The sequence below is a fragment of the Vibrio amylolyticus genome, from assembly GCF_023145695.1.
Taxonomy (GTDB): Bacteria; Pseudomonadota; Gammaproteobacteria; order Enterobacterales; family Vibrionaceae; genus Vibrio; species Vibrio amylolyticus.
The window spans coordinates 403,700-461,370 of sequence record NZ_JAJHVV010000002.1 but is presented as its reverse complement, the minus strand read 5'-3'; the positions used below and the strand labels follow the sequence as shown (position 1 = coordinate 461,370).

At 43.6% G+C, this 57,671-nt stretch carries 51 protein-coding genes and 1 pseudogene (2 of these 52 running past the window's edge); 10 read left to right on the top strand and 42 right to left on the bottom strand.

What is annotated here, in order from left to right:
• Positions 1 to 178, bottom strand: the start of a protein-coding gene (locus KP803_RS04945; RefSeq protein ID WP_248007720.1) for a class II glutamine amidotransferase. Its footprint begins 665 nt before the window's first position; only the first 178 of its 843 coding nucleotides appear in the window; its start codon is at positions 176 to 178; its stop codon lies off the left edge, out of view.
• A 36-nt stretch (positions 179 to 214) separates the two neighbouring features.
• Entirely contained in the window at positions 215 to 790 is a 576-nt protein-coding gene (gene lpcA / locus KP803_RS04940; protein WP_248007719.1) for a D-sedoheptulose 7-phosphate isomerase, read from the bottom strand.
• 296 nt (positions 791 to 1,086) lie between these two features.
• Here lpcA and fadE point away from each other — a divergent pair, with 296 nt between their 5' ends.
• Positions 1,087 to 3,534 carry an acyl-CoA dehydrogenase FadE gene (fadE, locus tag KP803_RS04935; protein ID WP_248007718.1) on the top strand — a complete coding sequence of 816 codons (2,448 nt, stop codon included), beginning with the start codon at positions 1,087 to 1,089 and terminating at the stop codon, positions 3,532 to 3,534.
• Positions 3,535 to 3,659: 125 nt separating this feature from the next.
• Here fadE and KP803_RS04930 read toward each other — a convergent pair whose 3' ends face one another.
• The gene (locus tag KP803_RS04930) at positions 3,660 to 4,913 is read right to left on the bottom strand and encodes a TIGR03503 family protein (protein ID WP_427916921.1); all 1,254 of its coding nucleotides are present in this window, start codon (positions 4,911 to 4,913) and stop codon (positions 3,660 to 3,662) included.
• A gap of 150 nt (positions 4,914 to 5,063) precedes the next feature.
• On the bottom strand, positions 5,064 to 5,807 hold the full coding sequence (dnaQ, locus tag KP803_RS04925; RefSeq protein WP_248007717.1) for a DNA polymerase III subunit epsilon: 744 nt from the start codon (positions 5,805 to 5,807) through the stop codon (positions 5,064 to 5,066).
• Positions 5,808 to 5,863: 56 nt separating this feature from the next.
• Between dnaQ and rnhA the strand changes: the two genes are divergently transcribed.
• Complete coding sequence (gene rnhA, locus KP803_RS04920) at positions 5,864 to 6,328, top strand: ribonuclease HI (protein ID WP_248007716.1); 465 nt, start codon at positions 5,864 to 5,866, stop codon at positions 6,326 to 6,328.
• Here rnhA and KP803_RS04915 read toward each other — a convergent pair.
• On the bottom strand, positions 6,325 to 7,065 hold the full coding sequence (locus KP803_RS04915; protein ID WP_248007715.1) for a class I SAM-dependent methyltransferase: 741 nt from the start codon (positions 7,063 to 7,065) through the stop codon (positions 6,325 to 6,327). The two genes, rnhA and KP803_RS04915, sit on opposite strands and share 4 nt — an antisense overlap.
• A gap of 39 nt (positions 7,066 to 7,104) precedes the next feature.
• On the opposite strand from KP803_RS04915, the gene gloB reads away from it, so the two are divergent.
• The 3 genes and pseudogenes from gloB (at position 7,105) to KP803_RS04900 (ending at position 10,206) form a co-directional block, all read left to right on the top strand.
• Complete coding sequence (gloB, locus tag KP803_RS04910; protein ID WP_248007714.1) at positions 7,105 to 7,863, top strand: hydroxyacylglutathione hydrolase; 759 nt, start codon at positions 7,105 to 7,107, stop codon at positions 7,861 to 7,863.
• A gap of 241 nt (positions 7,864 to 8,104) precedes the next feature.
• A pseudogene (locus KP803_RS04905) lies at positions 8,105 to 9,523 on the top strand (LysM peptidoglycan-binding domain-containing protein); the annotation flags it as partial.
• On the top strand, positions 9,520 to 10,206 hold the full coding sequence (locus KP803_RS04900; protein ID WP_248007712.1) for a YIP1 family protein: 687 nt from the start codon (positions 9,520 to 9,522) through the stop codon (positions 10,204 to 10,206). The pseudogene KP803_RS04905 and the gene KP803_RS04900, both read left to right, overlap by 4 nt.
• Positions 10,207 to 10,239: 33 nt before the next feature.
• Here KP803_RS04900 and KP803_RS04895 read toward each other — a convergent pair whose 3' ends face one another.
• The 21 genes from KP803_RS04895 to rpsB form a co-directional block, all read right to left on the bottom strand.
• The gene (locus KP803_RS04895) at positions 10,240 to 11,079 is read right to left on the bottom strand and encodes an endonuclease/exonuclease/phosphatase family protein (RefSeq protein ID WP_248007711.1); all 840 of its coding nucleotides are present in this window, start codon (positions 11,077 to 11,079) and stop codon (positions 10,240 to 10,242) included.
• A 196-nt stretch (positions 11,080 to 11,275) separates the two neighbouring features.
• Positions 11,276 to 11,614, bottom strand: a complete 339-nt coding sequence (glnB, locus tag KP803_RS04890; protein WP_198599315.1) for a nitrogen regulatory protein P-II — start codon at positions 11,612 to 11,614, stop codon at positions 11,276 to 11,278.
• Positions 11,615 to 11,736: 122 nt separating this feature from the next.
• Positions 11,737 to 12,048, bottom strand: coding sequence for a c-type cytochrome (locus tag KP803_RS04885; protein WP_248007710.1), 312 nt, complete (start codon positions 12,046 to 12,048; stop codon positions 11,737 to 11,739).
• Positions 12,049 to 12,089: 41 nt separating this feature from the next.
• The gene (gene tilS / locus KP803_RS04880; protein WP_248007709.1) at positions 12,090 to 13,472 is read right to left on the bottom strand and encodes a tRNA lysidine(34) synthetase TilS; all 1,383 of its coding nucleotides are present in this window, start codon (positions 13,470 to 13,472) and stop codon (positions 12,090 to 12,092) included.
• Positions 13,473 to 13,667: 195 nt separating this feature from the next.
• Positions 13,668 to 14,630 (bottom strand): acetyl-CoA carboxylase carboxyl transferase subunit alpha, encoded by a 963-nt coding sequence (accA, locus tag KP803_RS04875; protein WP_248007708.1) that lies wholly within the window; start codon positions 14,628 to 14,630, stop codon positions 13,668 to 13,670.
• Between the two features lie 44 nt (positions 14,631 to 14,674).
• Complete coding sequence (dnaE, locus tag KP803_RS04870) at positions 14,675 to 18,154, bottom strand: DNA polymerase III subunit alpha (RefSeq protein WP_248007707.1); 3,480 nt, start codon at positions 18,152 to 18,154, stop codon at positions 14,675 to 14,677.
• Positions 18,155 to 18,359: 205 nt separating this feature from the next.
• Complete coding sequence (gene rnhB / locus KP803_RS04865; protein ID WP_248007706.1) at positions 18,360 to 19,001, bottom strand: ribonuclease HII; 642 nt, start codon at positions 18,999 to 19,001, stop codon at positions 18,360 to 18,362.
• A 7-nt stretch (positions 19,002 to 19,008) separates the two neighbouring features.
• Positions 19,009 to 20,172: a lipid-A-disaccharide synthase gene (gene lpxB, locus KP803_RS04860; protein ID WP_248007705.1), complete on the bottom strand. Its 1,164-nt coding sequence runs from the start codon at positions 20,170 to 20,172 to the stop codon at positions 19,009 to 19,011.
• Positions 20,173 to 20,254: 82 nt separating this feature from the next.
• Positions 20,255 to 21,043 carry an acyl-ACP--UDP-N-acetylglucosamine O-acyltransferase gene (gene lpxA / locus KP803_RS04855; protein WP_248007704.1) on the bottom strand — a complete coding sequence of 263 codons (789 nt, stop codon included), beginning with the start codon at positions 21,041 to 21,043 and terminating at the stop codon, positions 20,255 to 20,257.
• 1 nt (position 21,044) lies between these two features.
• Positions 21,045 to 21,497, bottom strand: a complete 453-nt coding sequence (gene fabZ / locus KP803_RS04850; protein WP_248007703.1) for a 3-hydroxyacyl-ACP dehydratase FabZ — start codon at positions 21,495 to 21,497, stop codon at positions 21,045 to 21,047.
• Positions 21,498 to 21,607: 110 nt separating this feature from the next.
• Positions 21,608 to 22,639: a UDP-3-O-(3-hydroxymyristoyl)glucosamine N-acyltransferase gene (gene lpxD, locus KP803_RS04845; RefSeq protein WP_248007702.1), complete on the bottom strand. Its 1,032-nt coding sequence runs from the start codon at positions 22,637 to 22,639 to the stop codon at positions 21,608 to 21,610.
• Between the two features lies 1 nt (position 22,640).
• A complete protein-coding gene (locus KP803_RS04840) occupies positions 22,641 to 23,141 on the bottom strand; it encodes an OmpH family outer membrane protein (protein WP_248007770.1) in 501 nt (166 codons plus the stop codon).
• Between the two features lie 23 nt (positions 23,142 to 23,164).
• Positions 23,165 to 25,579, bottom strand: a complete 2,415-nt coding sequence (bamA, locus tag KP803_RS04835; protein WP_248007701.1) for an outer membrane protein assembly factor BamA — start codon at positions 25,577 to 25,579, stop codon at positions 23,165 to 23,167.
• Between the two features lie 45 nt (positions 25,580 to 25,624).
• Positions 25,625 to 26,983: a sigma E protease regulator RseP gene (rseP, locus tag KP803_RS04830; RefSeq protein ID WP_248007700.1), complete on the bottom strand. Its 1,359-nt coding sequence runs from the start codon at positions 26,981 to 26,983 to the stop codon at positions 25,625 to 25,627.
• Complete coding sequence (gene ispC, locus KP803_RS04825) at positions 26,980 to 28,188, bottom strand: 1-deoxy-D-xylulose-5-phosphate reductoisomerase (protein ID WP_248007699.1); 1,209 nt, start codon at positions 28,186 to 28,188, stop codon at positions 26,980 to 26,982. The genes rseP and ispC overlap by 4 nt, the downstream gene beginning before the upstream one ends.
• A gap of 155 nt (positions 28,189 to 28,343) precedes the next feature.
• On the bottom strand, positions 28,344 to 29,186 hold the full coding sequence (locus KP803_RS04820) for a phosphatidate cytidylyltransferase (protein ID WP_248007698.1): 843 nt from the start codon (positions 29,184 to 29,186) through the stop codon (positions 28,344 to 28,346).
• Positions 29,187 to 29,199: 13 nt separating this feature from the next.
• Positions 29,200 to 29,955: an undecaprenyl pyrophosphate synthase gene (gene uppS / locus KP803_RS04815; protein WP_248007697.1), complete on the bottom strand. Its 756-nt coding sequence runs from the start codon at positions 29,953 to 29,955 to the stop codon at positions 29,200 to 29,202.
• An 86-nt stretch (positions 29,956 to 30,041) separates the two neighbouring features.
• Positions 30,042 to 30,599, bottom strand: a complete 558-nt coding sequence (frr, locus tag KP803_RS04810; RefSeq protein WP_248007769.1) for a ribosome recycling factor — start codon at positions 30,597 to 30,599, stop codon at positions 30,042 to 30,044.
• A 129-nt stretch (positions 30,600 to 30,728) separates the two neighbouring features.
• Positions 30,729 to 31,460: a UMP kinase gene (gene pyrH, locus KP803_RS04805; RefSeq protein ID WP_248007696.1), complete on the bottom strand. Its 732-nt coding sequence runs from the start codon at positions 31,458 to 31,460 to the stop codon at positions 30,729 to 30,731.
• 162 nt (positions 31,461 to 31,622) lie between these two features.
• The gene (gene tsf, locus KP803_RS04800; RefSeq protein ID WP_248007695.1) at positions 31,623 to 32,468 is read right to left on the bottom strand and encodes a translation elongation factor Ts; all 846 of its coding nucleotides are present in this window, start codon (positions 32,466 to 32,468) and stop codon (positions 31,623 to 31,625) included.
• A 129-nt stretch (positions 32,469 to 32,597) separates the two neighbouring features.
• A complete protein-coding gene (gene rpsB / locus KP803_RS04795) occupies positions 32,598 to 33,329 on the bottom strand; it encodes a 30S ribosomal protein S2 (RefSeq protein WP_248007694.1) in 732 nt (243 codons plus the stop codon).
• Positions 33,330 to 33,747: 418 nt separating this feature from the next.
• Between rpsB and map the strand changes: the two genes are divergently transcribed.
• From map to KP803_RS04780, 3 genes are all read left to right on the top strand, one after another.
• Positions 33,748 to 34,623 carry a type I methionyl aminopeptidase gene (map, locus tag KP803_RS04790; protein ID WP_248007693.1) on the top strand — a complete coding sequence of 292 codons (876 nt, stop codon included), beginning with the start codon at positions 33,748 to 33,750 and terminating at the stop codon, positions 34,621 to 34,623.
• A 168-nt stretch (positions 34,624 to 34,791) separates the two neighbouring features.
• A complete protein-coding gene (glnD, locus tag KP803_RS04785) occupies positions 34,792 to 37,416 on the top strand; it encodes a bifunctional uridylyltransferase/uridylyl-removing protein GlnD (protein WP_248007692.1) in 2,625 nt (874 codons plus the stop codon).
• 117 nt (positions 37,417 to 37,533) lie between these two features.
• Positions 37,534 to 37,917 carry a DUF3461 family protein gene (locus KP803_RS04780; RefSeq protein ID WP_248007691.1) on the top strand — a complete coding sequence of 128 codons (384 nt, stop codon included), beginning with the start codon at positions 37,534 to 37,536 and terminating at the stop codon, positions 37,915 to 37,917.
• A 124-nt stretch (positions 37,918 to 38,041) separates the two neighbouring features.
• On the opposite strand, the gene pgpA is transcribed toward KP803_RS04780, so the two are convergent.
• The 14 genes from pgpA to KP803_RS04710 all read right to left on the bottom strand — a co-directional run bounded on the left by pgpA (position 38,042) and on the right by KP803_RS04710 (position 50,491).
• On the bottom strand, positions 38,042 to 38,542 hold the full coding sequence (pgpA, locus tag KP803_RS04775) for a phosphatidylglycerophosphatase A (RefSeq protein ID WP_248007690.1): 501 nt from the start codon (positions 38,540 to 38,542) through the stop codon (positions 38,042 to 38,044).
• A complete protein-coding gene (gene thiL, locus KP803_RS04770; protein ID WP_248007689.1) occupies positions 38,539 to 39,513 on the bottom strand; it encodes a thiamine-phosphate kinase in 975 nt (324 codons plus the stop codon). The genes pgpA and thiL overlap by 4 nt, the downstream gene beginning before the upstream one ends.
• Positions 39,514 to 39,624: 111 nt before the next feature.
• Positions 39,625 to 40,092 (bottom strand): transcription antitermination factor NusB, encoded by a 468-nt coding sequence (gene nusB / locus KP803_RS04765; RefSeq protein ID WP_248007688.1) that lies wholly within the window; start codon positions 40,090 to 40,092, stop codon positions 39,625 to 39,627.
• The gene (gene ribH, locus KP803_RS04760; RefSeq protein WP_248007687.1) at positions 40,092 to 40,562 is read right to left on the bottom strand and encodes a 6,7-dimethyl-8-ribityllumazine synthase; all 471 of its coding nucleotides are present in this window, start codon (positions 40,560 to 40,562) and stop codon (positions 40,092 to 40,094) included. Before ribH ends, nusB begins: the two co-directional genes overlap by 1 nt.
• Before the next feature lie 218 nt (positions 40,563 to 40,780).
• Positions 40,781 to 41,890 carry a bifunctional 3,4-dihydroxy-2-butanone-4-phosphate synthase/GTP cyclohydrolase II gene (gene ribBA, locus KP803_RS04755; RefSeq protein ID WP_248007686.1) on the bottom strand — a complete coding sequence of 370 codons (1,110 nt, stop codon included), beginning with the start codon at positions 41,888 to 41,890 and terminating at the stop codon, positions 40,781 to 40,783.
• 38 nt (positions 41,891 to 41,928) lie between these two features.
• Entirely contained in the window at positions 41,929 to 42,585 is a 657-nt protein-coding gene (locus KP803_RS04750; protein WP_248007685.1) for a riboflavin synthase, read from the bottom strand.
• 1 nt (position 42,586) lies between these two features.
• On the bottom strand, positions 42,587 to 43,681 hold the full coding sequence (gene ribD, locus KP803_RS04745; protein WP_427916920.1) for a bifunctional diaminohydroxyphosphoribosylaminopyrimidine deaminase/5-amino-6-(5-phosphoribosylamino)uracil reductase RibD: 1,095 nt from the start codon (positions 43,679 to 43,681) through the stop codon (positions 42,587 to 42,589).
• A 41-nt stretch (positions 43,682 to 43,722) separates the two neighbouring features.
• Positions 43,723 to 44,172 carry a transcriptional regulator NrdR gene (gene nrdR / locus KP803_RS04740; protein WP_248007683.1) on the bottom strand — a complete coding sequence of 150 codons (450 nt, stop codon included), beginning with the start codon at positions 44,170 to 44,172 and terminating at the stop codon, positions 43,723 to 43,725.
• Between the two features lie 113 nt (positions 44,173 to 44,285).
• Positions 44,286 to 45,536, bottom strand: a complete 1,251-nt coding sequence (locus KP803_RS04735) for a glutamate-5-semialdehyde dehydrogenase (RefSeq protein ID WP_248007682.1) — start codon at positions 45,534 to 45,536, stop codon at positions 44,286 to 44,288.
• A gap of 14 nt (positions 45,537 to 45,550) precedes the next feature.
• Positions 45,551 to 46,690 (bottom strand): glutamate 5-kinase, encoded by a 1,140-nt coding sequence (proB, locus tag KP803_RS04730; RefSeq protein WP_248007681.1) that lies wholly within the window; start codon positions 46,688 to 46,690, stop codon positions 45,551 to 45,553.
• A 120-nt stretch (positions 46,691 to 46,810) separates the two neighbouring features.
• A complete protein-coding gene (crl, locus tag KP803_RS04725; protein WP_248007680.1) occupies positions 46,811 to 47,200 on the bottom strand; it encodes a sigma factor-binding protein Crl in 390 nt (129 codons plus the stop codon).
• Between the two features lie 141 nt (positions 47,201 to 47,341).
• Entirely contained in the window at positions 47,342 to 48,583 is a 1,242-nt protein-coding gene (gene frsA / locus KP803_RS04720; RefSeq protein ID WP_248007679.1) for an esterase FrsA, read from the bottom strand.
• Between the two features lie 114 nt (positions 48,584 to 48,697).
• Positions 48,698 to 49,162: a xanthine phosphoribosyltransferase gene (gene gpt / locus KP803_RS04715; protein WP_248007678.1), complete on the bottom strand. Its 465-nt coding sequence runs from the start codon at positions 49,160 to 49,162 to the stop codon at positions 48,698 to 48,700.
• 36 nt (positions 49,163 to 49,198) lie between these two features.
• Complete coding sequence (locus tag KP803_RS04710) at positions 49,199 to 50,491, bottom strand: NCS2 family permease (RefSeq protein WP_248007677.1); 1,293 nt, start codon at positions 50,489 to 50,491, stop codon at positions 49,199 to 49,201.
• Between the two features lie 1,084 nt (positions 50,492 to 51,575).
• Between KP803_RS04710 and KP803_RS04705 the strand changes: the two genes are divergently transcribed.
• Positions 51,576 to 53,048, top strand: a complete 1,473-nt coding sequence (locus KP803_RS04705) for an aminoacyl-histidine dipeptidase (RefSeq protein WP_248007676.1) — start codon at positions 51,576 to 51,578, stop codon at positions 53,046 to 53,048.
• A gap of 83 nt (positions 53,049 to 53,131) precedes the next feature.
• On the opposite strand, the gene KP803_RS04700 is transcribed toward KP803_RS04705, so the two are convergent.
• On the bottom strand, positions 53,132 to 54,493 hold the full coding sequence (locus KP803_RS04700) for a sodium-dependent transporter (protein ID WP_248007675.1): 1,362 nt from the start codon (positions 54,491 to 54,493) through the stop codon (positions 53,132 to 53,134).
• 337 nt (positions 54,494 to 54,830) lie between these two features.
• Between KP803_RS04700 and KP803_RS04695 the strand changes: the two genes are divergently transcribed.
• Positions 54,831 to 57,374: an Ig-like domain-containing protein gene (locus tag KP803_RS04695; protein WP_248007674.1), complete on the top strand. Its 2,544-nt coding sequence runs from the start codon at positions 54,831 to 54,833 to the stop codon at positions 57,372 to 57,374.
• Positions 57,375 to 57,503: 129 nt separating this feature from the next.
• On the opposite strand, the gene KP803_RS04690 is transcribed toward KP803_RS04695, so the two are convergent.
• Positions 57,504 to 57,671, bottom strand: partial view of a YggN family protein gene (locus KP803_RS04690; protein ID WP_248007673.1) — the final stretch only. It continues 576 nt past the right edge of the window; the window shows 168 of its 744 coding nt (coding positions 577-744); its start codon lies beyond the right edge, outside the window — the gene reads right to left on this strand; its stop codon occupies positions 57,504 to 57,506.

Here is a 57,671-nt window from a genome sequence, read left to right as displayed (position 1 = left end):
TTTTAGAATCACAACTTGGCTGAGGATCTTTAAAGGTTCGAAACCCCTTTCCTTCATAAAAGGTGATCCCCCATCCATCACGATGCGGGCCCGTATTGCCCCCTCTCTGAATCAGGCCGGTAAAGCTAAAACAAATATCGGTCGGCACATTCGCGCTCATTCCGAGCAATTCACACATAGTCTCATTTAATCCTTTAAGCTAAAACAAGCGTAATTACGCCATCTCTTTTTCAATAAGCTGAATGACAATATGGATGATCTTGATGTGGATCTCTTGGATGCGGTCAGCGTAACCAAAATGTGGCACACGAATCTCAATATCCGCGAGACCCGCCATTTTTCCACCATCTTTTCCAGTTAACGCAATCGTCTTCATTCCCTTAGCTTTCGCAGCTTCAATGGCTTTCAAAATGTTACCTGAATTGCCAGAAGTTGATAAACCAAACAGAACATCACCTGATGAGCCGACGGCTTCAACATAACGAGAGAAAACAGAATCATAACCAAAATCATTACTCACGCATGAAATATGACTAGGGTCTGAAATCGCAATACCCGGGTAACCAGGACGGTTTTCACGATAACGCCCTGTTAACTCTTCAGCAAAGTGCATCGCATCACAATGAGAGCCACCATTACCACAAGATAGAACTTTGCCACCTTGCTTAAATGAGTCTGCGATTACCTTAGCAGCGGATTCTATCTGCGCTAAATTCTTGTCATCCGATAAAAAGGTATTCAGTACATCGGCAGCTTCTGTTAATTCGCTTTTAATTAGGTCCTGATACATGGCCAAATCTCTTATTGTTGTGGGAGTAAACGTAACAACCGTTACGACTCTTTATACCTTCGAGTTTACTGAAACAAATTCTAGTGTCGATAGTTTGGCAGCAAGAATTCGATTTTATCCTTCCAATAGTGAACATAAATCTCTACTCACCGCCCAGAATTAGAACTTTAACTCTACTTGGATCACTTTTTAACCACATTGGCATTTTACATTTTATTAATATATTGATTACACTTAACTGGTTAGACCTCTTACAAGATTACAGCGCGATAGTCGTGCTATAAAAGGAAAACAACATGGAAATCTTGCTCTCTATAATCAGTTTCACAGCTGTCCTCATGCTTTGTTTATACCATCGAAGCTCTTTATTCCTCTCTATTATCGCGCTTGGTGCCACTCTGATTGCTTTGTCAATTTGGGGGGCAGCGGGACATATCAGCTGGGCACTTTTCTTGGCAACTAGCGTACTATTTACCATGCCATCGGTACGACAGTCCGTGATTAGTCAACGAGCTTTGACTGTTTTTAAGAAAGTCTTACCCGCGATGTCTCAAACAGAAAAAGAGGCGTTAGATGCTGGTACTGTTTGGTGGGAGGCGGAGCTGTTTAAAGGCAAACCAAATTGGAAAGAACTCCACAACATCGCCGCACCTAAACTGTCTAAAGAAGAACAAGAATTTTTAGATGGCCCTGTTAATGAAGTGTGTGCCATGGTTAACGACTACCAAGTCACCCATGAACTGGCAGACCTTCCACCAGAAGTGTGGCAATACCTAAAAGACCACAAGTTCTTTGCCATGATCATCAAAAAGAGATACGGCGGGCTTGAGTTCTCAGCTTATGCACAATCTCTTGTGCTACAAAAACTCACCGGTGTTTCTAGCGTGTTATCTTCAACAGTGGGCGTGCCTAACTCTTTGGGCCCAGGTGAGCTACTGCAACACTACGGTACAGAAGAACAAAAAGATCACTACCTACCACGCTTAGCCGATGGTACAGAAATTCCTTGTTTTGCTTTAACTAGCCCTGAAGCAGGTTCTGACGCCGGCTCTATTCCTGATTATGGCGTTGTTTGCAAAGGCAAATGGAAAGGTAAACAGGTTCTAGGTATGCGCCTAACTTGGAACAAACGCTATATCACCCTTGCGCCTGTCGCAACAGTGCTTGGTTTGGCCTTCAAACTGCGTGACCCTGATGGTCTATTAGGTGATAAGGAAGAGCTAGGCATTACTTGTGCGCTGATTCCAACTGACCTAAAAGGCATCGAGATTGGAAACCGTCACTTCCCTCTTAACGTACCGTTCCAAAATGGGCCTACCCAAGGTAAAGATATCTTTGTTCCTATCGATTTCATCATCGGTGGTGAAAAAATGGCAGGTCAAGGCTGGCGTATGTTAGTTGAGTGCTTATCGGTAGGACGCGGTATTACTCTGCCTTCAAACTCAACAGGTGGTATTAAATCTGCGGCACTTGCAACTGGGGCTTATGCTCGTATCCGCCGTCAATTCAAACAGCCAATTGGACAGATGGAAGGGGTTGAGGAACCACTTGCACGCCTTGCAGGCAATGCATATGTGATGGATGCAGCAAGTAGCTTGACTGTTGCTGGTATCGACCTTGGGCAGAAGCCTTCCGTTATTTCAGCAATCGTTAAATACCACTGTACCCACCGTGGTCAACGCAGCATTATTGATGCGATGGATATTGTCGGCGGTAAAGGGATCTGCTTAGGGCCATCTAACTTTTTAGCGCGTGGCTATCAAGGTTCTCCGATTGCTATTACCGTTGAAGGTGCCAATATTCTTACTCGTTCACTGATCATCTATGGCCAAGGGGCAATTCGTTGTCACCCATATGTCCTTGATGAGATGAACGCCGCCTACTCTACGGATTCAAACGCTTTAGAAAAGTTTGATAAAGCTTTAGCAGGCCACGTGACTTTCACCATGAGTAATTTTACTCGAAGCCTATGGCTTGGTCTGGTAGATGGCTATGGATCGGAAGCGCCAACGACAGACTTCACCAAACGTTATTACCAACAGCTCAATCGTTACAGTGCCAACATGGCATTACTATCTGATATCTCCATGGTGGTGTTGGGTGGCTCACTGAAACGTAAAGAGCGTATGTCAGCCCGCCTTGGTGATATTCTGAGTCAGCTTTACCTTAGCTCTGCAACGTTAAAGCGCTTTGATGAAGAGGGACGTCCACAAGAAGATAAAGCGATGGTGGATTGGGGGCTGCAAGACAGCTTGCAACAAACAGAGGTTGCTATTGACGAATTCTTAGCTAACTTCCCTAATAAGATCATTGCTAAAGCGCTTCGTTTGCTTATTCTTCCATTTGGTCGAGTTCGTCGATCACCAAGTGACAAGCTCGATAGCAAGGTGGCCAAAATCATCCAAACACCGAGTGCAACGCGTTCACGCATCGGCCGTAATCAGTACCTTGAAGATACACCATTTAACCCAGTTGGACGTGTAGAGAAAGCGCTGGAAACTATTCTTCAAGCCGAACCTATCTTTGATAAAGTCTGTAAAGGGCTTTCGCAACGCCGTGCCTTCCTAGCACTGGATAAGGTTGCAGCACTTGGTTTAGAGAACAAACTTATCAGCGAGTCTGAAGCGGAACTTCTCGTGAAAGCTGAAGAAGAACGTCTCTATGTTATCAACGTTGATGACTTTGAATCGGAGGAGCTAGCAGCGGTAAAGCCAATGCAGCCAAACATGGGTAATGTCGCTTAATATTCGATATTGTTTGGCGAGTTAAACTTCCACAATGCTCCACAATAGAGAAAGGCGGTAAACTGAATCGATCAGTTTACCGCCTTTCTCTATTTTTATATCTGTTTGTTATATTTCTATTTCTTTTATTTCTTCGGCATGTCCAATTGCATTTCAGGCAGTGCCACTTTAGTTGCATTCAATTTACGTCTTACAAACCAAACCCCTAAACCAATCAGGATAGCGAGGACATTACCAACAGCAATGATTATCATGCTTCGCATACGAGCAGCCTCTTTGGCCTCTTTCATCATCTGCTCTTCTAGCAACTTCTTCTGTATACGTTCTTGTTCTTCCTGAATTAAACGAGTTTGTTCAAAATCGACTTCATCAAGAACGCTATAGGTCTGCTCACTTAAAGTGAATGAAAGTGGCCTCTCTGTGGCCATATCGGTCGCAAATACCTTTCCACCCCAACGATAATTTCCTACAACGTCGCTGCTAGGGATACTCATTTCAAGCTTACTACTCTCTTCTATTGCGCTTCCTGATACGGAGATGAGTTCATCTTTTGAATTCCAATGCTCTATCTGTGCCGCGAGCGAGCCTGGTTTTATCATTCCCTGTTCACCAGAAATGACAATCTGGTTTGCGACTTCGCTATCTCTAGATTGAATAAAGGTATGCTGAATCGGAGTTGGGTAGACAAGTACTTCTTGCTCTTGAGCGCGCAGAAATATTCCATTTCCTGAGGTGATCCTAACTCTATATTTCCCTGGTTGAGAACTAATAGGGATTGCCGCAGTAAATACCCCGTCACCAGGCACCTCATCTAAGCCAGTCCCATCATCAGCAAACACGCCTATCACTTCCGCGACCGGCCTCGCCTCTTTAATGAGATCTTCTTCATTTTCAATAAATTTAGTAAACGTTATCTTCAAGTTCACCCGATCAAGAAAATCACGCAATACCAAAGGCTCACCATCAGAAGTTAACTTTGCCGTAAATTTAATTTCTTCTCCTTGATAAAGTCGAGCAGGAAAGCGGTCACTCTCTAAAGCAAGGTGAGAAATGAGTAGAATTTGATTTTTTGGCGTTACTTTCCCGACGGCCTGCCATGGTCCTGGCATCGGGTTTTCAATCGAGATGATATCCATCGCGGTCTCTTGATACCACTTCACATTATCGGGGCTACGCCAAGAGTAGTATTTTTTTCCATCAGGCCTAACTAAAACAACAGGCTGCGAGGGGTGCTCTCGATAAATAACAAACGTCACCTGTTTGATTGTGGGATCGACACGAAAACGGTTATCAAGTAAAGACATTGAAGAGGGTGTACGCGCAAAGCTCTGACTGACACACATGAACAGGCTCATGAATGTAATTAGAATCCTTAACATTTTCTCTCCTATTTGCGCAATATCACAATGGTTTCAGTCTGGTAGCGGTATCTACAGTATTGATATTTTAAGTGGCTGACTTTCTAGTCGCTATATTTTCAGTAGCCGTATTTCCAGTCGCTCTATTTCTAACGGCCATTATCTTATTAGCTAAGACTCTTGTCGCCACAGACAGCTGCCACTTTTCTCTACAATATCAAGCCTTTCTTGGTGTGCTTCTACTTCATCGGCTGTTGCTAGCAAAACCTTTAGCGCTTTTCTCCCCTCTGCAATGCGTTTTATCGCCACACCGCTAATGCCACCAGCCTCTGAACTGAACTGCAGTGAGGTTTGTCCCCCCGTCATCGCTATATAGACGTCAGCCAGGATCTCAGCATCGAGCAATGCGCCGTGAAGAATACGAGCAGAGGTGTCGATGGTGTAATGTTTAGCTAATGAATCGAGGTTTTTTCTGGCTGGCATATTCGGCATACGCTTTGCCATTGCCAGTGTATCGAGAACCTCACAATAATCGGTGGTTTGACCCGCATTACTATCAAACATCCGAAATTCATGATCCATAAAGCCCACATCGAAGGGTGCATTATGGGCAACGAGAACTGAATCTTTAATAAACTCAATAAACTCCTGATGCACCTCTTGATAAGTCGGCTTATCCTTCAAGAATTCATCGGTAATACCGTGAACTTCTATCGCATCGGGCTGAATCTCACGATCCGGCTTTATATAAACGTGAAAGTGCCGCCCCGTAAGCTTACGATTGATGATCTCTACCGCACCAATTTCAATAATTCGGTGCCCTTGGTAAGTCGGGCCACCCTCTCTATTCATACCTGTCGTTTCGGTATCGAGAACGATGATGCGTTTGTGCTCTAAATTGTTACTGGTATTCATATTTAATTGTGTGTCAGACTATGTGAATAATGTGCTTAACCCAATAGTATCAAATCATGACGAAACAAGTGGAAATTTTCACTGACGGCTCTTGTCTTGGCAATCCGGGACCTGGTGGGTATGGTGTCGTCCTGCGCTATAAAAACACCGAAAAGACACTCGCGAAAGGCTATACGTTAACAACGAACAACCGCATGGAAATGTTGGCAGCGGTTGTCGCTCTTCAAACGCTAAAGGAGTCTTGTGACGTCATTCTCACGACAGATAGCCAATATGTGAGACAAGGCATTACCCAATGGATACACAACTGGAAAAAGCGTGGCTGGCAAACATCGGCCAAAAAGCCAGTTAAGAATGCAGATTTATGGCAAGCACTCGATAAAGAAACCGCTCGCCATAAGGTAGATTGGCGTTGGGTTAAAGGCCATGCAGGGCACAGAGAAAATGAAATGTGTGATGATCTTGCACGCGCTGCGGCTGAAAACCCAACAGAAGAAGATACTGGCTACGAAGCGAGTTAATCTTTATCAATAACTCGGTTAACCCGATAGTTCACACTCACTGGTGACAGTTTTCTCTTCAGTCGCCAGTGAGGCTTAATCGGTTTAAGCGGATACGTTCTCTTACGCGCAACAATAAAATACAAACTTCCTAGTGGGCTTATCCAGTCGCCTAACGCGTTTTCACACCATGTCCAAACTGTCTGATATTTTTGCATAGGAAATAACGCAAAGGTATCACTCTCAATCACTTGATAATTCAATAACCCTAGCCAATCTTTAACTCGATGCGGTGTAAACATCCGCCCACTCCAAGGAAGATTGTTTTTTCGCCATGGGAAAAAGCTCGTCAGCCCCGTGACACTAATCGGGTTGAAACCCGTGATAATGATGTAGCCATCGTCGATCATCACTCTATCGACTTCTCTAAGCATCCTGTGCGGGTCATTGCAGTAATCAAGTTGATGGGCCATCACAACTGCATCAAAACTTTTTTCTAAAAATGGCAAGTCATAGCCATCCGCAATCACATTGTGTAGTGGGTTTTGAATATCTAGATTAACTTGATGCTGAATATTACTGTGTTGACTGGATAACTCGCAGCTTAATCCACCAAGCTTAAGCATATGATAGCCAAATAACTTTGGACACCACTCATCAAGGCGTGTTTGAATAGCACTATTCACCCACTCGCCATTTTTAAGCTGAGACCAAGAGTGTGGCTTTTCAAGCTTCTTTTCATTGCGTGCTGGATTCATTATTAACCTGCTTCAACCTAAATGATGGGAAACTCAACCATGTTACATATCAAAAGCATACCTGCATTTAATGATAATTACATCTGGCTGATCGAAAATAGCGATGGGCGTTGTGTCGTGGTTGACCCAGGTGATGCAAAACCCGTTTTAGAGTACTTGTCGAAGCATGATCTAACCCTTAATGCGATACTGATTACCCATCACCATCACGATCATATCGGCGGTGTTCCCGAGCTAGTCCACCAATTCCCTAATATTGATGTTGTCGGGCCGGAAGCGGAACCCATCCCAACACTCACTCACCCTGTAAGTGACGGTTCACAGCTTGAGCTCTTTGGTGAGGTCTTCACCGTTATCGGTATAGAAGGACACACACTTGGGCATATTGGGTATTATGGTAACGGGCATCTTTTTTGTGGTGACACGCTCTTCTCAGCAGGCTGTGGCCGAGTTTTTGAGGGCACCTATAGTCAAATGTTTGATGCACTAACGACACTGGCTTCACTGCCTGACGAAACGAAAGTCTATTGCGCTCATGAATATACCTCCAGTAATGTCTCATTCGCACTCGCGATTGAGCCAGAAAGTGAACCTCTTAGACAGTATCGTGATGACGTAAATAGAATGCGTGCGCAAGACCTTCCAACACTGCCTACAACCATAAAACAAGAGAAGCGCATTAACCCATTCCTTCGTTGCGAAGAGCCTAATGTTATAAAGTCTGTGACTAATCGAACACAAAATCTTGATCCACTCTCGGTTTTTACCGCATTACGTGAGTGGAAGAACGAATTTTAACACTTTCTAACTTGTCACAAACAGGGACAGACCAGTATTATCAGCAGCTGATTTTAAAAAGGGCTGTTACATGCGAGTACAATACAGCTGGGTTTTAGCACTGTTACTAACCGGTTGCCAACTAACCCAGCCATCAGACTCATCATCAACAACGGATGAGTCAACAACCTCACAACCTAACGAAGAGGTTACAGTCACCCCTACTCCTGGTGAAGATAATACAGAGCTAACACCTACCACGCCGGATGTTGAGCCAACTCCCGAAGTGACACCTCAAACTCAGGATGATGTCTGGAAGCGCATTGGTATGCAGCTTTACATGGATACCCCTGAGCATAAAAGCGTTGACTACTACCGTACTTGGTATCTCAAACACCCTAGTCACCTAAGAACCGTATCTCGTCGAGCTGAACCTTTCTTATATCTGATTGTTGAAGAAATTGAGAAAAGAGAACTCCCACTCGAGCTAGCTCTGCTCCCTATTGTTGAAAGCTCCTTTGATGCTTTTGCGTACTCACATGGCAGTGCTGCAGGTCTTTGGCAGTTCGTCCCTGCTACTGGTGAGTACTTTGGTCTTGAACAAAACTTTTGGTACGATGGCCGCCGAGATGTAGTTGCCGCAACCGATGCTGCTCTCACCTACCTAAACCGCTTAAACAATCGATTCGATGGTGATTGGAATAACGCAATCGCCGCTTATAACAGTGGTGGTGGCCGTGTTAATAGCGCGATCAGAAAAAACCGCAACTTGGGTAAGCCAACTGACTTTTTCTCACTGGATTTACCAAAAGAGACCAGTGGTTATGTACCTAAACTGCTCGCCTTGGCCGACATTATCGCTAATCAAGAGAAGTACGGTATCGAAATCCCTGCTATTTCAAACACACCCGTCGTTGAATTGGTACAACCGAATGAGCAACTCGATCTCGCCATTGCCGCTGACTACGCCAATATCACAGTTAAGCAGTTACAAAGCTTAAACCCAGCTTACAATCAGTGGGCAACTGCGCCCGACAATCATCAACAGCTGTTACTTCCTATCGACTCGGTTGAGTCTTTCAATCAAAAAGTTGAAGAGAACCGTGGCAAAGGAATGCGACTCGTCCGTTACCAAGTTCAATCTGGTGATTCCTTGAGTGTTTTAGCGCAAAAATACAACACGACAACGCGTGTTATACAGACAGCCAATAATCTGCCAAATCATAGTATTCGTGTCGGTCAGCACCTGATGATTCCAACCTCCACTCAAGATGAAAAAGCGTATGCGTTGAGTTCTGCGAATCGCCTAGCTCAAACACAATCACGTGCAAGAGGGCAATATAAGCTGACTCATACCGTCGCGAGCGGGGACAGTCTTTGGACCATCGCGAGAGCGAATAAGGTTTCTCATCAATCTTTGGCTAAATGGAATGGGATGGGGCCTCGAGATACACTGCGTATCGGTCAAGAACTGGTAATTTGGAAGAATGGGGCCGATGGCGCGATTATTCGAACCGTTTTCTATAAAGTTCGTTCAGGAGACACGATCAGTGGCATTGCAAGTAAGTTTAAAGTAAGAAGTAACGATATCGTAAAATGGAATGCATTGAATAAAGGCAACTACCTACAGCCAGGTCAGAAATTGAAACTGTATGTCGATGTGACTAAGGTTAGCGTATGATCCCTTCTAGTAACCCTTTGATTATGCTTGTAGATATATTCCGATCGCCATCTTCAGCGTTTCTGACTCTACACAAGCATGCTGTTTGGGGATGGCAACCCTACCTGTTTTTGATCCTAAGCCCCTTCTTATTTTGGGGCGCTTACTTTGATATGGTCAATGTCGAGTGGCTCTTTGCTGAGTTATCGATTCAGCTAGCTCAAACAAACCCAGAACAACTGGAATTGCTTGATGCAAACACACTCATGGCCAGTGAAATCATCACCGACATTATGGGTCGTACTGGTACCATTTTCATGTTGGCATTTTGGTTTAATCTTGCTACCAAAAGCAGCCAACAGCCTCAGGGTTTCTGGCGTTGGTTTGCTGCCAGCTCGGTAATTATGTTCCCAGCAGTCATTGGTGATTTTGCGAGTTATGCCAGTGCGCTACTCAAGCATGGGCAAGTTATGGTTTATGCCGCTGATCTCAATAGCCTAAATGGCCTGATTAAGTTACCACTCACTCATGATTGGTCTCAATTTGCTAGCTCTGTACCCCTACTTCTGCCTTGGTATATCGTACTCGGTTACGCAGCTGTCCTAACATGGACAGAGTTCGAACGAGGCCAAGCCCTTGTAATTTCAGCACTGCCTTGGTTGGGTTACTTTACCATTTGGGCGGCTTTCATCGCGTTAACATAATGTTTAGCCAAGAATAAAGCGCATTAAGTGGCTCTATAACATAAAGCGCACAATTAATGGGTTATGATCAGAAGCATCGCTTGTCGGTGCTTCTGCTGTTTCTAACGTAAGACCACGGTAAAACAGGTGATCAAGCGCTAACCCATTAATGAATTCGGTTCTATTATCCGGAGAAAAATGCACCGTTTTTAACGCCAAACGATCTATCACCAGCCCCATTTCCGCCATTCGTTCCTCATTCCAGCTATTAAAGTCCCCAGCAAATATTATCGGCCCTTTATGTGTGTCTAACTCTTCTGCTAATACTTTTAATTGCTGACGATACTCCTCGACGCCATAAGTAAAATTCACAGCATGAATATTAACCACCGCGAGTTCTTCACCATTAGACAAGGCGTACAAAGAATAGAGAGCCGATTTAGGTAGGCGTAACCAAGGCTCTACCTCTAAATAAGCACAAGCGATGGATGGAGAGTATGATGCAAGAGTCAAAACGCCCGATGAAACGTCAAACGCCTTAAATGCTTCAACTTGATTCCCTTGCCACTTTTTATCCAATACCCATCGCTTAAGTGACTCTGTCATACTTGCCTCTTGCAAAAGGATAAGGTTACTCGTGCTTGAAAGGGTATTGAGTGCTTGTTGCCAATTAGGTCGATTTTGCTTATAGATATTCCACACTAGCACCTCCAACCCTCCGTCACTATCTATCGCTTGTGTTACTGATTCCTTATGGCACTGAAGCGTCGAAGACGTCGTTGAGTCAACCTTAGTCACGCTAGGTTGATCTGAAACTGAAAATATCGAATATGTTGAGGCTGTTCCAACAAGAGCAAGCACTAACGTTAACATGAGTAAATATTGTTGTTTCATAGACCTTAATTTCAATAGGTGACTAATTTTAAAAACAGGGAGTAGCAAAGAAAATCAGACCAGATAACTAACCTACTTTTAGGGGAAAGTATGAACAAGGTGAATAGAAAAACCAATCCTGCTAGTAACAAAAAGCACAGAAGGGATTAGAACGCCCCCCTTCTAAATCAATAAAATAAAGGAGCCAAATGGCCCCTTAGATTGCATCTTCATCTTCTTCGCCAGTACGAATTCGCACGACACGTTCAACATCTGTGATAAAGATTTTTCCGTCACCAATCTTACCGGTTTGCGCTGTTTCAATAATAGAGTCAACACACTGCTCAGCAACATCATCCGTCACGACAATTTCAAGTTTTACTTTAGGTAAGAAATCAACCATGTACTCTGCACCACGGTAAAGTTCAGTGTGACCCTTTTGACGACCAAAACCTTTTACTTCAGAAACTGTCATTCCTGTAATGCCGACTTCAGCTAATGCTTCACGAACATCGTCTAATTTAAATGGCTTAATAATCGCTTCAATTTTTTTCATCTTCATCCCTTAAGGTCAATAACTTACTTATTATTGACTAGCTAAAACCAACAATCAATACACGAGAGAGTGGCTAATAAAAAGCCCAAGCAACAGGCTCGGGCTTTCGTTAATAAATCTAACTACTTCAAGCTTGAGTAATAAGCCGCTAGGTTAGCGATGTCTTCATCACTCAGAATGCTTGCTTGAGGTTGCATAACGGCAGCATTACCACCATTACGCTCTTTATTTTTGTATGCGTTAAGAGAAGAGATCAGGTATTGCTCATTTTGTCCTTTGAGGTGAGGATACCCTGGGATCATTGCGATGCCATCAGCGCCATGACACGCCGCGCAAATTGCTGCTTTAGCTTTACCTGCTACCGCGTCGCCAGCAAGAGCCTGACCGCTAAATAAACCCATTCCTAAGATTAATCCAATTGCTACGTTTTTCATTGCTTTTCCCTGTTCTTATTTTAATGTGACTTCTAGCTCGGCTAATTGTACACAAAATCAGAATGATTGTTCCACATAACTTCACAATCTTGCCCTTGGTACTCTTTATCTACAAACAGTCCCAACACAGCAACAACTCGATTTTCATTCATTAATATGGGTATTCTGCGCCTTTGCCAGCTCGGAACACTATATTCTTGGAATAGTTTTTTAAGCTTGCGACTATGATTACGTGACACTGGGTGCGCTGACAATCCTTGAGGCTCAAAAATAACATCCAGATCACCACTGACACTTCGAATTGAGATTGAATGAGAACACTCTTTTAAGTCCGTTGATTGAGATGATTTTTCCAAATGAGGCTCACAGATTATGAGCTCTCCAAGTCCATCAGGAAGCAACAGTGGTTCATTCGTTTTGAGTCTTCCTTTCCACGCTGTGATATCCGCCATTTTGCGGATTAAATATAAGTATTGGTTAAACCGTCTCACTTGACCACCAGCAACGTTAAGCTGTGGGTTAGCGTCTTGTTGTGCGCCAATAATCTGTTCGATAATTAACTCTAGGTGCTGGCGACTGGGCATAAGAAATCCACAGCGTTCAAACCACATACGAATAAGGTGCTGCTGTGCAAGCACACTTTGTTTTAATAGTGATGCAATATTCAAAGGCGGAAGCGTTAAGGGGCTCTTCTCCCCCATTATCGCATCAAGGATAGGGCTTAAAAGTTCATCAAGTAATGTCTCCTGTTCAGCACATAGTGCGGCACTTCGCTGGACTGATTGATGAAAAGAGGGCCAACGTTCAACCAACGGAGGCGTAATAGAATGTCGAATAAAGTTTCGATCAAATCGGCTGTCTTGATTGCTTTCATCTTCAATCCAATCTAGACCCTGCTTTTTAGCAAATTCACTAATCTGTTGTCTAGTTGCACTTAAAAGAGGACGAACCTGACGGCCCGAATAAAACGGTAACGATTCGCCCATTGACGATAGCCCCTTAGGGCCACTGCCTCGCTTAAGCGCAAGTAGGAAAGTTTCTATTTGATCATCACTATGTTGGCCCGTTAAAAGCAAATCATTGTCACCGATATAGTGCTTTAACGCTTGATAGCGAGCATCTCGTGCTAGTTTCTCTAGGCTTTGCCCACTTTCACGGTCCAACGAGACATATTCAACAAAGAAAGGGATATTTAGCCGATGACACCAACGTTGACATTGAGTTGCCCAGTCGTCCGCATTGTCACTCAAACCATGGTGAACATACACAGCCCGGCAATCGACCTCGGCAGTCTCTCTATATTGGCTCAGCAATTCAAGCAACACTCGAGAATCCATGCCGCCACTTAAGCCGAGGGTAATGCGTGAATTGGCTTTTAGGTTTTCCTCGATAACTCGAGAAAAAAGTGACAATAGTTGGGTCATCAAAATACTCTAATCGTGTTAATGAGCTTCATTTTACTTCAACCGCTCTACAGCACCAAATATCAGATATAAAAAAAGAGCTAACTCATTAGCTCTTTGCAATAAACAACTTTGGTTACTTAACCAGCCTTGGCTTGTCAGTAACTAGCGCAAATAATTAACGCAAACAAACAACGCAAGTAACTAGCGGCTTTATTAGCTACAGTAACCGTAGCTCATTAGGCGTTGGTAACGACGCTCAAGCAGAGACTCATTGTCAAACTGTTCTAGTTCTTCAAGCTGCTTCATCAGTGTTGCTTTAATGTTCTGTGACACTTCTGCGTAGTCACGGTGCGCGCCGCCTAGTGGCTCTTCAATGATCTCATCAATCAGCTCAAGCTCTTTTAGGCGTGGTGCGATAAGGCCCATAGCTTCAGCAGCTTGTGGGGCTTTGTCTGAATCTCGCCATAAAATTGAAGCACAACCTTCTGGTGAAATTACAGAGTACGTTGAGTACTGAAGCATGTTTACGTAATCGCCCACACCGATAGCCAATGCACCACCAGAGCCGCCTTCACCGACAACATTACAAATAACCGGTACTTTTAAACCAGCCATCACTTTTAAGTTTTTCGCAATCGCCTCAGACTGCCCACGTTCTTCAGCACCAACACCTGGGTATGCACCCGCTGTATCGATAAACGTAATGATTGGCATCTTAAAACGCTCAGCCATTTCCATCAGACGAAGTGCTTTACGGTAGCCTTCTGGTTTAGGCATACCAAAGTTACGCTTAACCTTTTCTTTGGTCTCGCGACCTTTTTGATGACCAATAACCATCACAGGACGGCCTTCTAGGCGAGCGATACCACCAACAATAGCTTTATCGTCAGCGAAAGCTCTATCACCAGCTAGTTCTTCAAATTCCGTAAATACACTTTCAACATAGTTCAAAGTGTAAGGGCGTTGTGGATGACGAGCTAACTGAGCCGTTTCCCACGCACCAAGATCACTAAAAATCTTCTTTTTCAGCTCTAAACTTTTCTTTTCAAGCTGCTGAATTTCTTTATCTAAATCAACGGCTGTATCACCTCCATGGCGAGATACATCACGTAAAGCTTCAATTTTTGCTTCTAGTTCAGCAATTGGCTTTTCAAATTCAAGAAAGTTGAGGCTCATCTATTGATCCTTTATCTACTTAGCTTCTTCAATTGAGCTAAATTTTAGTTAAATTCGAGTTCTACTTGGGTACGACCAAGTAGCTGTTTCAATTCGTCTATTAATATATCACTTGGCGTTACTCGCCATTCGGTGCCGAGCGTGAGTCGAGCTCGAGCATCTGGTCGTTGGTAATATATATTGACAGGGACAGTCCCTGCTCGGTGAGGCTCTAGAATTTGGCTAAAGCGCTCAAAAAATTGATTATTTATTTGGGATTCGTTAATAGAAACGGATAGACCTCGAGCATATTTTTCTCGGGCGGTTCCTAGATCCAAAACTTCGCGCGCGGACATTTTAAGACCACCATTGAAATCATCAAAGCTGACCTGTCCCGAAATCACCAATATTTTATCTTTTTCTAACAATTCTGCGTACCGATCGAGCGCATCGGAGTATAACATCACTTCCATACGACCAGAACGGTCATCAATCGTCATCAAACCAATACGAGTGCCACGTTTGGTGGTCATGACTCTAGCAGCAATGACTAACCCTGCAATCGAAACGGATTGATCACGTCTTGTTGGTGTCGCGTCTTTTAATCGACAACTGGTGTACTTAGCCAGCTCTTTCAAATAGGCGTTAATTGGGTGACCAGTTAAATACAGACCTAGTGTATCTCTTTCTCCCTCTAACCACACCTTTTCAGGCCAAGGATCGACTTTAGTGTACTTGGTCTCAATAACATCGGCTTCTTCGGTTAGAACACCAAACATATCACCTTGACCAAACGCTTCAGCTTGGTGATGTTGGCTTGCTCCTTTTACAGCATCTTTTAGTGATGCCATGAGTGCCGCTCGGTGTGGTCCCAGTCTGTCTAACGCTCCAGCGTAAATAAGCTTTTCGATCACACGCTTATTAACCCGTTTTAAGTCAATACGAGCACAGAAATCAAACAGATCTTTAAAGTGACCACCGTTATTGCGCGCCTCTAAAATCGCTTCGATTGGTCCTTCACCAACCCCTTTAATAGCACCAATACCGTATACAATCGCGCCAGTTTCATCCACATTGAAGCGATAAAGGCCTGCGTTGATGTCAGGTGGAAGTAATTTTAGCTTCATGCGAATACATTCATCCACCAAGCCAATCACTTTCTCAGTGTTATCCATATCCGCCGTCATTACCGCTGCCATGAATTCAGCAGGGTAATGGGTTTTTAACCATAATGTTTGATAAGAAACTAATGCATAAGCCGCAGAGTGCGATTTGTTAAAGCCATAACCCGCGAACTTTTCTACTAAGTCGAAGATTTTCATCGACAGCTCGCCATCGACACCGTTAGCTATCGCGCCCTCTTTAAAGGTGCCACGCTGCTTTGCCATCTCTTCTGGTTTTTTCTTACCCATCGCACGACGAAGCATATCGGCCCCACCGAGTGTATAACCCGCTAAGATCTGCGCGATCTGCATTACTTGTTCTTGGTATAAAATAATGCCGTAAGTCGGTTCTAACGTCTCTTTTAGCGAATCGTGCTGCCACGTTTCATCAGGATAAGATACCGCTTCACGACCATGCTTACGGTCGATAAAGTTATCAACCATGCCTGATTGCAATGGACCCGGACGAAATAGTGCTACCAGTGCGATGATATCTTCAAAACAGTCCGGTTGAAGTCGTTTGATCAGATCTTTCATCCCGCGAGATTCAAGCTGGAATACCGCGGTTGTTTCCGAATTTTGTAGCAAATCGAATGAAGCTTGATCATCAAGCGGGATTGATTCAATTCGTACTGGGTCTTTGCCCTCTTTTTTAAGGCGAGGGTTAACTAATCCAAGCGCCCAGTCGATGATGGTCAGCGTTCGCAGCCCTAAGAAGTCGAACTTAACCAACCCTGCCGTTTCTACGTCATTTTTATCAAACTGAGTAACCGGGAAGTTACCCTCTGAATCTGCATAAATGGGCGCAAAATCGGTAATGGTGGTCGGTGATATAACAACACCACCCGCATGCTTACCCGCATTTCGCGTACACCCTTCTAAAATACGACACTTATCGATAAGCTCTTTAACTTCATCATCGTTATTGTAGAGTTCTGGTAGTGCAGGCTCAGCATCAAACGCCTTAGTGAGCGTCATTCCCGGATCTGGCGGAATAAGCTTTGAAAGGCGATCAACAAACCCGAATGGGTGACCAAGTACACGGCCAACATCTCGAATAACGGCTTTCGCTGCCATGGTACCAAACGTGATGATCTGAGATACCGCATCACGACCGTACATCTCAGCTACGTGATCAATAACCTGATCACGTTTATCCATACAGAAATCGATATCGAAATCGGGCATCGAGACACGTTCAGGGTTCAAAAATCGTTCGAACAGCAAATCATACTCTAGAGGATCGAGATCGGTTATATCGAGTGCGTATGCCACTAAGGAACCTGCACCGGATCCTCGACCTGGGCCAACAGGCACATCGTTATCTTTTGACCACTGGATAAATTCCATTACGATCAGGAAGTAACCGGGAAAGCCCATGTTATTAACAACTTCAAGCTCAATCTGCAAACGTTCATCATAAGCAGGGCGTTTCTCTGCACGCACTGCTTCGTCTGGAAATAGGAATGCCAGTCTGCGCTCTAGCCCTTCCTGGGATTTTTTGATCAGGAAGTCTTCAATTTTCAGCCCTTCCGTCGGGAAGTTTGGTAGAAAATACTCGCCAAGGCGGACGGTAACATTACAACGCTTAGCAATCTCAACGCTGTTTTGTAGAGCTTCAGGGATATCAGCAAATAGCTCACACATCTCTTCTTCACTGCGAAGGTACTGCTGAGCACTGTAGTTCTTAGGACGTCGTGGATCTTCTAAGGTAAAACCATCATGAATCGCGACTCTAATTTCGTGCGCTTCGAATAAATCTTCTGTCAGAAATACAACTTCATTGGTAGCGACAACTGGAAGATCGCGCTGCTCAGCAAGTTCAACTGCAAAATGAAGGTAAGTTTCCTCGTCAACTCGACCAGTGCGGCTTAGCTCTAGATAGAAACGATCTTCAAAGTGTGTTTTATAGAAAGTCACACACTCTTCAACAAGCTCATTATTACCTTTAAGTAACGCCTTACCTATCTCGCCACTTTTTCCTCCAGATAGGATAATAAGGCCTTCTGAAAGCTCTACAAGCCACTCTTTATCGATGACAGTTTGGTGTAGCACCTGTCCACGCAAGTACGCTTTTGATATCAACAGCGTTAAGTTTTTATAACCGATATTATTGAACGCTAGGATGGTTAGCCTTGAGAACTCGTCACCAAACTCTTTAGATTGGACTAGAAAGTCAGTGCCAATAATCGGTTTAATGCCACAGTTATGTGCCGTACCGTAGAATTTGACTAGGCCACATAAGTTGGTGAAATCTGTCAGTGCCATTGCTGGCATGCCCATTTCCGCCACTTTTTTTACCAATGGCGGGACTTTTGACAAGCCATCGACCATTGAAAAGTCACTATGAACACGAAGATGAATAAACTTTGGATCTGACATGAATGGGTTCCTAAGCGACATCAATTCAAAATTTTAGACGCCGTTGATAACATATTGGGTATTCGCTGACGCCATTTTACGTTAATAGCGGAAGGAATAAAGTGTTGCGCTGATTTAATCAGGCAGAGAGTGACTCTGCCCTTACTATTTATCTGAGCTATTTTATTGCTTAACTATTTGATTGCTTATCATTGTGGTTTTTGGGTTACTCAATGCCAAGTACTCTTTTCACAGGCTTAAAGCTTTTTCGATGCTCTTTAATGACACCGAATTCTTCAATGGCAGCAAAGTGCGCTTTGGTTGGGTAGCCTTTGTGTTTCGCAAAGCCGAATTGAGGGTGAATTTTGTCTAACTCTTCCATCTCTTGGTCTCGAACCACTTTAGCAATAATAGAGGCGGCACTTATTTCAGCCACACGAAGATCGCCCTTAACCACAGCCTGAGCATCCATCGATAGTTTTGGCACTCTATTCCCGTCAATAAGCGTGAGATCCGGTTGAATAGTAAGACCAGCCACCGCGCGCTGCATTGCAACCATCGTCGCTTGTAAGATATTAAGCTCGTCAATTTCTTCCGGAGAGCAACGACCGACAGCCCATGCGAGCGCTTTCTCTTTTATTTCAGGTAATAGCGCTAAGCGCTTTTTCTCTGAAAGCTTTTTAGAGTCGTTTAATCCTTCAATTGGGTTATTTGGATCAAGAATGACGGCTGCCGTAACGACATCCCCGACCAAAGGCCCACGACCAACTTCATCAACGCCTGCAATATATTGATAGCCCAACGGATATTCAAAAGGGGGAAGCTCCTTTTTGTCCGTTTTTTTTCCAGTCATCGTTTTACCAGTCATCGTAACTCTATCTCTCAATTAACTTCAGCACCGCATTCGCGGCTTGTTGGTCGGCGTCTTTTTGAATCCACTGATGCATTTCAGTAAATTTTTCAATCAGTTCAGAATTGTCACTCTCCAGTACCTTTTCCATTGCAGGGTAAAGAAAATCAGGATGACACTGTTCTTGAATGAACTCTTTCACAAGCTCTTTACCCGCTAAGACGTTAGGCAAAGAGACAAACTCTGTTATTGAGAGCTTTTGCGCAATCCAGCCTGTCAGTTTATTCACCTGGTAGCCTACTACCATAGGGCGCTTCACCAGCATACACTCAAGTGCAACGGTACCAGATGCAAGTAACACGGCGTCAGAAGCCGTCATCACATTGCGGGCGGTATCCTCAATAATGACAAACTCCAATTCTGGTGCGGTCTCTTTCCAGATAGTTTCGAATTGCTCTCGGCGCTTCTTATTCACTGCTGCGACGACAAAGCCCATATCAGGGTACTTTTTATGGATGCGCTGACAAGTTTCAATAAACGGTTTAGCAATCAGTCCCACCTCGCCTCCACGACTACCAGGTAGAACAGCAAGCCATTGACGTTTTTGCTCTAAGCCTAGTAGCTCCCGAGCTTTCGATTTATCTGTTTCTAATGGAATAGCATCAGCCAGTGTGTGACCAATAAATTCGCATGCGACGTTGTACTTATCGTAAAAGGCTTTTTCAAAGGGCAAAAATGCCAACACGAGATCCGTTGCCGCATCAATTTTAAAAATACGCTTTGGACGCCAAGCCCACACTGAAGGGCTGACATAATGCACGGTTTTGATACCATTATCTTTGAGTGTTTTTTCAAGCCTTAGATTAAAGTCTGGCGCATCGATACCGACAAACACATCGACAGGGTTTTGCTTAAAATACTCCACCAATTGTTTTTTAACACTCAGCAGGCGACGCAATCGACCAAGAACTTCCACTAACCCCATGACCGCAAGCTCTTCCATATCAAATAGAGACTCACAACCTTGAGCAATCATTTTTGGCCCACCAATGCCGACAAATTCGGCATTCGGGTACTGGCTCTTTATTGATCGAATAAAACCTTCACCTAAAGTATCACCGGATAACTCTCCTGCAACGATGCCAATTCTCAAAGGTTTACTCGATTGTGGTAACTTTTCTTGCGACATGGTGCACCTACATTCCTGTATTCTTAAAACAAAAAAGATCGCTAAATAATAGCGATCTTTCATTTACTCTTAGCAGCACTCGTTAGCGAATAATGCCACGCTCTGAGCTCTCTAACATATCAATCATTGGCTGGACAGAAGCGAACTCGCTGGCCATTTCCGCCAGAATCGGTTTTGCTTCTTCTAGCGTTTTACCCGTACGGTAGATCTCTTTGTATGCCTTTTGCAGAGCTCGAATTTCCGTTCTCTCAAAGCCATTACGTTTCAAGCCAACCAAATTTAACCCAAACGGAGTCGCATGGTTACCTTGAGCCAATACATACGGTAGAACGTCTTGAACCACAGCTGAACAGCCACCGATGTAAGCGTACGCACCAATCGAACAGAAAGGGTGAATTGCGGATAATGCCATCACACCGGCGTAATCACCCACTGTGACATGCCCGCCTAAAATAGCGTTATTGCCAATGTGAGTATGATTACCAACAATCACATCGTGAGCAATATGAGCGTTTACGCAAAGTAAGTTATCATCGCCAATAACGGTGGTCGCTTTATCTTGCGTCGTTCCACGGTGGATCTGAACACTTTCGCGAATAACGTTGCGATCACCAACAACTACCGTTGTCGCTTCCCCGCCATATTTCTTATCTTGGTTCTCTTCGCCGATAATGGCGTAGGGAAAGATTCGGTTATCTTTGCCTATCGTCGTATTACCTTTGATGACAATGTGCGACATCACTTCGGTGTTCTCGCCAATCGTTACATTACCTGAAATATAGGTAAACGGCCCTACCGTAACGTTCGCTTCAATCGTTACATCACCTTCAATCACTGCTGATGGGTGAATTTTTGCGGATTCGTGAATCATATTAGAACTCTCGACGAGCACATTTTAGCTCTGCAGAACAGACAACTTCGTCGTCAACTGTTGCTACACCATTAAAGGCCGCAATACCGCGACGCTCTTTAATAAATTCAACCTTGATAACCATTTGGTCACCAGGTACTACTGGTTTACGAAACTTTGCTTTATCAACACTAGCAAAGTAGTAAAGCTCATTATCTGCCGGAGCACCAAACGATTTAAAGCCCAGAAGACCTGTTGCTTGTGCCATCGCTTCTAAGATCAATACACCTGGAAAGACAGGTAGCTGAGGGAAATGACCGGTGAACTGTGGCTCGTTTACTGATACGTTTTTAATCGCAGTTAAGTGCTTCTCTTCTTCATAATCAGTCACACGATCAATTAGTAAGAATGGGTAGCGATGAGGAAGTAACTCCTGAATTTCAGTAATGTTCATCGTTTTGTTTTCACTAGTCAAAGTCATATTCCTATGTCGTAAAGCTATAAAAAATGTTGTCAGTCATTATTGTTCAATATGATAGACGAAAAAGACTCGCTTTTCGCGAGCCTTTTAAAAGAAAGTTGGAATTAGGATTCCGCTTTCGGTGTTAATTGTTTCTCAACGGCTTTTAATCGCTTGTTCATGTCATCAATACGATGAACACGCGTTGCGGTTTTCCGCCACTCTTTATTCGGCTGTAATGGGATACCAGAGGAGTACATTCCTTTTTCGGAAATACCTCTCATCACCATGCCCATACCGGTTATCGTCACACCATCAACAATCTCGATATGGCCATTAATAACCGTACCACCACCAATGATGCAGTATTTACCGATTGTTGTGCTGCCTGCGACAATCGTACCACCAGCCATCGCCGTACCATATCCGATGTGCACGTTATGAGCGATCTGAATTTGGTTATCAATGATAACATTATCTTCGATAACCGTATCTTCTAGTGCACCGCGATCAATGGTCGTACATGCGCCAATTTCAACGCGGTTACCAATGCGGACAGTCCCTAGTTGAGGGATTTTAATCCACTCACCTTTTTCATTGGCATAACCAAAGCCATCGGCACCAATCACTGTATTAGCTTGAATCAGACAATCATTGCCAATATTAACTTCGTGATAAACAGAAACATTAGCCCATAACTGGCTATTACCACCAATTGATGCGTTTTTGCCAATAAAGCAACCCGCACCAATGGTGACATTATCACCAAGTGTCACACCCGACTCGATCGTAGCATTAGCACCAATAGAAACATTAGTGCCTAGGACAGCGTCTTCTGCAATCACAGCAGAAGGAGCAATCTGGTGAGCCGATTTTGGCGTTGTGTCTAATGCCTGAGCGACTTTCGCAAAAGCAACATAAGGGTCATCAACAACAAGTGCATTACCGTGAAAGTGCTCACGCTGCGCTTCTTTAAGCATCACAACCGTCGCATGACAATCTGCCAAGTGCTTTGCGTATTTAACGTTAGATAAAAAGGTAACGCTACCTTCTACCGCTTTATCCATTGGAGCAACGGTGGAGACGGTTTGATTCCCATCTCCATGTAGCTCACCACCCGTGATGGTTGCCAATTCGGCTAAAGTTAATGTCTTCATATTATTTCAGTGATTCGATAACTTTTTCAGAGATATTGAACTCTGGCTTAGCGTATTGAAGAGCCTGAGCTTCAACGATTAAGTCGTAGCCTTCTTTCTCTGCAATCTTAGTTACTGCGTCTTGAATAAGCTTGAACAGTTTTTGCTTCTCTTCCGCTTCACGACGTGCAGAAGCTTTCTCTAGAGACTTACCTTTAATTTGGAAGTTACTCTCTAGTTGGCTAATTTCTACGCGAAGCTTATCCACTTCACCCGCTGTCATCAGCTCACCATCACGCTGAAGCTTCTCCATTTTTGTTTGAGCTTGAGCTTGAATCGCTTGAAGCTCCGCCGCTCTATCTTTGAACTCTTCCTGCATTTTTTGCAGAACAACTTCACGTTGAGGCAGAGCTTGGAAGATTTGCGCTGAATTAACATAACCAACTTTTTGAGCCGCTTCTGCAGCGTGTGCAAACATTGAAGAAGTTAATACTACAAGGCTAACACCAGCCGCTTTCATGATATTTTTCAAAATAGTTTCCTTTATTAGAAGGTTCTGCCAATTGTGAAGGTAAATGTCTCTTTGTCATCGCCTTCATAACTCTTAAGTGGTGATGCCAATGAGAAGACCAGAGGGCCCATCGGAGACATCCATTGTAATGCTACGCCATAAGACGCACGATAATTGGTTGGATCTGAGTAGTCGTAGTAATACTGGCTACCATAATCGGCACCAGAATCTCGATAATCGAACTCGGTATCCCAAACACTTGCTGCATCCACAAAGAAGCTGGTACGGATTTGGCTACGTACTTCATCTGATGCAAATGGGGTTGGAACAATTAGCTCTAAACTTGCTAAGGCAATCGCATTACCACCCACTGAGTCATCGGTTGCCGTATCATTACCGTTGTTTGAACCAGAGTAATCACGATAAACCGCTTTAGGACCTGCCGAGTTAGAGCCAAAGCCACGCAAGGTAGTAAAACCACCCGCGTAGTAGTTCTCATAGAACGGGAACAAGTTATCTTGCCCATCCGTTTGACCATAACCATTACCGTAACCCAAACGACCGCGCATCAAGAGTGCAAAATCATGTTTTTGTGTTAATGGGAAGTACTGCCTAATATCGTACTGCACTTTAAAGTACTGAACGTCAGAGCCAGGTACGGTCATTTTATAAAATGCACGTTGGTGATTACCTGCAGTTGGGAAGTAACCACGGTTTAGATTGTTACGCGTCCAAGAGATATTGATATCGAAGTCATTGGTATTCAATGCGCCATCGCTATCAATATTGCTCGCTTGAGACGCTAGGAATTGTTCTACCTGTAAGTAAGGCGATAGGTTACCGATCTTGTTATGTGTATAACCAGCGCCAAGTTCGAAGAAGTTCAATTCATTCGCCCAGCTACCCAGTGTCATACTTGCGCCATAACTTTCGTTGGTATAGTCAACAATGCCCGCTTCAGAGGCTTCAAATTCGTTATAGAAGACCTTACCACCAAGACTCACACCGTCGAGAGTCCAATATGGGTCACGATAATCTAAGCTGATGTTCTTTTGATAATCGTTCATCATTGCGTTGATACCAACTCGGTTGCCTGAGCCGATGAAGTTATCTTGCTGTAGTCCGACTTGGAAACTCACACCCGATTCAGTGCCGTAACCAACACCAAAGTTAATACTACCGGAGTTCGCTTCTTTTACGTTGTAGACCAAATCAACTTGGTCTTCACTGCCAGGGACACGAACTGTCTGAACATCTACAGTCTCGAAGAAACCTAACCGGTTAAGACGCGATTTACCCGTCTCGATCGACTTAGAGTTGAGCCAGCTTCCTTCCATTTGACGCATCTCACGACGCATGACTTCATCACGAGTCGAGTTGTTACCGACAAAGCGAATATCACGGACATAGATTCTATTTCCGGCTTCAACGTTTATGACCAGTGAAACTTCATTCGTCTCATCATTGAACTCTGGCATGGTTCTAACTTGTGGATAGGCGTACCCTGCCTCACCAAGAACCCGCTTGATCTCTTCTTCAAGTTGCGTGACTGAAGAGCCGTTATACACCGAGCCATTTTCAAATGGCACCATCTCTTCAAATTCTGATTTTTTACCAATTAACTCGCCACGAAAATTGACGTCTTTGATGGTATATGCATTGCCCTCATTAAGGCCAAGGGTAATGTACACACCTTTTTTATCAGGTGAGATCGCAACCTGTGTTGAGTCAACTTGGAATTTCAAGTAGCCGCGATCTAGATAAAATGAGCGAAGTGCTTCAATATCACCGGCCAATACCTGCTTCTGATACTTGTCATCAGCAAGGAAGTTCCACCAGGCAACATCAACATTCAAATTGAAACGGCCAACTAGCTCTCTATCATTGAAAACCTCATTACCAATAAAGTTAATCTGCTTAATTTTCGCAGAGACACCTTCAGTAAAGACAAATTTTAGGTCTGAACGATTACGTGGAAGAGGCGTAACAACGGCTTGAACCGTCGCATTATATTTACCTACGCTGTAATAGAAATCTTCCAACCCTTTTTCGATGTTTGACAGCGTAGTACGATCAAGCGCCTCACCTTGTCGAATACCTGAGGCATCAAGGTTCTGCTGAAGCTGTTCTTCTTTGATCGCTTTGTTGCCCGAAAAAGAGATACTTGCGATGGTTGGTCGCTCTTTAACTTGAATCACCAACACATCATTGTCACGAAGAACTTGTACATCTTCAAAGTTACCTGAAGCATAAAGAGACTTTATGATCTCGGCGACATTCTGACTATCAACGTTATCACCAATACGAACAGGCATCTGCAATAGTGCTGCACCAAGAGCAACACGCTGTAAGCCTTCAATTTGTATGTCTTGAACAACAAAGTTCTCTGCGCCATTTGCGGAAACACTTGTCGCTAACAAGGTTGCAAATAGAATCTTTTTAATCGCCATATTTGTTTAAGTTATTCCTTTACTGCACTACAACCTGAGCCCTGCTTACAGGCGAGAAAAATCATTAAAAATTGCGATTGCCATAACTGACAAAATAATTGCACCACCTACTCGAAAACCCATTTCTTGTACCTTCTCTGGTACGGGACGACGAATAACTGCTTCGATAGCAAAAAATAGTAGGTGTCCACCATCAAGCATTGGTAGAGGCACTAAGTTAATAATACCCAAATTAATACTAATTAACGCTAAGAATCCTAAAAAGTACACTAAGCCATAATCGGCGGTGGTACCTGCGCCTTTAGCGATTGAAATTGGGCCACTTAGGTTATTTAAGCCAATATCACCCACCACCAGCTTCTTCAGCATAGTCGCGGTTAATCCAATGACTTGCCCCGTCTTTTCAATCGACTTACCGATAGATTCAAATACACCATATTGGAGATCAAATCGATATTTTTCAGGCCATTCTGAGACTTCCGAACCAATTCCGGCAAAACCTATGGTGTTTCCTTGATGATCTTTACGACTATTCGGCGTAATGACTAAATTCACTATTTGGTTATTTCGTTCAACCTTCAACTCAATCGGCTGGTTTGGGTGGCTCTGGATTGTCTCTACCAGCTCTTGCCAATTTTTCAAATCAACGCCATTAACCGCAATTAACGTATCACCCACTTCCAAGCCAGCCTGTGCTCCTGCTCCGTCGTCAGAGACATTAGCCAATGTCATCGATACTGCAGGCGTGTAAGGGCGAAAACCTAACGTCCCCATAGCAGACTGTTTTTCTGGATCAAAGTTCCATTCGGTTAAGTCAAGAATCTTCGTTTCTTCAACGCCGACTCGATTTTCATCTGCGACGGTTAACGTAAGCTGCTTATCACCAATATGAGCAATGATGCCCATGTTGACCGATTCCCAGTCCGCTGTTTTGACGCCAGCAACTGCGGTAAGTTCCATACCAGGAGTTAACCCCGCGTCTGCTGCAATCGAATATGGGGTCACTTCACCTACCACAGGCTTCACCGCAGGAACGCCAATTAAAAAGACCAACCAATAAGCAAAGATAGCGAAGGCAAAATTAAATAAAGGGCCAGCAGCAACGACAGCAGTGCGCTGAATTAAGGGCTTTTTATCAAAGGCGAGGTGATACTGATCTGGCGTAAGTTCGTCGACACGGCTATCAACCATTTTGACATAGCCACCTAAAGGTATCATCGACAGGCTATATTCAGTGCCATCTTTACCGACTTTCTTCCAGAGTGATTTACCAAAACCAATAGAGAACTTTTCGACTTTGATACCACATCGACGAGCAACCCAAAAATGGCCAAACTCATGCACCGCGACAAGGATACCTAATGCGATAACAAAAGAGGCAAAGTTCCACAGGATACCAGTCATAATTTACACTCTCTCAATATCTGATTTGTCATTTGACGCGCCATTTTATCCACCTCAAGCAAGCTTTCCAAGTCTAAGGGCTGTGAATAAGAATCAGTTGCGCACACTTTAGACATCACCATCTCATTAATTCGAGCGATATCCGTAAAACCGAGTTTTCCTTGTAAGAAAGCATCCACATTAATCTCGTTAGCCGCATTAAGCGCTGTCGTGATATGTTGCCCCTCGAAGCAAGCATCAATCGCGAGCTTTAAACAAGGATAACGTGCGTAATCTGGCTCTAAAAAGGTAAGCTCACCTAGCTGAGTAAAATCTAAACCTGAAACACCAGAAGGGACTCGTTTTGGATAAGCCATGGTCGATGCAATTGGTGTTGCCATATCTGGCTGTCCCATTTGTGCGACAACTGAACCATCACGATACTGAACCATTGAATGAATAACCGATTGCGGATGAATGATCACCTTTAATTGCGGTTTAGCAGCGTTAAATAACCATTTAGCCTCAATGTACTCTAGGCCTTTGTTCATCATCGTTGCTGAGTCCACCGAAATTTTCGGCCCCATAGACCAGTTGGGATGTGCTATCGCTTGTTCTGGAGTTACACCTTTAAGAGACTCGATTTCGCTATAACGAAAAGGACCACCAGAACCGGTTAGCAAGATATGTGATATACCATGTTCATCAAGGCTGCAATGGCCTAAATTAGTCTGTATATCACTTGGTAAGCATTGGAATATTGCGTTGTGTTCACTATCGACAGGTAGAAGCTCTGCACCATATTGTTTCACGGCATCAACAAACAGTTGCCCAGACATCACTAATGCTTCTTTATTAGCAAGTAATACTCTTTTACCGGCTTTGATAGCGGCCATGGTTGGCAGAAGACCGGCGGCGCCTACTATCGCGGCCATCACGGTATCTACTTCCGCTAACTCTGCTACTTGGCAAGTCGCTTCCTGTCCAGCCAGCACTTCGATTGAGGGGTGCGTTGAGGCCAATGCTATTTTTAACTTTTGAGCCGCATTAATATCGGCCATAACAGCAAATTTAGGCTGCCATTTCTTACAAAGCTGGAGCATTTTGTCGACATTGCTGCCCGCAGCAAGAGCAACAATAGAGAACTGCTCTGGGTTTTGCTCAACAACTTTAAAGGTGCTTGCACCGATAGAACCTGTTGCACCTAAAATTGTTAGCTTGCGCATAATTGTAACCGTAATTAAGTTGTAACCGTAATTTGATATGATGGTTCATTATTGCTTAAAGAGCTAAGCGACAAAGTATCATCGCGATAACCGATTGATTCCGTATAACCCATCAAATGTTATTCTTTAATTCCGAACTTTTTAAAAGCGCGACTTTAAAAAAGAAAGTATAGAAGAGCAAACACAGGAAAAGCAGCAGTTAGGCTATCAATTCGATCAAGCACCCCACCATGGCCAGGAATGATATTGCTGCTGTCTTTGATTCCAGACACTCGCTTAAACATACTCTCAACCAAATCCCCAAGTACAGAAATAACAACCGTTACTAAGGTAATCACAATCATAACGGTTGGGCTAGAAAACTCTAAACTGAACCATTGAGCGGTAAACCAAGCAATAATCACTGCAGTAATAATCCCGCCAATCAAACCTTCGATCGTTTTATTGGGGCTCACTGATGGCGCCATCTTACGTTTACCAAAAGCTCGACCAGCGAAGTAAGCGCCACTGTCTGCAGCCCAAACGATTAAACACACGAACAAGACAAGCTTAGCGCCATAATATTCATCAACATCAATGCCTTGAGCTCTCAATAAAATAGCACTCCATAAAAATGGGAGTAGAGTCAATATGCCGAAGGCGTGTCGCAAAACGTTGGAGTCTTGCCACGACTTACTGGAATTAGGGTAAGTAATTGCGAGAGCACTTGAGTAGATCCACCACGCGCCGCCAATACCCAAAATGAAATAATGAATAGGCTGTATAGTATTGAGGCTCGAAGCGTCTATTGAAATCAACAGAAAACTCAACGTGGTCACTACCGCTGAGGGTACAAGTGCTCGAATACGAGTTTTATGTTCAACAAATTGAGTCCACTCCCAGAAACCTATCCCTGTTACGACCAAGATAGCTAGAGTAAACAGTGCCAGCGGTAGCTCAAAAATCCCCAAAATAACCATGGGAGCTAAAATAAGTGCGGTTATAATTCGTTGCTTCAAACTAATGAATCCTTTATTGATTTTCCATCAGTGCTTTAATTTGATTTCCCGTACAACCAAAACGTCGCTCACGGTTCACAAACCAAGTCACAGCTTCAATTAAGCTATCTTCACCAAACTCAGGCCAGTAGATTGGGGTAAAATAGAGCTCAGCATAAGCGAGTTGCCATAACATAAAATTACTAATCCGACACTCTCCACCTGTGCGAATCAATAGATCAACGGCAGGAATATCTGACATAGAGAGGTGTGAGGTAATCAGGTCTTCACTGATTGAGTCAGAGCTTAGTTTTCCCTGCTCGACTTCAATCGCGATTGTTTTCATTGCTTGGGCTATATCCCACTTACCACCATAATTGGCCGCAATGTTCACTACCATTCCGCTATTAGCTGACGTCTTTTCTTCTGCTTGAGCTATTTTTGTCTGCAAACGCTCACTAAATCGGCTTTTATCGCCAATGACTCGTAAGCGAAGATTATTCTTATGAAGCTTCTTAACCTCTGTTGATAAAACAGTAAGAAACAGCTCCATTAACACACCAACCTCTTCTTCTGGTCGTTGCCAATTTTCACTACTAAAAGCAAACAGAGTAACGGCTTCGATACCAAGTCTAGCAGCACTGCTTATGGTCTTTCGAACGGCAGCAACGCCATTTTTATGCCCAAAGACTCTCGGTTTCCCTTGAGCTTCTGCCCATCGGCCATTTCCGTCCATGATGACGGCAATATGTTTTGGTAGGGCTTCGGATGATAAGTGAGTATTTGACATAGAAGTTGTTCGGGGGGTTGGGCGTTAGATATAAGAAAGCGCTATGCCATTTAACACAGCGCTTAAAAGACAATGAAACAGTATGATTATACTTCCATTAACTCTTTTTCTTTTGCAGCTAGCGTCTCGTCTACTTTCTTAATAGCAGCGTCAGTCAGCTTTTGAATTTCGTCTTGTGCTTTACGATCTTCATCTTCAGAAATCTCTTTATCTTTCAAAAGACCTTTAAGATCACCGTTAGCATCACGGCGAATATTACGGATAGCAACACGACCACCTTCAGCTTCACCACGTACAATCTTAACTAGGTCTTTACGACGCTCTTCCGTTAGTGGTGGAAGTGGTACGCGAATAACTGTACCTGCTGACATAGGGTTTAGACCTAAATCAGACGTTAGGATTGCTTTTTCAACTTTAGGTGCAAGCTCACGATCGAATACTGTAATAGCAAGAGTACGAGCATCTTCTGCAACAACGTTAGCAACTTGATTCAACGGAGTTGGTGCTCCGTAGTACTCTACAGAAAGACCAGAAAGCAAACTTGGGTGTGCACGACCAGTACGAATCTTGATTAGGTTGTTCTTCAGTGCTTCGACACTTTTTTCCATGCGCTCTTGCGCGTCAGTTTTAATTTCGTTGATCACAATTTCACCTTGATATGTGTTCTTAGTATAAGAAATCTGCTCTGGGTTAAGCTTTTCTAGTTTAAGCTGTTTTTGGTTCAAAACCAAAATTTGCCATCACAATAATTCAACTGCAATGGCATCGGGACATTACTCAGATTCGCTGATTAATGTGCCTTCTGTTTCACCCATTACCACGCGACGTAGTGCGCCTGGTTTATTCATATTGAAAACACGAATTGGCATTTTATGGTCACGTGCTAGTGTAAACGCAGCCAAATCCATCACTTTGAGTTCTTTTTCAAGAATCGTGTTGTACGACAGAGTATCATATAACTCTGCATCAGGGTTAGCGACAGGATCCGCAGTAAACACACCGTCTACTTTCGTTGCTTTTAGTACAACGTCTGCTTCAATTTCAATGCCTCGTAAACACGCCGCTGAATCTGTTGTGAAGAATGGGTTACCTGTACCTGCTGAGAAGATCACAACACGGCCATGACGTAACTGGCTGATAGCGTCAGCCCAGTTGTAATCATCACATACACCTTTAAGTGGGATAGCCGACATAACGCGAGCATTCACGTAAGCACGGTGTAATGCATCACGCATTGCAAGGCCATTCATTACCGTTGCAAGCATACCCATATGGTCACCAACAACGCGGTTCATACCCGCTTCAGCAAGGCCTGCACCTCTAAATAGGTTACCACCGCCGATTACGACACCAACTTGAACACCAAGTTCGACCAATTCTTTTACTTCTTGAGCCATACGATCAAGGATTGTAGGGTCAATACCAAAACCTTCTTCGCCTTGTAGCGCTTCGCCACTCAGTTTTAACAGGATACGTTGATACGCTGGTTTAGGGTTCGTAGTCATGGAGTTTACCTTCCAAAAAGTGATAGTTTTGATTAACGGTCATGGATAAACATTCTACGCAGTTTAGAACATCAATATTTATCGATCACAGCAAATCATCAAGCGCTTGTCGTAAAAAGACCGCAGCCTAGGCTACGGTCTAATATTTAAGCAGAAAAGGGATTAACCTTTTTGAACCGCTGCTACTTCGTCAGCAAAGCTCATTTCAGCTGCTTTCTCGATACCTTCACCAACTTCTAGACGAACGAAGTTAGTTACTGTAGCGCCTTTCTCTTTTAGCATGTCGCCAACAGATTTCTTAGGCTCCATGATGAAAGCTTGACCAGTTAGAGAGATTTCACCCGTGAATTTCTTCATACGGCCAACAACCATTTTCTCTGCGATTTCAGCTGGCTTGCCTTCGTTCATCGCGATTTCAACTTGAACTGATTTCTCTTTCTCAACAACGTCAGCAGGTACGTCAGTTGGTTTCAAGTAGTCTGGCTTAGAAGCAGCAACGTGCATAGCAACGTGCTTAAGTGTTTCAGCTTCGCCTTCACCAGCAACAACAACACCGATTTTCTCACCGTGACGGTAAGAAGCTAGTGCAGCACCTTCAACGTATTCTACGCGACGGATGCTGATGTTTTCGCCAATCTTAGTTACTAGAGCAATACGTGCTTCCTCAAACTTAGCTTGAAGTGCAGCGATGTCTAGACGCTCAGCTAGAGCAGCAACAGCTACTTCTTCAGCAAACGCTAGGAAACCAGCATCTTTTGCTACGAAGTCTGTTTGACAGTTTACTTCAAGAAGAGCTGCAACACCGCCCTCTTCTTTAATGATGATTGTGCCTTCAGCAGCAACGTTACCAGCTTTTTTAGCTGCTTTCGCTGCGCCAGATTTACGCATATTTTCAATCGCTAGCTCAATGTCGCCTTCAGCAGCAACAAGTGCTTTTTTACATTCCATCATGCCCGCAGCTGTGCGTTCACGAAGTTCTTTTACTAGAGCAGCAGTTACAGTTGCCATTCTCTATTCCTCAGTTAATTCGAAATAAGGTAAAAATCAGGGGCCAATATTGGGCCCCTGATGCTAACTAATACTCAATCGATGCACACTTTATAAGATGCACCCATTTAGCATGGCTCAGAGCCGCTATTATTCAGCTTCTACGAAACCGTCTTTCTCGCCCGCTAGAGCAGCAACATCTTTGTTACGACCTTCAACAACTGTTTGTGCAACAGCGTTTAGGTAAAGTTGTACTGCACGGATTGCATCGTCATTACCAGGAATGATGTAGTCAACGCCGTCTGGGTTAGAGTTAGTATCAACTACAGCGTAAACTGGGATACCTAGGTTGTTAGCTTCTTTAACTGCAATGTGCTCGTGATCAGCATCGATTACGAATAGAGCGTCAGGTAGGCCGCCCATATCTTTGATACCACCAAGTGATTTCTCTAGCTTCTCCATTTCACGAGTACGCATTAGAGCTTCTTTCTTAGTTAGTTTATCAAATGTACCGTCTTGAGCTTGAGCTTCTAGCTCTTTAAGACGTTTGATTGACTGACGAACAGTTTTGTAGTTTGTTAGCATGCCGCCTAACCAGCGGTTGTTAACGTAAAACTGGTTGCTTGCAACAGCAGCTTCTTTAACAGCTTCAGACGCAGCGCGCTTAGTACCAACAAAAAGAACTTTACCTTTCTTCTCGCCAACTTTAGCTAGTTCAGCTAGAGCTTCGTTGAACATTGGTACAGTTTTTTCTAGGTTGATGATATGAACTTTGTTACGAGCACCAAAGATGAATGGCTTCATTTTTGGGTTCCAGTAACGAGTTTGGTGACCGAAGTGAACACCAGCTTTAAGCATATCGCGCATTGATACAGTTGCCATTTTAAAATCCTCTATGGGGTTAGGCCTCCACACTCCCCATGACTCCGACCCCTAACATCTATCTACTTAATGTACATAGTTTTACTGTTGAGGCACCCCGGAACATGTGACGGAATGTGTGTGATTTAAATTAAAGTGTGTGGAATACAACAATCAATCTCGCAGACAACTTCTAGCAGAGCTAGAGAATCAGAGACAATTGACCGTTATTCCGGCGCGCTTTATACCATATTTTCGCACTCTATGGCTAGTAAAAAATCCGTTCTAAGCCGTCTCAGCATTGTGGTATATACTATGACTATATGAAAACACGTAGAAAATATGAGTCTTTAGACAAATACACTTTGTTTACACTTCCTGATAGAATGCGACTCATTACTATCGATAGCTCCTATTAATTGGTCGAGAATTAGCGCAAATGTCTATAAAAATCAAAACCCAAGAAGAAATTGAAAGAATGCGTATAGCCGGAAAACTGGCCGCTGAAATTCTAGAGATGATCGAACCTCATATTAAAGAGGGCGTCACCACCGATGAGTTAAACACTATTTGCCATGATTATGCGATGGAACGCGGTGCTTATTCTGCTCCCCTTGATTATCACGGTTTCCCAAAGTCAATTTGTACCTCGATTAATCATATTGTGTGCCACGGAATCCCTGCGTCACAAGATGAGAAAGGCAGTAACGGTCAGCTAAAACCAGCAGTACTAAAGAATGGCGACATTGTTAACGTCGACATCACCGTTATCATTCCAGATGATGAAAATGCTGATCTAAGTACTCGCCCACAAGGCTACCACGGCGACACCTCTAAAATGTTCCTTGTTGGCGATGTATCTCCTGCCGACAAACGCCTTTGCATGGTCGCGCAAGAAGCACTTTATGTTGGAATGCGCAAAGTAAAACCAGGGGCAACAGTAGGTGATATCGGTACAGCAATCGAGAAATACATCAAAGAGAACAATAAAAAGAACCCACGTAACAAGTTCTCAATCGTAAAAGACTTCTGTGGGCACGGTATTGGGAATGAATTCCATGAAGAACCACAAGTCGTGCATTACAAAAATAGCGACCGCCGTGTACTGAAAGAAGGTCACTGTTTTACTATTGAACCTATGATTAATGCAGGTAAATTTGGTTGCTCTGTTGATGCTGAAGATGATTGGACAGTTTACACTGGCGACGGAAAAAACTCAGCTCAATGGGAACATACGCTTCTTGTTACCGCAACAGGCTGCGAAGTGCTAACGTTACGCAGTGATGAAACCATTCCTCGCTTAATGAAAAACTAATTCACACCTTGTCGAAGAAGAGATGTTTCATAACCGCCCTCTTCATTAGTAATAAAGTGATTCAAAACTAACTTTAATATCCCTGCAATGCAGGGATATTTTTTTATCCGCCCCTATCTGATAGATTAAACCTCATTATCGATATTCAATTCGCATGGACTGCTATATATGGCGTATCAATCTCCACTGACTTTTTCCACAGAACAGCTTTCAATTGCATCGCTTAAAAAGCAGCTTGAGCTATTTTCTGATTATCAAAAAAGTGAATTCCTCTCTCATCACCCGATCAATGATTTAGTGCTTGGTCGCTCAGATTATATGGATTTGCTTTTACATCGCCTATGGAATGAGTATGGATTTGAAAAGCTGCCACATATTAGTTTAGTCGCCGTTGGTGGTTACGGTCGTGGTGAACTTCACCCGCTCTCTGATATTGATATTCTGGTCGTGTCGAAAAAGAGCCTGCCTGACAACCTAGGGGCAAAAGTCAGTGAATTCATCACCCTACTTTGGGATCTTAGGTTAGAAATAGGCCATGCGGTTCGAACTATCGATGAGTGTGCAACGATCGGAAAACAAGACTTAACCGTTGCGACTAACTTGCAGGAAGCAAGGTTGCTATGTGGTTGCGAGGATACCTTCCACCAACTTACTACAACCATCAGCTCTCCATCATTTTGGCCTAGTGATGGTTTCTATAAGGCAAAAATTCAAGAGCAAAAACAAAGGCATGCTCGCTACCACGATACGACTTATAACCTTGAGCCCGATATCAAATCGACGCCTGGCGGCTTAAGAGACATTCACACGTTAAGTTGGGTCGCGAGAAGGCACTTTGGTGCGACCTCACTACTCGAAATGAGCAAATATGGCTTCTTAACCGATGCCGAATACCGTGAACTCGTTGAGTGCCAAGATTTTTTATGGCGTGTTCGTTTCGCTCTACATATAGAGTTAAAGCGCTACGATAATCGCCTTACCTTCGGTCACCAAGCACAAGTCGCAGAGAGTCTTGGGTTCATTGGTGAAGGGAATCGCGGGGTAGAAATGATGATGAAAGAGTTCTACCGCACGCTAAGACGCGTGGCAGAGCTCAATAAAATGCTATTGAAGTTATTCGACCAAGCTATCTTAGAAAACGGTGTGGAGTACGAAGCTGAAATTCTTAGCAACGATTTCCAACGGCGAGGTAAGCTGATCGAGGCAAGAAAGCCAGCGCTATTCCAAGCAAGGCCAGAAACAATTTTAGATATGTTCATCCATATCGCGAACGACTCCTCAATTGAAGGTGTTGCTCCTGCCACCATGAGGCAGCTCAGAACAGCCCGTCGTCGACTCAATAAATTCCTTCATGTGATCCCTGAAGCTCGCGAAAAATTTATGGAGTTAGTCTGCCACCCGAATTGCTTACATAAGGCATTTAGCCTCATGCATAAGCTTGGTGTTCTCGCGAGTTACCTGCCCCAGTGGAGTCAGATCGTAGGGCAAATGCAGTTCGACCTATTCCATGTCTACACCGTTGATGAACACAGCATTCGCTTGCTCAAACATATCAACCGTTTCAGCTACGCTAGTAACCATGATAAACACCCTATCTGTTGTGAAGTCTACCCGAGGCTTCATAAAAAAGAGCTATTGGTTCTTGCCGCGATCTTCCATGATATTGGAAAAGGGCGAAGTGGTGATCACTCTGACATAGGCGCTGTCGAGGCCTACAATTTTTGTATCGAGCATGGCTTATCGAAACCAGAAGCCAAGCTCGTCTCTTGGTTGGTACAAAATCACTTATTAATGTCTGTAACGGCACAACGTCGCGATATCTACGATCCAGAAGTGATCACCGAATTTGCCAAAAAGGTTCGCGATGAAGAGCACCTTGAACTATTAGTTTGTCTTACAGTTGCGGATATTTGTGCAACTAACCCTGAGCTCTGGAACAGCTGGAAGCGAACACTACTGGCTGAATTGTTTTACTCCACTCAACGCGCTTTACGCCGAGGTTTAGAGAACCCAGTTGATGTTCGAGACCGAATTCGTCATAACCAACAACTCTCTTCTGCACTACTTAGGAAGGAAGGGTTTAGTGCTCGAGAAATCGAAGTGCTTTGGCAGCGATTCAAAGCGGACTATTTCCTTCGTCATACTCACAAACAAATCGCGTGGCATTGTACTCATCTTCTAAACCAAACAGACGATAGTAAACCGCTGATCCTGATTAGTGAAAAAGCGACACGCGGAGGCACTGAAGTCTTTGTTTACGCTCGTGACCAAAATGCTCTCTTTGCAACAGTTGTTGCTGAGTTAGACAGACGCAATCTTAACGTCCACGACGCTCAAGTAATGACAAGCAAAGACGGATTCGTTCTTGATACCTTTATGATCCTTGATCAAAACGGAGAAGCCATCGATGCCTCCCGGCACAAAGCCATCATTAAGCACCTTGCCCATGTATTAGAAGATGGTCGGCCAACGAAAATTAAAACTCGCCGTACCCCAAGAAATTTGCAGCATTTTACGGTTAAAACTAAGGTCGAGTTTTTACCGACGAAAAGTAATAAACGTACATTGATGGAGTTCGTGGCGCTTGATACTCCGGGCCTACTCGCCAAAGTCGGTGCAACCTTCGCCGATCTTGAGATCAGCCTACACGCAGCAAAAATCACCACCATAGGAGAAAGAGCAGAAGATCTGTTTATTTTGACGAATGGACAAGGCGGTAGGCTTGATGAAGAAACTCAAAATCAGCTACGTGAAAGATTAGTAGAAAACATTGCCGAGGCTGCGCCAAATTAATCGCGATCTTGCCCACAAGTTGTACAGCTTATTCTACTCGCAGCTATCTACCACGGTTATTGGCTGCTACATTAGTTATGATTTTATCAATTTTACAACACTAATTAGAGGTAGCCTATGTTTCCAAACCTCACAGGCTTAGGTATACAAGAGCCTAAGCAAATTGAGCGTTACTCGTTAAGACAAGAAGCGCACAAGGATGTGTTAAAGATCTACTTTAAAAAGCAAAAAGGCGAACTCTTCGCCAAAAGCGTTAAATTCAAATACCCACGACAAGTTAAAAACGTATTGGTTGATAGTGGTAGTCATCAATATAAAGAAGTAACTGAGATCAATCGAAATCTAACCTTGGTTATCGATGAATTGAATAAGCTGACTAAGCCTGAGAAACTGGCGGAAGTTGATGTAAAAGCAAAAATACTCAAAGACTTGCGTCATCTTGAAAAAGTAGTAGCGAGTAAAATTTCTGAGATAGAGTCTGATTTAGAAAAGTTAAAATAACCTTGAATTGGTTACATTCACGATAATAAAAAGGTTCCCTTAGGTTGCTAGTAACCAGTGGAACCTTTTTTAATATTTAACATTAGGATCTGTTATCAATCTATATACTTACCAGTCGGTATAATTACCAACCAGCGTAAGTGCCTACAAAATAGAGTGATACTGCCGCCATAATACCCGCAACAACATCATCAACCATGATACCGACTCCGCCATCAACTTGCTTATCCAACCAGCCAATCGGCCACGGTTTAACCATGTCAAAGAATCGGAATAAGACAAACCCTGCGACGATCCACTTCCAATCAAAAATGGCAATACCAAGCAATGGCACGACAAGCATGGTGATCCAAAATCCGACAAACTCATCCCATACTATAGAGCCGTGATCGTGCACCTTCATATCATCTGAAGTGATTTGGCAAATCTTAACGCCTATAAAATAGGAGCCTATAATCACGGCAATAAACAACCATAACGGAAGTTGCACCAATAATAGGTAAAAAGGAATAGACGCTAATGTCCCCATCGTACCGGGAATAATAGGTGAAAGACCGCTGCCAAAACCTGTTGCCAATAAATGCCACGGATTTTTTAAAGAAATAAGAGAGATAGGGTTCGTCATTGTTTTACCTTAAAGTGATCATACCCACTAAGTTGCCAATCCACGATTGTACCATTGCTGTGAAGCTCTAACGTACCTTCTGGGCGTATTTGTCCAATACAAGTGACTTTGGTGCCAGTGTGATTCAACACGCTTTCAATTGCACCTTTGTTTTCCTCTGGCACCGTAAAGCACAACTCATACTCTTCTCCGCTCGTTAACGCGTACTGCTGAGCAAGCTCTTCATTTTGAGTAAATTCACGTAACTCTTGCGATATCGGCAATAAGCTCACATCAATGGATGCACCAACACCTGAGCGTTGAAGAATATGGTTTAAATCCGAAATGAGACCATCAGAGATATCAATAGCTGATGAAGCGGTATTAAGTAACGCCTGTCCAACTAAGACACGAGGAGAAGAGAGGTAGTGGCGTGATTCTAATATTGAGGCCCCTTCTTTTTCTCGAAGAGTGTCATCGAGAATCACATCGAGCCCCGCTTTACTATCACCAAGATCACCGGTCACATAAATCCAATCTCCGATTTTTGCACCACTTCGTCTCAGTGCTTGATCTTCTGGGACAAACCCTTGAACCGTTAAAGTTAAACTTAGTGGGCCTTTTGTGGTGTCTCCACCAATTAACTGAATACCAAAATAATCAGCCAATTTGAAAAATGAATCACAAAAAGGAGCTAACCACTCTTCTTTAGGTTCAGGCATGGTTAACGCGAAAGAGACCCACGCTGGTGTCGCGCCCATTGCAGCAAGATCGCTAATATTAGAAGCCAGTGCTTTATGGGCTACCCAACTAGGGTTAGCGCTTTCTAAAAAGTGTGTTCCCGCAACTAAAGTATCAGTGCTAACAGCAATGGAAACATTACTCGGACTTTTTACCAGTGCACAATCATCGCCAGCTGCCAGCAACACATCTTTGCGTCGCGATTGACGACCAACTAAATATTTATCTATAAGGTTAAATTCACCTGACATACCGAAGAACTCTCTTTCAATACGTTAATTTCATTAAATGAAGTGAAAGGCTAAATGCACGGTATAAAAAAGGCCAGCATTAAGCTGACCTCTTTTGACGATAATCCGTTTTTATTTCTTACGGACGTGTGGTGCCGCTTTATCAAGCACACCGTTCACGAATTTGTGGCTATCTTCTGCAGCGAATACTTTTGCAAGTTCAATCGCTTCATTGATAACAACTTTGTAAGGAACATCTTCACGGCGCGTCATTTCGTACATAGCAAGACGAAGCAAAGCCAGTTCCATAAGATCTAAATCCTGCATAGGACGAGATACGAATGGACGAAGTTTGCTGTCCAATTCCATATGACTAAGTGCAACACCAGTCAGTAGGTCGCGGAAGTATGCCACATCGGTTTCTGGTGCGATTAGAGCAGGCTCTGCAGCATGATGCTCTTCTTCATCATACTTACCACCAGATATAAACTGTTCTTCAACTACGGCAACATTTTCTTTGCTAATTTGCCATGAGTAAATTGCTTGTAGAGCAAATTGACGTGCATTACGACGTGCGGCTGGTTTCACACTGGCCCCCATTAGGAATCGATTTCAGAAAGAACGTTGATCATCTCAAGTGCGCTTAGTGCAGCTTCTGCACCTTTGTTACCAGCCTTGGTTCCTGCGCGTTCAATAGCTTGATCGATGGTATCAACAGTAAGGACACCAAATGCGACTGGAAGACTAAACTCCATAGACACCTGTGCCAAACCTTTATTACATTCACTACAAACATAGTCGAAATGAGGCGTACCGCCACGAATAACTGTACCTAAAGATACAATCGCATCGAACTGGCCAGTCTTGGCAACACGTTGAGCAACTAATGGGAGCTCAACTGCACCAGGACAACGCACAACAGTAATGTTGTCTTCGCTAACCTGTCCATGACGTTTTAAAGTATCGATTGCACCAGAAAGCAGGCTTTCGTTAATAAAACTGTTGAAACGAGCTATAACGATAGCAATTTTTGCATTTGGCGCTGGGAAGCCACCCTCGATCACTTTCATAAGCCTTCCTTTAACTATGTTCATCAAGTGAGAATCGCCGGATTCTAGCATAAAACTGTGAGCAATATCTAATAGATATTAAAGTTAATGCTAACCTTCGGCGTGTCTAATATTAAATTTCTGATGGTGATAGGAAATCACCATTATCGCTAAAAAAGGAAGCAAACGCTTCCCTCATAAAGCAAGATCACGCATAAGCTAACTCATGCGCGACTTTTTTATTCACACACGTATTCAACCACATTTAGACCAAAACCACCAAGAGCATGGTAACGTTTTGAGCTAGAAGACAATAAACGCATATCGGTAACACCAAGATCAGAAAGAATTTGAGAACCAACGCCTACGCGACGGGACGTTCCCTGCTTCTTCGCCATGGTTGGAGCTTGGCCTTTATCTTGTGCTTCAAATACTTTGACTTTATGAATCAGTGTTTCCGCTGACTCTTCATTGCCCAAGATAACCAACACACCACCTTCTGAGCCAATACGCTTCATCGCCGCATCTAAGCTCCAGCTTCGTTCCGTTCCGCGATCAGAGTGCAATAAGTCTGTAAAGGTATCATGCAAGTGAACGCGCACGAGAGGTGCTTGCTTACTAAGTTCACCTTTAATCATTGCGTAGTGAATTTGGTTATCAATGGTATCTTTAAAGGTAACCAGTTCGAAATCACCGAACTCAGTTGGGAGTTTACACTGAGCCACACGTTCAATCGTCGTTTCAGTGTTATTACGATATTCAATAAGATCAGCGATGGTGCCTAGTTTTACGTCGTGTTTTTTAGCGAAGACTTCAAGATCAGGGCGACGGGCCATTGTGCCATCATCATTTAAGATCTCAACAATAACGGAAGCCGGCTCTAGCCCTGCTAAACGACCTAAATCACAGCCAGCTTCTGTATGACCAGCACGAGTGAGTACACCACCTTCTTGAGCTGTCAGCGGGAAAATATGCCCCGGTTGAACAAGATCAGCGGCCACCGCATCTTTCGCTACTGCAGCTTGAACGGTAATCGCGCGATCCGCAGCAGAAATACCAGTCGTCACGCCTTCAGCCGCTTCAATCGATACCGTAAAGTTCGTTGTATACTGGGCATTGTTATCCTGAACCATAGGAGGCAGGCCTAAACGCTCACAGCGCTCTTTCGTCATGGTTAAACAGATTAAGCCACGGCCATGAGTCGCCATAAAGTTAATCGCTTCAGGCGTAATATGTTCCGCTGCCATGATCAGATCGCCTTCATTTTCGCGATCTTCATCATCCATAAGGATGACCATCTTACCAAGACGAATGTCTTCAATAATTTCTTGTGGTGTACTGATTGTCATGCTCTGTTCCTGTATTCCTAATTGCAACAAAGTGTTCGTTAAGCAAAACCATTTTGTTGTAAAAATTCCATGCTCAAACGAGACTTAGGCTCTGACTCTTCTTTCTGACCTTGAAGAAGCCTCTCCATATAACGAGCCAAGACATCGACTTCCAAGTTTACTTTTCGTCCAACGTGGAAATCATTAATCGTGGTCTCTTCACCCGTATGCGGAACGATAGTGAGCTTAAACTCATTCTTACGTAAATCGTTCACCGTTAAGCTGATACCGTCAACGGTAATCGAGCCTTTATGTGCCACATACTTTGATAATTCTGCAGGCATAGAAACCCAAAATTCAATCGCTCTACCCACCTGCTGACGGTCAACAATTTCACCCACGCCATCAACATGCCCAGAAACGATATGACCACCAAAACGCGTTGTTGGAAGCATCGCCTTTTCAAGATTCACTTTGTCTCCGGCTTGAGAGTCGGTAAACCCTGTCAGTTTTAACGTTTCTAATGACAAGTCAGCGGTGTAACTGGTTTGATTGAAATCAACGACCGTTAAGCATACGCCATTGGTTGCGATGCTATCCCCTAGGTTTACATCCGACATATCAAGTTTGCCGACATTAACAGTTACGCTAATGTCTTCACCTTTCGGTGTGATTGCCGCCAGAGTACCAACGGTTTCTACAATTCCTGTAAACATACTATTTATCTTTCTTATTGCGTTTATTAAGAGTGGCGACAATTCGAATATCGGGCCCGATTTGACGAACATCTTGAATGGTTAACTCGTGAGTCTCGTTCATTGACTCAAGTCCTAGAGCACCAAAAAGACCGCGACCATCACTACCCATAAGTTTAGGTGCCAAATAAAGGATCAGTTCATCTACTAGCTCAGCCTCGATGAGAGATTTCGCTAACGTGGCCCCCGCTTCAACCCAAAGGTGGTTGATATGATGAGACTCAACCAACGCTTTAAAGGTGGCATTGAGATCGATCTGACCATCAATATTTATTTCTGGCTCGATATCACCTTGATCACTAACCGTTAATACCTTACCTGGCGTATTGAACAGCTTGAGCTGTTCTGTATTACTCGTTAAATGGTTCTGCCTATCAAGAATAACGCGCACAGGTTGACGAAGTTGGGAGTGATCGTACGTCGACTGTATGTCTTGTGGTAAATCATCCCAACGCACGTTCAGCGAGGCATTATCATCAATAACGGTTTTACTGGTCGATAGTATAGCGCAAGACTTAGCGCGATAAGCCTGAACATTTTGTCTCGATTGAGGGGAAGTGATCCACTGGCTAGCGCCATTCGCTAAGGCAGTTTGACCATCTAAGCTTGCGGCCATTTTCAATTGAACGTACGGACGACCTATTTGCATGCGCTTAATAAACGCTGGATTAAGAGCTTGTGCATCTGCTTCTAGTAAGCCGACTTCAACCTCAATCCCCGCTTCTCGCAACATAGCAATACCGCGACCTGCAACCTTAGGGTTAGGATCCTGCATTGCACATACAACGCGCGCAACTTTCGCCTTAATGAGCCCTTCAGCACACGGTGGCGTTCGACCATAGTGTGAACAAGGCTCGAGCGTGACATAAGCCGTTGCTCCAATTGAGCGCTCTCCTGCGTCACGTAGAGCGTGTACCTCTGCATGAGGCTCGCCCGCACGATGATGAAAACCTTCACCAACAACGATGCCATCACGCTCTATAACACAGCCAACATTTGGATTTGGTGCAGTGGTATAGATGCCCTTTTTCGCCAATAAAATAGCACGGGACATCATTTGGAAATCTAAATCAGAGAAATGAAACATAATAGCGGAGCTTAATCTTCTAATTTGGCAATTTCTTCGCCAAATTCTCGAATGTCTTCAAAACTGCGGTATACAGAAGCAAATCGAATGTAGGCGACTTTATCGAGATCTTTAAGCTGATCCATCACTAAATTGCCAATCATTTCACTAGGGACTTCACGTTCACCTGTCGCACGAAGTTGGGACTTAATCATACTGATCGCCAATTCAATAGAATCCGCACTCACAGGACGTTTCTCTAATGCACGTTGAAACCCACCAACCATTTTATCTTCATTAAAGGGTTCACGGTTGCCATTCGTTTTTATCACTTTTGGCATAACAAGTTCAGCGGTTTCAAATGTAGTGAAACGTTCGCTACACGCCAAACACTGGCGACGTCGACGCACCTGATGACCATCAGCAACTAATCTAGAATCAATAACTTTTGTGTCGTTCTCGGAACAGAAAGGACAATGCATATTACCTCCAAGTAATTAACCACAGTGTAACGGAATTACTCTTACGAAGAAAAGTAAAAGGGGCACAAGGCCCCTTTATAATTTCAAAATTTCTGAGATGCCTCAAGCTCGTATTACGGACGAGCTAAATAGTCAGCCTTACCCACCCACTTGTAACTCGTCAGCTCTTCTAGTCCCATAGGACCGCGCGCATGCAGCTTTTGTGTCGATACAGCGACTTCCGCCCCCAAACCAAACTGAGCACCATCAGTAAAACGGGTCGAAGCGTTCACGTACACCGCCGCTGAGCCTACAGAGTTAATAAATAGCTCTGCATTTTTCAAACTGTTGGTCATGATTGCGTCAGAGTGACTAGCGTTATGCACTCGCATATGTGTAATCGCTTGCTCAATAGTATCAACGACCTTAACACCCAACGTATAACTCAACCACTCGGTATCAAAATCGCCCTCTTGAGCAGATCGTACATCTTGAGCTTCACCTAACAGGTCTATAGCATTCGATTCAGCAACAAAACTAACGGTGTCACTCATACGCTCAGCCGCTTTCGATAAGAACGCTTTCGCCACTGCTTTATGAACCAATAAAGTATCTAAAGAATTACATGCAGAAGGACGTTGAACCTTCGAGTTTTCAACAACATTCAACGCTTTATCAAGATCTGCGCTCTCATCGACAAAAATATGGCTGATACCAAAACCGCCTATGATCACAGGAATGGTGCTGTTCTCTTTGCACATTTTGTGCAGCCCTGCGCCACCTCGTGGAATGATCATATCAACATAATCATCGAGTTTAAGAAGTTGAGAAACTAACTCTCGATCTGGTTTTTCAATGTATTGTACTGAAGCCGCGGGTAGTGACGCTTTCTCTAGAGCGGATTGAATCACCTTCACCAGCTCCATGTTCGAGAAAAATGTCTCTTTACCACCACGTAGAATGCTTGCATTACCGGTTTTTAAACACAGTGCTGCGATATCAATGGTCACGTTCGGACGAGCTTCGTAAATAACACCAACAACACCCAGTGGCACGCGACGTCGAGATAAAGACATGCCATTTTCCAGCACTTTACTGTCAATCTCACTGCCAACAGGATCATTTAGGCTGATCACATTACGTACATCGTTAGCAATCCCCGTTAAACGCTCAGGGTTCAGTAGTAATCGGTCTAAGAGCGCATCCGTCAGCCCTGCTTCTCGGCCTAACTGAATGTCTTTTTCATTGGCAGCTAAAATGGTTTCTGCGTTCGCTTCAAGTTCGTCAGCGATAATTGCCAATGCTTTATTTTTTTGTGCGGTTGACGCTGTCGCTAAATGGAAAGCCGCTTCTTTAGCCGCTTGTCCCATAGTATTTAAATCCATTACAAATTCCTCTTTTACTCTTGGATGACAACAAGATCATCGCGATGGATGACTTCTGAGCCGTAGTCGTAGCCAAGAATAGAATTAATATCTTTACTGTGTTTACCGGCAATACGAGATAGATCGTCACTTGAATAGCTAGTGATACCACGTGCGATGAGGTCGCCGTTAGTATTCACGATTCTAGCGACCTCTCCACGAGCAAAGTTTCCACTCGCTTTAATGACCCCTTTAGCCAGTAAACTGCTTCCTTTCGTAATAACAGCGCGTGTTGCACCGTCATCAATAACAATATCACCCAAGGCTGCGGGACCGGCGAGAATCCAACGTTTACGATTTTCTAATGACTCTTCTAACGGTAAGAAACGTGTCCCTTGAGGAACGTCAGTTAAAGAATCAAAAATAACGTTTTCTGCACTGCCTGCTGCTATGATAACTTCAATACCTGCACGTCTCGCGATATCGGCAGCTTGTAACTTAGTCGCCATTCCGCCAGTACCCAGTGTTGTGCCACTGCCACCCGCTATTTTGCGCAACGTCGCATCAATAGTACGAACTTCTTTAATTAATTCTGCATTTGGGTCTTTACGTGGGTCGGCAGTAAACAAACCTTTCTGGTCGGTAAGAAGCAGTAGCTTATCTGCACCACATAAAATACCAACCAACGCTGACAAGTTGTCATTATCACCAACCTTTATTTCACTGGTTGCGACAGCATCATTCTCATTAACCACAGGAATAATGTCATTATCAACTAACGCATTGATGGTATCGCGCGCATTGAGAAAGCGTTCACGATCATCAAGATCCGCACGCGTTAACAGCATTTGACCTATTTTCATGCCATAAATAGCAAACAACGATTCCCAAACTTGGATAAGTTGGCTCTGTCCGACAGCGGCAAGAAGCTGCTTACTCGACATCGCGTTGGGGAGTGCGGGGTAACCTAAGTGCTCACGTCCGGCTGCAATGGCACCAGACGAAACCATTACAATTGAATGGCCAAGTTTTTTTAACTCCGCACATTGACGCACAAGTTCAACCATATGAGCTCTATCAAGAGCTTGAGTCCCACCGGTTAGTACGCTAGTGCCCAGTTTTACAACCACTGTTTTAGGTTGAGCTGAGGTTCCGCTGTGTTGTTTCGTTGTCATGATCTATTTTGATAAAAAATACGTATAAGAGCTGATGTTTTAACAATCAATGCTGAATTTAACAAGAGAAAAGGTGCTAAAAGCACCTTTTTATATCAAGTAGGAAGAATTTTACTGTGATTAGACGAATTCGACAGACTCTTTATGTAGCTCTACTGTCATTTGGAACTTTTCTTCCAACGTTTTGGTCAACTTAGAGTGGAAGTCATCTTGAGTTCGATTTACTTCCGCTATCGCCTTCTTAGGTACAGAAACAGCATCCCAGTTGCCTTCAAGGTTATAGCGACCAACGAAATAATTTGCCTTAAAACTCTGTTCGTTTTGCTCAAGTTCAAGCCACCAGCCCCAAAACTCACGCTCCTCTGGGGATTTTTTATCGTTGACGCAGACAGATAGGCAGTCAAACAGATAACGGCCCTCACTACATTGTGTTTCTCGAAGGTACGGCCCGACAGCTTTTAATGCACTTAGCAAGCGATAATGAGTCGGCAACTTAGTCACTTCGGTCATAGGTGTTACTCCATTCATGATTAGCGATAATATTTTTATAGTTAGCGACTTCTTATAATTATGTGCTAACAAGTATTCCTTTATTATTATATGGTTATTTTTCAACCATATAATTTATGCTTAACCATTAATGGAGAAAAGTCATCTATATAATTCGTCTTCCATCCATTTTATTGCTAAAGCGAGGGATTGCTCATATCCTTCTGAAATTATTTTATTATTTATTTTTCTCGCCTTTCCAAATTGACTATATAGTGCTACTAGTTGATTATCGCTATGGGGAGAAATAGGATCGCCATCAAGACTCATCGCTAAAATTGGCACCTTGGTCTTACGACTCGACACTACGCCTTGCACCTTCAATGACCAAGCCATAAGTTGAGAAGATAAACTATTCACGTCGACAACTGTCTTGCCTACTCTTGATGCTAAAAGGTCTAGATACATCTTAGACATACCCTTAAGCTTCTTTGGCGATGCTAAAAGATCATGAATAGGCGCCCCCAGAGAAACGCATGCTTTAATCTTATCTTGCTCCATGAATGAAAGCCTAACCATCGCATTGCCTCCAAACCTAAAACCCAACAGGCCCACTTTATAATGATCAACCCATGGGATATTCGGTAATTCATCTAATACCGCTTTATGAAGACAAGATGTATCTTCGCTCAATGGATAATGGCTGTTCTGCCCCACGGATGGAAGATCCACCGTTAACATCGCAATATTCTTAGGAGCAAGATGATCTCTAAATAAGCGCCACATATCCGTTTGCAAGCTATCTAAGCCAGCACTAACAATAATCACGGGTTGAGGCTGTAAGGTGTTTTTGGCATGAAGGGTGGCTGATATTTTCTTTTTGCCGTAAGGGATCTTTAATTGCTTAACGACAAAATCACTCTTTTCCGCCGCTTCTGCATAGGTTGTATTGGCTTGCACCTGCGCTTGAAGCGATAAATTGTCATTCTTTAAATGAGGGTAACCAGCAATGCTGTAACATAAAGAGGCTTTAAATAGTTCGTCAGCTCCTTCTTCTCCTTCGAGAGATCTGCCTCGCTTATGATGCTCTGCCGCAAGCTTGCCCCATTCAAACGCCCAGTTTCCACTACGAAAGCCAATAACGGTATCTAGCCAGTGATCATGGGTCCTAGAATGCTGACAAGACGCGATACGCGCCAAGACAGCCTCTTGTTCTATAGGATCAACACCTTGCCACGCCCATTGCATGCGACGTAAGTTACGATACCATGAACCTGAGGCGACTTTTTCGTCCACAAAAGGCTGGCTACTTGGCATATATTGAGTGAGGGAAGAGGTCTCTTTCGCTTGCTTATGCTTAACAAAAAGAGTTTCAGATAAGTTCTTATCGCTTTGCTCTGACATATTGATTCCTAATGGGCAGCTTTAGACGTTTATAAAGGGTAAAAAAAATGACCCATAAGAGGGTCATTTTTCACTATTCACGCTAAGAAGCAATGACTTTACGCTAAGACGCGATTATTTTTGCTTGCGATTGATTGGCTCAGCAAATTGGATAGACATATCCCAAGGCTGCTCAATCCAAGTATCTTGTCCAATATCAACTACGTAGTCATCCAGAAGCTCAACCCCAGAAGGCTTAGCACAGACCGCAATCAGTTTTGCTTTCGGATACATTTCACGAAGCTTACGTGCAGTATCACCGCTGTCTACTAGGTCTTCTACAATTAAGAAACCTTCGCCGTCACCTTCTGGTGCTTTTACAACCGTCATATCACGCTGGTGATCATGATCGTAGCTAGAGATACAAATTGTATCTACGTAACGAATACCAAGTTCACGAGCTAAAATAGCAGCAGGAACTAAACCACCGCGGCTAACACCTAGGATACCTTTCCATTGCTCTGCTGGCATTTGCTTTTCAGCTAGTTGACGGCAGTAAGAGTGCATTGCATCCCAAGTAATAATGAATTTATTGCTCATTGTATAAACCTAATAATTTGAAAAATATGAATTAATTTATTCTACGATGTACTTAATGATAAAGATGGCAGACATAACCCAAACACTTAGAGAAACATCACGACCTTTACCACTCATTGCCTTAATAGCCGCATAGCTAATAAAGCCAAGTGCAATGCCTTCAGCAATAGAGAAAGTCAAAGGCATAAGCAGACAAGTCACAACCACAGGAGCCGCTTCTGTCAGGTCACGCCAATCAATGCTCACCAAACCAGAAAGCATTAAGATCGCCACATAAAATAGCGCGCCTGCTGTCGCATAAGCTGGGATCATACCAGCAAGTGGCGAGAAGAATAATGCAAGAAGGAATAAAATGCCAACAACAACCGCCGTTAATCCTGTGCGACCACCAGCCGCTACACCCGCGACACTTTCAATGTAAGAAGTGGTGTTTGATGTACCTAACAAAGCACCCGCTGATGTCGCTGTAGAGTCAGCAAGAAGAGCGCGGTTTAGGCGAGGGATTTTGCCTGTTTTCTTGTCGATAAGATCCGCTTTTTGAGCAACACCAACTAGGGTGCCCGCTGTATCAAACAAATCAACGAATAGGAACGCGAATACAACAGAGATCATGCCGATTTCAAATACTGCGGAGAAATCAAGCTGCATAAAAGTAGGGGCAATGCTTGGTGGCGCAGATAAAATCCCGCCCCATTGAACATCACCAAATACAAGACCTAGAGCCGTCACTGCTAAAATTGCAATCATTACCGCACCTTTTAAGCCACGGTGCACTAAAGCGATGGTGAGGAAGAATCCAATAGAAGCTAATACAGCTTGCAGTGACGTGATATCACCCATTGATACGAGTGTTGCTGGGTTATCAACCACGATGCCAGCATTTTTTAGACCAATAAACGCTAAAAATAGACCGATACCTGCTGAGATACCGGTACGCAGTGACATTGGAATAGAGTTAATAATCCACTCACGGATCTTAAATATACTTAACAGAATAAATAAAATACCAGAGACAAATACCGCTGCTAGTGCAACCTGCCATGTATAGCCCATGCCAAGCACAACGGCATAAGTAAAGAAGGCATTTAGCCCCATACCTGGTGCTTGAGCAATTGGGTAGTTAGCCACAAAACCCATAATAAAACAGCCAATAGCAGCAGCAAGACATGTTGCTACAAATACTGCGCCGTGATCCATTCCTGCATCAGACAGCATTGCCGGGTTAACGAAAATGATATAAGCCATTGTTAGGAATGTTGTAACACCAGCAATGACTTCAGTCTTCACGTTCGTACCGTGTTCACTGAGTTTAAATAGCCTTTCGAGCATGATCGGATCCTATAAGGGTAAAAAGTAAACGGTTGCGTAATCGATTGGCGTGAATTATAGAGTTATCAATTAACAAATTCCAGATAGAATTATGACTCTAATGAATATTTCCTGAGTGAGATAAGCTAAATAAAGAAAGATTTACAGGAAAAACAGACACAAGCCCTTTATTTTCAATGCATGGAGGAACTGAATAAAAATTGAAGCGATGATGTTTTTTTAAACCATGTTCTAAACTTTCACGTGGATTGATTAACAATCGAGAAAGGAAAGTATGAACAACGATGAATAGAGGTTAAAGGATTGTTCTAATTATAGAAACTAAACGTTAGTGGCGAAGGATTAGACAGTCGTTAAAGTACAGATAAAAAAACGCCACTCAAAAGGAGTGGCGGTTGAATCATTTCAGCTAAATAGCTGTAAAAAAATTCCAATAATAGGGGTGAACAAAACTGTTCAAATAACATGCTTTCGCAGTTATTAGCTAAACCATAAAGTATGGCGAGCTATAGTAACTTTAGTGACGGTTAGCCTAACTCATTAATCGAGCAAGCATTAGTAACCAAAGCTAAATGGGTATACAAAGTCGCTAGTGTAAACATTGCTGTTAGTCCAGAACATTGTAGATGCTAAACCTTTCATAACTATCACCTTAAAATCAATTAAAAATACTGTTTGATTCTCAGTTCCTTGGAGGCGATTAACGGACTCATCCTTTGAGCATTTCTTCTTCAATAACTGAAGATGCAAGCAATATATCACCATGAAATTAAATTACAACAAAAAAGTGACCCGAATCACAAATTAGTGCAATACACTTTATATTCACGCATCATTCGTAATTAAATTACATAACCATCAATAGCCGTGTATAACTCGTGTAAAGACCCGTTTAATAGTGAGATTGAATGTTTACAACCTGTGACGCTAATAAACAATTTCATTACAGGGAAGGCTACACCCAATCTAGTCTGAATGGTATGCTGTGCGACACTAGATCGTAGGTCATATCTAGCTTATCCGACTAACTCAATCGGTCTTTCCAACATAAAGGTATGGCAAATCAATAATAAAGGAGTCATCCGTGTCTGAATTCCACTCTGAAATTAGTAACTTATCACCTGCGCCAATTTGGCAGTTTTTCGATAAGATCTGTTCTATTCCCCACCCTTCAAAGCATGAAGAAGCGCTAGCGCAATACATCATTGGCTGGGCGACTGAACAAGGTCTTGATGTTCGCCGCGATCCAACGGGTAACGTCTTTATCAAGAAGCCAGCAACCGCAGGCATGGAAAATAGAAAGGGTGTTGTTCTTCAAGCTCATATCGACATGGTTCCACAGAAAAATGAAGATACTGACCACGACTTCGTTACAGATGCAATTCAACCGTACATTGATGGTGAGTGGGTAACGGCAAAAGGCACTACTCTTGGTGCTGATAACGGTATGGGCATGGCCTCATGTTTGGCTGTTCTGGCTTCAAATGAACTTAAACATGGTCCGCTAGAAGTACTGCTTACCGTAGACGAAGAAGCAGGTATGACAGGCGCTTTCGGTCTAGAAGCGGGCTGGTTAGAAGGTGAGATCCTTCTTAATACCGATTCCGAGCAAGAAGGTGAAGTCTACATGGGCTGCGCAGGCGGCATTGATGGTTCAATGACGTTTGATATTGTTCGTGAAGAGATCCCTGCGGGTTATGTTACTCGTAAGCTCATGCTTAAAGGCTTAAAAGGCGGCCATTCTGGTTGTGATATTCACACGGGTCGTGCAAACGCCAATAAGCTACTGGCACGATTCCTAGCCGGGCATGCACAAGAACTCGATCTGCGTTTGGTTGAGTTTAAAGGTGGAAGCTTACGTAACGCAATCCCTCGCGAAGGCTTCGTTACTGTAGCTGTTCCTGCTGAGAACCAAGAGAAACTTGCCTCTTTATACAATGGCTACACTGAACTCCTAACTGCTGAACTTGGCAAAACAGAAGACAGCATCGTCACTTTTAATGACGATGTATCTGTAGAGCAAGGTGTTATTGCTCAGGTAGGACAAGCTCAGTTCATTGCAGCATTAAATGCGTGCCCTAATGGCGTGATCCGCATGAGTGATGAGATTGAAGGCGTGGTTGAAACATCACTAAACGTCGGCGTTATCACAACAGAAGAGAACAGCATCACGGTTCTATGCTTGATTCGCTCATTGATTGACTCTGGTCGTAGCCAGGTGGAAGGAATGCTAACTTCAGTGGCAGAACTTGCTGGAGCGAAGATGGCATTCTCAGGTGCATACCCTGGTTGGAAGCCAGATGCTGATTCTGAAATCATGGCGATTTTCCGCGACATGTACGAAGGCATCTATGGTCACAAGCCAAACATCATGGTAATTCATGCTGGCCTAGAGTGCGGCTTGTTCAAAGAACCTTACCCTAATATGGATATGGTCTCTTTCGGTCCAACCATTAAATTCCCACACTCTCCAGATGAGAAAGTAAAGATCGATACCGTTGCTCTGTATTGGCAGCAAATGGTGGCACTGTTAGAAGCGATTCCTGAAAAAGCGTAGCACTAAGCTTCACTTACAATAAAACACAAAGCCGAGTCAGAAGACTCGGCTTTTTTAATTCACTCTATATTTCGAAAGGTAGTTTAGCCAAACGATGCCCAAATAACGGCTGCTACTAACGTAGGGCAAACAAACTTAATATAGGCTGGCCATAGCTTACCGAACCACCCTTGAGTAAATTCAGGGCAACCTTGCTCAATTTCCTTGATTTTGCCATTTCGACTCCAAACCCAGCCACCAAATAGGCAAAACAACAGTGCTGCAAATGGCTGCAAGTACTGTGTTGCAACCATAGCAACTAATCCAAATAGTGCGCCAAAGTTAAACACAATGATTATACTCGCCAACGCTATCAAACCACCAAGGACCCAACTCGTTGCTTTTCGAGGTGTATTGAATCGCTCCCCTACTAATGCGACAGGGCATTCAAGCATAGAAATCGATGAGGTCAATGCAGCGATCGTCAGTAGTAAAAAGAATACGACAGCAAAGAGTTGGCCAAGAAGCCCTAAACTATCAAACATTAAAGGTAAGACCGTAAACACCAACGTATCTGAGTTCAGTAGCGCACCATCTTCAGCATAAATCTGAACGCCTTTCTGCATTGCAACAAACATGGCAGGCATAACAACAAGACCAGCAATAAAAGCAACGCCTGTATCCACTAACGTCACGTTCATCGCCATCTTAGGTAGGTTCTCTTTCTTACTTAGATAAGAGCCGTAAATCAGCATCGAACAGCCACCTATGGTTAAAGAGAAAAAGCCTTGCCCCATTGCCGCTAAAATCAGTTTTCTATCTAATAGTTTTTCAAAATCCGGCACTAAGTAATGCTTCAGCCCTTCCATTGCTCCGGCTTGCATCATGATATAAACAAACAAGAGTAAGAATAGAACCAACAAAGCCGGCATCAAGCGGCGAGACCACTTTTCAATCCCCTGCTTTACTCCGCCTTGAACAATCAAAATAGTCAGAACGTAGAAAGTAATCGTTCCAAATAAATTGCGCTCAACACTAAAGCCCTTAAACCATTCAGTTGCCGCTTCCATACCCAGAAGATCTGTCAAAGCGCCTAATAGGAAACAAATCAACCAACCGCCAACAACACTATAAAACGCCAATACTGCACAAGGTACCGCAAGACCTAACCAGCCAATACCACTACCAAACCTTTTCCCTAAAGGATTACTCGTTAGTGAACGCATGCTATCAACAGGGTTCGCTTGTCCAGCACGACCAATAGCGAGTTCAACAACAAGCATTGGGAAAGCAACGATCAAAATCATGAGCAAGTAAACAAGTAAGAACGCGCCTCCTCCGTTACTCGCAACTTGAGTTGGAAAGCCCCAAATATTACCAAGACCAACCGCTGCACCTGCAGCTGCGAGAATGAATCCAAGACGAGAGCTAAAATGCTCGCGTGGCGATGAAGTTTGCCCAGACATATTACCTTTACCAACGCATCAATAAACTAGTGTGCTAGTACAATAATAACAATACACCTCTAAAACAACACCAGAGAACACTAAGTAACCAAATTTACGAGTAATTCCAGTCACTATCGCTGTAAATATTGCAGTACATCAGTAGATTTCACCCAAACGTAAACTTCAGAAACAGCACTGTGAAGTCAGCCGTATAAATTATGTAATGACCGATTACCCCTCAACCCATTAGTGAGATGCGCCGAATTAATTTATTAATTCAGAGAGTTACCAAGCATCCTCTCAATAACCGTCTATTAGTTAATGTGAGTATTAAAAATGAGACAAGGAGAAGGAAATGCTCTCAAGGTTTGTAAAAGGAATTGTTATTGCAGGTTGTGCCGTCAGTGCACCCGCATTTGCATACGATTGTAGCAATACCCTTAACTGGGACAGCTCAACAGTTTATACCTCAGGTGACAAAGTTCAGCAGTCCAACAATGCGTATTCTGCCCGTTACTGGACTCAAGGTAATGATCCAGCCACAACATCAGGTCCATGGGAGGCATGGGAGTTATTAGGTACATGTAACACCGGAGGCGGAAACCTTCCCCCACAAGTGTCTCTTACTTCTCCTTTGAATAACGCTGTTATTTCACAAGGGTCAGTTGTCTCAATTCAAGCAACAGCAAGCGACGAAGACGGCAGTATCGATAACGTTGAGTTCTTTGCTGGTAACCTTAGCTTAGGTGTTGATACACAAGCGCCTTATGCCATGGACTGGACCGCGACGCTCAATACGACCGCTATAAAAGCGGTTGCGACCGATAATGAAGGGGCAAGCCAGAGTAGCCAGGTAGCCATTTCGGTCACTCCTGCGGGCGATCTTATTCCTCCAAGCATTGAATTGACTAGCCCAACAGGTAATGAACAACTTACTGCTGGCGATACCTTGGTCGTCACAGCAAACGCAGCAGACTCCGATGGTACCGTTGATAAAGTCGATTTCTATATCAATAATCAAGTCGTCGCCACAGATACCAGTGAGCCTTACCAATATTCTTGGGTATCTCAAGTTGGTACTCACTCCTTTAAAGCAAAAGCAACCGACAATGACGGGCAATCAACAACCAGTCAAGAAGTGTCACTGGTCGTGTCGTCCGGTAGTTCAGGTGGGTGCAGCGACGCAACACCTTACGTCGCAGGAACAAGCTATTCTGCTGGGGAACTGGTTCATAACTTAAACCAAAAGTTCCAATGTGATATTGCGGGTTGGTGTTCTTCTAGTTCTGCTTGGGCCTACGAACCTGGTAAGGGTGAATATTGGCAAGAAGCATGGACTGGCTTAGGCACATGCAGCACTCCACCAACCGTATCCATCACCTCACCTCAAGATAATCAGGTTGTATTAGCGGGTTCTCTTATTGATATCAATGTCGATGCTGCGGATCCCGATGGCACTGTGACTCAAGTAGAAATCTTTGCCAATGATGCAAGTCTAGCCGTGCTATCTCAACCTCCTTATACGGTTCAGTGGTCTGCAAGTCTTGTTGGTAACAATACGATTAAAGCGTTAGCAATAGACAACGATAACAATGTCAGCGAAGCGATGGTTTCAGTAGTCGTGAGTGACCAAGATTTAGTCGTGACTCTAACCGAGCCAAGTGCAGGTAAAACCATTGGTCTTGGTAAATCTACATTACTGGCTGCTGATGCAACCTCTTCAACCGGCTCCATCGACAAAGTGGACTTCCTTGTTAATGGATCAGTCGTAGGCAATGATAATACCTCACCTTACAGTTATAACTGGACACCAACGGCGATAGGTAGCTTCACAGTATCTGCTCAAGCAGTTGATACCAGTGGCACAAGCGCACTATCTGATGCGGTATCAGTGAAAGTCGTCGAGCAAACCGCGAAGAAGCATAAACTTGTTGGTTACTGGCACAACTTCGTCAATGGCGCGGGTTGCCCTATGCGATTAGCTGAGATGTCTGATGCTTGGGATATTATCGATATCGCTTTTGCAGAGAACGATAGAAACAGCAATGGTACGGTACACTTCAACCTTTACTCTGGCGATATTCACAGTAGCTGTGCAGCGCTAGACCCGGCTCAGTTCAAGCAAGATATGGCAAACCTTCAAGCTCAAGGTAAGGTGTTTGTTTTATCGCTTGGTGGAGCAGAAGGTACGATTACGCTCAATACTGACCAAGACGAAGCGGCGTTTGTCTCTAGTTTGACGGACCTTATCAAAGAGTGGGGCTTTGATGGACTTGATGTCGATTTAGAAAGTGGCTCAAACCTACTTCACGGCTCAGAGATTCAGGCTCGTTTAGGTCGAGCGTTACTGCAAATCGAGGCCAATATTGGCGGCGATATGTATCTCACCATGGCACCAGAACACCCGTACGTTCAAGGTGGGATGATTGCCTACAGCGGGATTTGGGGCGCGTATATTCCTGTCATTGATGTAGTACGAGACACGCTAGATCTTCTTCATGTTCAGCTTTATAACAACGGCGGTTTACCAAACCCTTATATGACGGGTGCGGCACCTGAAGGCTCGATCGATATGATGGTGGCTCAATCGAAAATGTTGATTGAAGGGTTTGAATTAGCCGATGGCTCCATGTTCATGCCATTACGAGACGATCAAGTGGCGATTGGTTTACCTTCGGGTCCAAGCTCTGCGAACTCGGGTCAAGCGCCTACTCAAAACATTCTTGATGCGTTAGATTGTTTAACCAAAGGGACCAAATGTGGCACCGTTGTTCCAAGCTTTACCTACCCGAACTACGCGGGCGTTATGACTTGGTCAATCAACTGGGATGAACACGATGGGTTTAACTTCTCAGGACCCGTTGGCGATAAGCTAACGCAGATGAATGCAGGTCAATAATAAACTAAGTGACAAAGATCGACTGAAAATTCGAGTCTAAATAAAAAGCGCCGATATTTAAAAATATCGGCGCTTTTATCTATTCGATTGGTCTTATCGTTGTATCTATTTTGATACTTGAATAAGCCATTAAATGGTGAAGAGTTGATAGTCTTTTAGCTGAGGGATCTTTTGATGCAGGTCCTGCTCTTGTTCAGCAATATCATCTAATGAATCACAGAACTCTTGCTTTTGCTGTTGCACTTTTTGATCATGAGCATCCAGTCTCTTTTCAACTTTCACTTTGATCTCAGCAAG

Bases quoted from the DNA above. Each gene is read 5' to 3' on its own strand.
- fadE (WP_248007718.1), top strand. From the start codon at position 1,087: ATGGAAATCTTGCTCTCTATAATCAGTTTCACAGCTGTCCTCATGCTT.
- KP803_RS04895 (WP_248007711.1), bottom strand. From the start codon at position 11,079: ATGAAACAACAATATTTACTCATGTTAACGTTAGTGCTTGCTCTTGTT.
- KP803_RS04700 (WP_248007675.1), bottom strand. From the start codon at position 54,493: ATGTCTGGGCAAACTTCATCGCCACGCGAGCATTTTAGCTCTCGTCTT.
- KP803_RS04780 (WP_248007691.1), top strand. From the start codon at position 37,534: ATGTTTCCAAACCTCACAGGCTTAGGTATACAAGAGCCTAAGCAAATT.
- uppS (WP_248007697.1), bottom strand. From the start codon at position 29,955: ATGTCAAATACTCACTTATCATCCGAAGCCCTACCAAAACATATTGCC.
- KP803_RS04735 (WP_248007682.1), bottom strand. From the start codon at position 45,536: ATGGATTTAAATACTATGGGACAAGCGGCTAAAGAAGCGGCTTTCCAT.
- bamA (WP_248007701.1), bottom strand. From the start codon at position 25,579: ATGGCGATTAAAAAGATTCTATTTGCAACCTTGTTAGCGACAAGTGTT.
- dnaQ (WP_248007717.1), bottom strand. From the start codon at position 5,807: ATGAATACCAGTAACAATTTAGAGCACAAACGCATCATCGTTCTCGAT.
- rpsB (WP_248007694.1), bottom strand. From the start codon at position 33,329: ATGGCAACTGTATCAATGCGCGATATGCTTAAAGCTGGTGTTCACTTC.
- map (WP_248007693.1), top strand. From the start codon at position 33,748: ATGTCTATAAAAATCAAAACCCAAGAAGAAATTGAAAGAATGCGTATA.
- gloB (WP_248007714.1), top strand. From the start codon at position 7,105: ATGTTACATATCAAAAGCATACCTGCATTTAATGATAATTACATCTGG.
- accA (WP_248007708.1), bottom strand. From the start codon at position 14,630: ATGAGCCTCAACTTTCTTGAATTTGAAAAGCCAATTGCTGAACTAGAA.
- crl (WP_248007680.1), bottom strand. From the start codon at position 47,200: ATGACCGAAGTGACTAAGTTGCCGACTCATTATCGCTTGCTAAGTGCA.
- pyrH (WP_248007696.1), bottom strand. From the start codon at position 31,460: ATGACTACGAACCCTAAACCAGCGTATCAACGTATCCTGTTAAAACTG.
- ribD (WP_427916920.1), bottom strand. From the start codon at position 43,681: ATGATGTCCCGTGCTATTTTATTGGCGAAAAAGGGCATCTATACCACT.
- lpxA (WP_248007704.1), bottom strand. From the start codon at position 21,043: ATGATTCACGAATCCGCAAAAATTCACCCATCAGCAGTGATTGAAGGT.
- gpt (WP_248007678.1), bottom strand. From the start codon at position 49,162: ATGAGCAATAAATTCATTATTACTTGGGATGCAATGCACTCTTACTGC.
- rnhA (WP_248007716.1), top strand. From the start codon at position 5,864: ATGACGAAACAAGTGGAAATTTTCACTGACGGCTCTTGTCTTGGCAAT.
- ribH (WP_248007687.1), bottom strand. From the start codon at position 40,562: ATGAAAGTGATCGAGGGTGGCTTCCCAGCGCCAAATGCAAAAATTGCT.
- KP803_RS04750 (WP_248007685.1), bottom strand. From the start codon at position 42,585: ATGTTTACAGGAATTGTAGAAACCGTTGGTACTCTGGCGGCAATCACA.
- rnhB (WP_248007706.1), bottom strand. From the start codon at position 19,001: ATGACTGGTAAAACGATGACTGGAAAAAAAACGGACAAAAAGGAGCTT.
- KP803_RS04900 (WP_248007712.1), top strand. From the start codon at position 9,520: ATGATCCCTTCTAGTAACCCTTTGATTATGCTTGTAGATATATTCCGA.
- thiL (WP_248007689.1), bottom strand. From the start codon at position 39,513: ATGTCAGGTGAATTTAACCTTATAGATAAATATTTAGTTGGTCGTCAA.
- glnB (WP_198599315.1), bottom strand. From the start codon at position 11,614: ATGAAAAAAATTGAAGCGATTATTAAGCCATTTAAATTAGACGATGTT.
- lpxB (WP_248007705.1), bottom strand. From the start codon at position 20,172: ATGTCGCAAGAAAAGTTACCACAATCGAGTAAACCTTTGAGAATTGGC.
- KP803_RS04930 (WP_427916921.1), bottom strand. From the start codon at position 4,913: ATGTTAAGGATTCTAATTACATTCATGAGCCTGTTCATGTGTGTCAGT.
- lpxD (WP_248007702.1), bottom strand. From the start codon at position 22,639: ATGAAGACATTAACTTTAGCCGAATTGGCAACCATCACGGGTGGTGAG.
- tsf (WP_248007695.1), bottom strand. From the start codon at position 32,468: ATGGCAACTGTAACTGCTGCTCTAGTAAAAGAACTTCGTGAACGCACA.
- KP803_RS04885 (WP_248007710.1), bottom strand. From the start codon at position 12,048: ATGAAAAACGTAGCAATTGGATTAATCTTAGGAATGGGTTTATTTAGC.
- frsA (WP_248007679.1), bottom strand. From the start codon at position 48,583: ATGTCAGAGCAAAGCGATAAGAACTTATCTGAAACTCTTTTTGTTAAG.
- nrdR (WP_248007683.1), bottom strand. From the start codon at position 44,172: ATGCATTGTCCTTTCTGTTCCGAGAACGACACAAAAGTTATTGATTCT.
- KP803_RS04710 (WP_248007677.1), bottom strand. From the start codon at position 50,491: ATGCTCGAAAGGCTATTTAAACTCAGTGAACACGGTACGAACGTGAAG.
- ribBA (WP_248007686.1), bottom strand. From the start codon at position 41,890: ATGACAATCAGTACACCACAAGAAATTATTGAAGACATTCGTCTTGGT.
- pgpA (WP_248007690.1), bottom strand. From the start codon at position 38,542: ATGACGAACCCTATCTCTCTTATTTCTTTAAAAAATCCGTGGCATTTA.
- dnaE (WP_248007707.1), bottom strand. From the start codon at position 18,154: ATGTCAGATCCAAAGTTTATTCATCTTCGTGTTCATAGTGACTTTTCA.
- rseP (WP_248007700.1), bottom strand. From the start codon at position 26,983: ATGACTGGTATCCTGTGGAACTTTGCCTCTTTTGTTATCGCATTAGGT.
- KP803_RS04915 (WP_248007715.1), bottom strand. From the start codon at position 7,065: ATGAATCCAGCACGCAATGAAAAGAAGCTTGAAAAGCCACACTCTTGG.
- glnD (WP_248007692.1), top strand. From the start codon at position 34,792: ATGGCGTATCAATCTCCACTGACTTTTTCCACAGAACAGCTTTCAATT.
- KP803_RS04695 (WP_248007674.1), top strand. From the start codon at position 54,831: ATGCTCTCAAGGTTTGTAAAAGGAATTGTTATTGCAGGTTGTGCCGTC.
- lpcA (WP_248007719.1), bottom strand. From the start codon at position 790: ATGTATCAGGACCTAATTAAAAGCGAATTAACAGAAGCTGCCGATGTA.
- nusB (WP_248007688.1), bottom strand. From the start codon at position 40,092: ATGGGGGCCAGTGTGAAACCAGCCGCACGTCGTAATGCACGTCAATTT.
- ispC (WP_248007699.1), bottom strand. From the start codon at position 28,188: ATGCGCAAGCTAACAATTTTAGGTGCAACAGGTTCTATCGGTGCAAGC.
- proB (WP_248007681.1), bottom strand. From the start codon at position 46,690: ATGACAACGAAACAACACAGCGGAACCTCAGCTCAACCTAAAACAGTG.
- tilS (WP_248007709.1), bottom strand. From the start codon at position 13,472: ATGACCCAACTATTGTCACTTTTTTCTCGAGTTATCGAGGAAAACCTA.